The following is a 56,524-nucleotide window of genomic DNA, read 5'->3' as shown; positions in this document are numbered from 1 at the left end:
CATTTTCCCAATGTTATCAGCTCTTCCAGGGCGAAAACTATCCCCAATTGCTGTGGATGAAATTTAGGCTATTTTGTACGCCCTAGCTTACGTGAATCTCGGCCCTTTGCGGCTACCTGGAACAGTGGAATTTTCCTATGATGGAGACATAGAGAGCAGGATGCTCCAAATAACAAGAATAAGAAAATCGCACACGGATCGGCAGGTACGACGGGAGTTATACCAAGCGAACCCAATATGAAAAACCCTGGTAGGATGCCGGGGTTTTTTATTATCTAATTTTTTAAATCAGTGTTGGATGAGCATCCAGAATGTGGATCAGCGTTGCTGCTGGATCAGTTAGATAGCGACGGCCTTGTTCCCAGTTTTGCAAGGTTCTGGTACTGATATGCAAACGTGCAGCAAATTCAGCCTGTGTTATTATTACTCGCGACTAAAAGCATATAAAAAACAAAAAATCCTCCCAAGAATAGGAGGATTTTTTTATTGTCTGTGTCGATTAATTCTAATTAAAATTATACAAATACAGTTTATTACTTAATTTCGAGGTGTTTGATTAAGCGTTCCAAATCATCAGCAGAAAGTTGTCCAATGTACGTTAGTTGGGTTTTATGGAGAGGTAACTGATATGTTTGTACTGTATCAATCCAGGATGGCTTTTTTAAGCCTGCCTGTTGCCAGTTTTTAATTTCTACATATTTACTCTTGATAAAAGCAGACTTATTTTCGTACTGGCTGCTTAAACGGAATACTACATAGTCGGTATCCGTTTGGCGAATATACAAAACAGGTCTGGTCTTACCATCGGCAATATCTGTAAAGCCAACATAAGCCCAATATAGTTGTTGGACCATTAGTAACCGCCATCATCTTCTAAAAAAGCAGCAGCATCAGCATCGTTAGATACTTTTACGCTTGGAATATTATGGCTGACAGCAATTAATCTTGCTGTATTGAAATCCTCGTCACCCACCTGAGTAGTGACTGGTATTTTGCCAGTACGTGCAATTTCTGCGTAAACCATGCTAAGTACGGTGGCAGGGGTCAGACCAACTTTCGCCATAATGTATTCTGCTGATTCCATTATTGCCTGATCAACCGTGTATTGAACTCGTTTTTTTACAAGTGTAGTCATAATATACTCCGTACACACCAATAAATGCCATTTTATGCCTTAAAATGGCATGGGTCAAACTTGTTCTTCTTACTGTGCACTTTCACTTAAAACAGAAAAAGCCGATTTAATTTAATCGGCTTTTTATATCCAAATTTATACCGGCACTGTTGCAAATAGGTGACCTAAGTCAATGATATTCAATTCAAAAAAGCTTAGAGACCGAAAACCCTGTTGATTAGACACACTTCACCCTGAGGCTGGCCATAATAAAATGACGAAATTTATTCTTTAAGCCATACGGCTGATCTGATTGTTCACCTGGACTTATTAAAACCGTGGAACATTGCTCAAATAGTAAGCGTGGAACATGACGAATCAATAAAAAGCCGCTCTGGTGCCCTAATTGTCCAGAACGGCTCGTTCTAATATAATGATATTTAAAGAGAAATATCAAGCACAACACAAAGTAAATTTTACTCTTATACAAATCATTTACTTAATGTGTATTGAAAAGCTCAATCCTCATGGTTTGGATTTTTTTACTGATTTTTTATGTTCCACGGTTACTATTTGAGCATTGTTTCACGGTTTTGTGTAGTTTATTTGAATGAACCTATGGCGTGATCCAATAATCTAGACGAGACTGCTCATTTTGAAACTGCCTCAAATGATTTTGGACTTCCCTTATCAGGTTGCATCTAAAAAACACATATATTTTATATTGCGAATATGCGTATATTCATATATAAAACTATGATTCATTTATAAGGGTAAAGTTCATGGATCAAATGCCAAAAGTCCAAATTTATCATAACCCATCCTGTGGCACGTCACGTAATACGCTGGCTTTAATTCGCAATGCGGGAATTGAGCCGGAAGTGATTGAATATCTGGTTACGCCACCCTCGAAAGATCAGCTGGTCAATATGATTCGGGACGCCGGTTTAACGGTTCGTGAAGTCTTGCGTAAAAATGTCGATCCCTATACCGAGCTGAATCTGGATGATGCTAGCTGGAGCGATGAGAAACTGATTGAGGCCATGCTGCAACATCCAATCCTGATCAACCGTCCGTTGGTGGTCACAGAGCTCGGAACGCGCTTATGCCGTCCCTCCGAAGTGGTGCTGGATATTCTGCCTTGGCCACAATTAAAAGCCTTTGCCAAAGAAGACGGTGAAGTCATTATTGATGAACAGGGCAATCGGCTGAAATAAAGCGTTCTTGATAGCAAAAAGCCCTAACTTGATTGGGGCTTTTTTTGTGAAAAAATACATTGACGATGATCAATATAATTTACATACTGGTTGAATAGGTCCTTGATGGATAAAGGAATTGGATCATCAGCAAGCAGTTTCCCTGTATCAGGTTTTGACGGATACGACCCGTCTTCAGATTTTGCAAATGTTACAGGCAGGGGAGTGCTGTGCATGTGAATTACTGAAAAATCTGTCGATTAGTCAATCCACCTTATCTCACCACATGAAATGTTTAACTCGGTCCGGTTTGGTTCAGTACAGAAAACAAGGACGCTGGATGCACTATTCACTCAATCCCATTCGTGCTGAAGAACTGTGTTTATTTACACAGGTTCTTTTATTCAGCCAAGGTCAGGAGGTTTAAATGGAGAGCATTATTACGATCTTTGCTTGGCTCAATGATGTGCTGCTTAAAATGACCTGGCTCTCGGAAGGGGTACGCTGGCTGGTCGAAAATGTCTTCGATTTATCGGTCGCGACTCGGCTCGGTGGCAGTATTCACTTCTTTATCTATGATGTCTTTAAGATCTTTATTCTGTTATCGGTTCTGATCTATAGCCTGTCGTATATCCAGAGTTATTTTCCGCCTGAACGTACCCGGCAGATTTTAGGTCGAATGACCGGGATCAAAGCCAATATCATGGGGGCTTTACTCGGCACTATTACTCCATTTTGTTCCTGTTCCTCGATTCCGCTGTTTATCGGTTTTACCCGTGCCGGACTTCCTGTGGGGGTGACCTTTTCATTTCTGATTTCATCTCCGCTAGTCGATCTGGCTTCAATTATTTTATTGGCCAGTATTTTTAACTGGAAAATCGCCATGGTCTATGTGCTACTGGGTTTAGTGCTGGCGGTATTGGGCGGATCATTGATTAGCTATTTGAAAATGGAAAAGTATGTGGCTGAGTTTGTGACCCATCATCAGGCCATTCAGGGAGAAGAGGAAGATTTCAGTATGACCGCGAAAGAGCGGCGTGCATTTGCCTGGGAACAGGTGGTGGAAATTTTTAGCAAGGTCTGGATGTATGTGTTGATTGGGGTAGGGATTGGTGCGGCAATTCATAACTGGATTCCTGAACAGTGGATTACCGCCTTGCTTGGTCAACAACATTGGTATTCTGTGCTGATTGCCACGATTATAGGTATGCCAATGTATGCTGATATTTTTGGTACCTTGCCGATTGCAGAAGCACTCGTGACCAAAGGCGTGGGTTTGGGGACGGTTTTGGCCTTTATGATGGCCGTCACAGCACTTTCTCTGCCATCTCTGATCCTGTTAAAGCAAGTGGTGAAAACCCGCTTATTAAGCCTGTTTGTTGGGATCATTTTTGTGGGAATCTTGATTATTGGCTATAGCCTGAATACTTTGGGTTACTGGTTTTTATAAAATGTTTGGAGAATAAGAGATGCAAATTAAAGTTTTAGGTACAGGTTGCCGTAAATGTAAAGCACTGTTGGCTGCAACCGAAGAAGCAGTCAAAACTACCGGTGTGCAAGCAGAAATTGAGTATGTCACGGATATGATGCAGATTGCCGAAACCGGACTGTTAAGCACTCCAGGTCTGATGATTAACAATACAATCGTATCGAGTGGTAAAGTTCTGGAAGCTCAGGCTGTCGCGGAACTGATCGAGAAAAATAAATAACTTCAAAATTGAAGTTATAAAGAAGAAAACCAGCGGTTTAAGCCACTGGTTTTTTTTCTGTATTAGAAAAAGAGGAAAACTGTTAAATCCAGCGATTTCTGGAAAGCATATCCTGATCCGGATATAATTTTTGACAGGTCGTCTTTACTATATATATGGATATGTATATATTTGAATAATAGAATGGGAGCAGCTATGGACCACGTTCAGTTTTTTAAATGTTTATCTGATGAAACGCGTCTCAGTATTGTCCTGCTGATTGCGAAAAACAAAGAGCAATGCGTCTGTGATCTGACCGATAAACTCCAGTTAAGCCAGCCGAAAATTTCACGTCATCTGGCCTTGTTACGGTCTTGCGGCTTGTTGAATGATCGTCGGCAAAGCCAGTGGGTGTATTACAGCATCAATCCGCAATTACCAGTCTGGTGTTTTGAAATTCTGGAGGTGCTGAAACGTAGTGATGTTCCTGTTTTATTTGATCCTGCCGCTCTGTCGATTCAGAGCCATTGCGAGTAAGTTTTCATGAAATTTTTGTTTTTATGCACGGGGAACAGTTGCCGCAGCATTCTCTCGGAAGTGTTGTTCAATAGTCGTGCGCCAAAAGGCTGGGTGGCTTACAGTGCCGGTAGTAAACCTTCCGGTCAGGTACATCCCTTGACGATTGAAACCCTACACAATCTGGGTTTATCGACTGAAGGCTTATCCAGCAAAACCATTGATGCCTGTGAACAGTACCAGCCAGAGGTAGTGATTACCGTCTGTGATGCAGCTGCGCAGGAGGCGTGCCCACTGTATCTGGGTGGCGCAATCAAGGCTCATTGGGGTCTGTCTGATCCTTCACATCTGGATTTACTCAAAGAAGAAAAATTACAGGCCTTCTTGACCACGGTAGAGCACATCAACAAACGCCTAGATGCTTTATTTGCCTTGGATACCGAAAAAATGAGCCGTCCGGCGCTCATTGCCGAAATCAATCAAATTTCTCATCTTTAATCGAGTACATCATGTCTAAACCTGGATTGTCCTTTTTAGATCGTAACCTGACCCTGTGGATATTTGTGGCCATGGCCTTAGGGGTGGCGATTGGGGTGGTGTTTCCACAAGCATCAACGGCACTGGATGCCATGAGCATCAACTCGGTCAATCTGCCGATTGCGATTGGTCTGATCCTGATGATGTATCCGCCATTGGCCAAAGTCGACTATGCGACACTGCCGCAAGTGTTTCAGGATAAAAAGACCCTGGCCTTGTCCTTGATCCAGAACTGGCTGATTGCTCCGGTACTGATGTTTGTGCTGGCCATCGTCTTTCTCAGCGATTATCCGGAATACATGACCGGTCTGATCCTGATTGGTTTGGCGCGCTGTATTGCCATGGTGCTAATCTGGAATGGTTTGGCTTGTGGGGATAATCAGTATGGTGCGGCGCTGGTCGCTTTTAACAGTATTTTCCAGATTCTGTTCTTTAGTAGTTATGCCTGGTTCTTCCTGACCTATTTGCCGTCATTCTTTGGGGTAGAAGGGCATGTGATCAATGTAGATTTCTGGACCATTGCCAATGCCGTCTTGATCTACCTAGGTATTCCTTTCCTGATGGGCTTCCTGACCCGTCTGTCGTTGGTCAAAGCCAAGGGGCTGGACTGGTATCAAACCCGGTTTTTACCGAAAATTGGCCCGCTCAGCTTACTGGCCTTGCTGTTCACCATTGTGGCGATGTTTAGCCTGAAAGGTGGCGATGTGGTGAGTCTGCCGATGGATGTGTTGCGGATTGCGATTCCATTGACGGTTTATTTTGTGCTGATGTTCTTTGTCAGCTTCTTTATGAGTAAATGGATGGGCAATGATTATCCAAAAACCACCTCGATTTCCTTTACCGCGGCGGGCAATAACTTTGAGTTGGCGCTGGCGGTCGCGATTGCGACCTTTGGTCTGGCTTCTCCGATTGCCTTTACCACCATTATTGGGCCTTTGGTGGAAGTGCCGGTGTTGATTGCCCTAGTCAGCGTATCTTTATGGCTGAAGAAAAAATATTATCCAAATTCTTAAGAGGCAGATATGACCCTCCCAAATCTTGAATCTGATCTTTTGCCAACGCCTACATTTTCCGAGGTACAAGCCAAAGAACTGACCCATCCACCACGGATGTTATTGCTGTATGGCTCAAACCGAGAACGCTCGTACAGCCGATTGGCAGTGATGGAAGCCGGTCGTATTTTGGAACGCTTTGGCTGTGAAGTTAAAATCTTTCATCCCAAAGGTCTACCATTGCCCGAAGATGGCGATCTGGAACATCCGAAGGTGAAGGAACTGCATGAATTGCTGGCCTGGTCTGAAGGTATGGTCTGGTGTTCCCCGGAACGGCATGGCTCGATGAGTTCGATCTTTAAAGCGCAAATTGACTGGATTCCACTGGCAGCGGGTGCCATTCGTGCCACGCAGGGCAAAACCCTGGCACTGATGCAGGTCAGCGGCGGCTCGCAGTCTTTCAATAGCGTGAATCAGATGCGCATTTTGGGGCGCTGGATGCGCATGATTACGATTCCGAATCAGTCTTCTATTCCCAAGGCCTTTTTGGAATTTGATGAAGAGGGGCGCATGAAACCCTCGTCCTTATATGACCGGATTGTTGATGTGATGGAAGAATTGTATAAATTTACCTTGCTGACCCGTGGGCAAAGTGCTTATTTGACCAACCGTTATTCGGAACGCAAGGAATCGGCTGAAGAACTCTCTAAAAGGGTGAACCAGCGCAGTTTGTAAGGCCAGATTTGCTTGAATTCAGGTTTGTCCTGTCAATCAGGTTAATCGGTAGAAACCCGCTGCTAAAGCGGGCTTCTGTATAAACAACAACAGAAAAATGCAAGGGGAAAAGGCTTTGGACACAAAACAGATCGAAACAGATGTGATCATCATCGGTGGTGGACAGGCCGGTTTGTCCACAGCCTATTTCTTAAAGCGCAAGAATATTCCGTTTATCATCCTGGATGATCAGCCTCAGCCTGGAGGTGCGTGGCAGCATGCCTGGGAGTCCTTGCGTCTTTTCTCTCCGAATAGCTGGAGTTCCCTGTCGGGCTGGATGATGCCGGCGACAGAACAGACCTATCCGACCCGTCATGAAGTGATCAACTATTTGACCGCCTATGAGCAGCGCTATCACTTTCCTGTAGTTCGTCCGGTGCATGTGGAGCGCGTGGAAAACCAGGGGACATATTTAGAGGTCCATGCCGGGGAACGATGCTGGAAAGCCAAAGCAGTGGTGAGTGCTACAGGGACATGGAGTCAACCGTTTATTCCCGAGTATGCAGGTCGTGAGCATTTTCAGGGCCTGCAACTGCATTCGGCGCATTATCTGAATGCCGAGCCGTTCAAGGGCAAGAAAATCATGGTGGTGGGTGGAGGCAACTCTGGTGCACAAATCTTGGCAGAAGTGTCTCAAGTGGCTGAAACGCTTTGGATCACCCAGACACCGCCACAGTTTCTGGCGGATGATGTCGATGGCCGTGTCCTGTTCTTAAGGGCGACCGAGCGCCTGAAAGCCCAGCAGGAAGGCAGAAAGATTGATCAGCCCATTGGTGGTCTGGGTGATATTGTCATGATTGATTCAGTCAAAGAGGCACGTGAGCGAGGCATTTTACAGAGCAGGCGTCCATTTTCGGCATTTACAGAACATGGCGTGATTTGGGACGATGGATCTGTTCAACAGGTGGATGCCGTAATCTGGTGTACTGGATTTAAAGCGGCACTGAATCATCTCAGCAGCCTTGGGATTATCCAGTCGGACCAGACCATTGCGGTTCAGAACTGCCGCTCGGTTCAGCTACCAAATTTATGGCTGGTCGGTTATGGGGAATGGACCGGTGCTGCTTCGGCAACGCTGGTCGGGGTTTCCCGCACAGCTCGGGCGGTGGCGGAAGATATAGCCGTATTTTTGGGCTAACAGTGGGATTTATTATTTTTGTAGACAGATTTGCAGTTGAATTTGTTAGGGAGAGTGATGTTTATTCTCCAATTTCTTAATGAAGGAATTCGAGCGATGCGGTAGAAATTCTTCAATTTATCTCATTTTCTGGGTTGGTAGTATTTTTTGCATCAAATGGCTTAAACATGAAGACATGCATATCTTAAATTCCATGAGCTACATTTGAAAAAGGTATATTGCCTAACAAGCAATGAGGGTAACTTATGAAGTTATTGTTTAGTATATCGAATTTAACTTATGTTCACTTAAAGTTATATTTATAAATAATTAGTAATAAATTTATTAAATTCATGTAATTAATAGTTTTAGGGTGGGGAGGGTTGCAAGGATAAAAAGAAATAAAGCTATTTGATTTATACTTCAAGTTTTAGATTTTATTCAATTTCAAATCTGAACTAACTTGCCACTATATTAACTCGAATTCGGGTAAATTCTTCGGTAAATTAAAAAGATTGGACTGAATCAGGCAGTCTTCAATATGATGTACAATTCTTGAAGCCATTAGCTCTGGAACCCCATAACTCATTGCAACGTGAAATTAATTCCAGTATTCCCCTCTATATCAGACAGGGGAGAACCCGATCTTCTAGGTTTAATTTGGGCGGTTTGCCTTTAGTTGGAATATGCTTCTTCTATTGTTCGATTATGGAATAGAAAGTTGAGCATGAAATGTTCGTGTATCACTTGAACTGAAGATCAGAAGGCTTCTTTTAGTCGATGTATTTCATCTGCAGATTATGCTTGAATGCTAAAAATAGGTCTGACAAATATCAATCAAAAAGAAGATCATTTTTTGATTGATAGAAGAGATCTAATAAAATTCTTATAATAGATAAGTGTGTCGTGAACCGAATTTATTCCTTAATTAATAAATAGCTTAGCAGAAAAATTGTAAATTTTTTTTGTCAAAGAATGATTAGCAGATTGATAATAATTTGACTATCTCCAAATCTGAAATAGAGATAGTCGAGTCCTATTCATTCCTCATGAGGTTTATGTATTGGAAAGGTTTTCGACTTTCATGCTTTCACGATAATAATGACAGCCTTTATACAGCAGGACTAATCCGATCACACCGGCTACGGCATTGACGATGGAAATTGAATTGCCCACCATCAAGGTATTTTCAAAATAGCGGTCAGTAATGAGGGCAACCGCCGTCGTGCCAACCCCCAGCGCAATCAGGTTGGAAATCAGCAGAAATTTGGCAGAAACTTGTGCACGTAGTTGGTTGGGTGTCAGCATTTGAGTTGCGGCTGCAGATGCAGGGATAGGGAATGTTGAGAAGAACATCGCCACAGATATCAGTGCAAATGATAAATACATGTTGTCGACCTGAGTAAACAATACACTTGGAACAATTAAGGCTGCACAGCCGATTGCACCGGCACGGATAGCCGCATCACTGTATCCACGTTTAGAGAAGAAGTCGATCAGCCAGCCACAGAATAAGGCACCAGCCGTATTCGCCACTAAAATGATGCTACCTAAGATATAACCGGTTTGGCTTGCCTCAAGGCCGAAGTTACGCATGTAATAAGCAGGTGCCCAGCCCAGCAGTGAATACAACATCATGGTATAAAAAGAAAAACCAATAAAATGACAGAAGAAGGTCTTTTTATGCGTCTTAATAAAGCCAATCGAGTTCTTGAACGAAGCCTTAACAACCTGACCATCTTGACCAACTTTCATACCCTTACGAGCAGGTTCACGCACCGTCAGCACCATGAGAAGCGCAAGCAATACACCAGGTAAGCCCACAATCATAAAGGTAAGTTGCCAGGTCTTCACTTCGCCAATCACTGGTAAAGCCACGAAACTGATGTCTTTTAATAGCCCAATCACATAGCCGCCAATCAGGAAAGCTAAACCTGAACCAATAAAGGCACCAATGGCATAAACACCGAGTGCGCGGCCTAATTTTTCTTTAGGAAATAAATCGGCGACAATCGAATAAAATGCTGGAGAAAGTGCGGCTTCACCTGCACCCACACTCAAACGTGCCAAAAACATTTGAATGAAGTTTTTACTTAAACCACAGGCTGCCGTGGCAAGACTCCAGAACGCAATACCAGTCGCAATAATTTTAATCCGGGACTTTCGATCAGCTAGTGCGGCAATAGGAAGACCCATAATCGCATAAAATAACGAGAAAGCGAGTCCTTGCAATAAGCTGAACTGGGTATCACTCAGCATTAAATCGGCTTTAATCGGCTCAATCATTAACGATAAAATCTGGCGGTCTACAAATGACAGAATGTAAGCCAGCATACAGATCACCACCACATACCATTGATAGGTACTACTTTCTTTGGGCGGCTGAGTCTGTTCAGAAACAGGCGATCCTGTTTCTACAGAGGTAGGCTCAAAACTTTGATTTTCGGGTTGAAGCGTCCTTTCAACCATTTCTATGTCCAGCGATTTATCATTCATCATGCAACATCCTATGTTGATCGTTTGAGATATTTTGATACTTATAATATTAATATTATTTTTATTATGTATCGTATTATCTAATCTAGAGTTTAAATTTATTTGCGTCAATCAATTTCCACAAAAGGATACAAATAAATTTCTATAATAAAAAAAAGGAATCATAATGATTCCTTTTTTTGGTGTGAATTTTTAGCCACGTTCAACCAGCGTCAAAATATCGTAGGTTGCAACCAGTTCATTGCGCTGGTTTTTCACTTTAATATCCCAGACCACCACACCATGTGGTTTCTGTGCCGGATCGCGCAGTGCTTTTGGAGTTTTCTGCTTACAGGTCAGTTCCACCTGAAGGGTATCGCCAATTTTCACCGGTTCAACAAAGCGCAAGTTATCCATGCCATAGTTGGCAATGACCGGACCTGGAGCGGCATCAACGAATAAACCGGCAGCTGCGGATACCACGAAATAACCATGCGCCACACGTTCACCAAACAGGGATTCTGCCGCAGCAATTTTGTCCATATGCGCATAGAAGAAATCACCACTCAGACAACCAAAGTTGACCAGATCGGCTTCTGTCACGGTACGTCGCGCAGTCAGCAAACGTTCACCGATACGCAATTCATCAAATGATTTTTTAAAAGGATGCACGCGGTCTTCAAAGACCTGAGCGCCTGCAGTCCAGCTATGGCCGACTTGGGTCATGGCATTTGGCGAGCCTTGAATCGCAGTACGTTGCATATAATGTTTGACAGCACGCAAGCCACCGAGTTCTTCACCCCCACCGGCACGACCCGGTCCACCATGAACCAGTAAAGGTAATGGAGAGCCATGTCCGGTACTTTCTTTAGCACTTTCTGCATCCAGAATATGTACACGACCATGCCATGGCGCAATTTTGCTGAGCAGTTGTTCAATATTTTCATCAATATTGCGTACGATGGATGCTACCAGACTACCTTCGCCACGTGCCACCAAGTCAGCAAGCTGAGCTAGGTCAGTATATGGCATTAAAGTGACCACAGGCCCAAAGGCTTCAATCTTATGAATGTTTTCTGCCTGAGCCGGTGCTTTGCAGACCAAGACTGTCGGTGGATAACATGCAGACTTCTCAGTATTTTGTACTTGAATCTTAAAGTCTTGGCGCAAGTGGCTACCAAATACAATCTCTGCATCCTGGCTGAGCTGTTCAACTTTTGCAGCGACATCGTGTTTCTGTTTGACGCTGGCCAAAGCACCCATCGTCACGCCTTCCTGAGCCGGATCGCCCACGACCACTTTTTTCAGTTTTTCAATTAGGAGACTTTGTACTGTATCCAATAGCTCGGCTGGCACAAAGGTACGACGAATGGCGGTGCATTTTTGTCCGGCTTTGGTGGTCATTTCACGGAAAACTTCACGGACAAATAAATCAATCGTTTCATCATTGGCTTGCGCCGTCAAAATCGCACTGTTGACCGAGTCTGCTTCCATGGTGAACGGAATCGAGTAGGCATTTAAATGTGGATGCGAACGCAGTTTTTGCCCTGTTGAAGCAGAACCGGTAAAGGTGACCGTATCTTGAGGGTTTAAATGATCAAATAAATCATAGACCTGTCCGCAAATGAGCTGCAGTGAACCTTCTGGCAAGAAACCGCTTTCATGAATGGCTTTGACCACGGCATGGGTCAGCTCGGCACCTTCGGTCGCCGGTTTGACAATACAGGGTACGCCTGCCAGTAGTGTCGGTGCGATTTTCTCCAGCATGCCCCAGATTGGAAAGTTAAAGGCATTGATATGCACGGCGACACCGGCTTTAGGCGTCAGAATATGTTTCGCGCCAAAGCTACCTTGCTTAGAAAGAGGAATCCAGGCATCTTCCACCAATGCTGTTTCATCACTCAGTTCACGACGCACCAAACTTGAATACGCATATAAGGTGCCAATCCCGCCTTCAATATCAATCCAGGCATCTTTACGGGTACAGCCGGTTGCTTTGGCAAGTTCATAAAAGTCTTCTTTGCGTTCCATCAAATACTGTGCCACTTGCTTCAGTGCATTGGCACGTTGATGAAACGTCCATGCGGCGATAGTAGCGCCTTTTTGTTTGGCATACTTCACTACGGCTTGGGTATCGATGCCCTGACTGCCGACCTGATAAACCGCTTCACCGCTAATGGCATGATAAACCGTACGTAAATCGGCTTGCGCTGTGTATTCCTGGCCGTACACCAGTGAAGATAAGCTTTTGATGGCAATAGGATTATGAGTTGATGCAGTATCTTGATAATCCGTTGTGCTTGAGCTGCTGTCTAACTCTAACATTGTAAAAACTCCATTTATGATACGTTTTGAGATGTATTTTAATTTTGATGTTTCATAATTTGTGTTTAAAAATTGAAAATGTCAATCATAAATCTGTGTTTAAAAATGCGTAACAATAAAATAAAAAATATTAAGTTATATAAAACAAATATTTATAAAAAATAAGGGATAAAAATTAAATGATACTAATAAATATATATTGATTTTAATTACGTATCGTTTTAATTTGAGTGTATCAACACTTGGGATAAGTGAGGGAACAATGAATAATCAACAACAAATCTTTGATCAAAAGATTGAAAAGGACATTTCTATCGAGCCGAAGGACTGGATGCCGGATGCTTATCGTAAGACCTTGATTCGTCAGATCGGTCAGCACGCACACTCTGAAGTGGTGGGCATGTTGCCAGAAGGCAACTGGATTACCCGGGCACCGACCTTAAAACGTAAAGCCGTGCTGATGGCAAAAGTCCAGGATGAAGCCGGTCATGCCTTGTATCTGTACAGTGCTGCAGAAACCTTGGGTGCCGATCGTGACGACATGATGGATAAGCTGATTGCCGGTCGCATGAAATATTCTTCAATTTTTAACTATCCAACCCTGAGCTGGGCCGATGTTGCAGCGATTGGCTGGCTGGTGGATGGTGCAGCAATTGTCAATCAGGTTGCGCTGTGCCGTACGTCTTATGGTCCTTATGCACGTGCCATGGTGCGCGTCTGCAAGGAAGAAAGTTTCCATCAGCGTCAGGGCTTTGAAGCCATGATGGAATTGGCCAATGGTACGCCAGAACAAAAGCAGATGGCACAGGATGCCGTGAACCGTTTCTGGTGGCCGGCACTGATGATGTTTGGTCCAAGTGATGATAACTCACCGAACAGTGCACAAAGTATGCAGTGGAAAATCAAATTATTCAGCAATGATGAGCTACGTCAAAAATTTGTCGATAACACCGTGTCACAAGTCTTACAGCTGGGTTTAACCGTTCCAGATCCAGACCTCAAATTTAATGAAGCCACCGGACATTATGAATTTGGTGAAATCAATTGGGATGAGTTCTTTGCGATTCTTGCAGGCAAGGGACCGTGTAACCATGAGCGTATTGAAGCACGCCGCAAAGCTTGGGAAGGCGGCAAGTGGGTACGTGAGTCTGCAGCAGTCTATGCGCAGAAACAGCAGCAACAGTCAGCCGCATAAAAAGTTGCTTAAAAACAGTTTGATCAACATAAGGAAATTTGCTCATGAATAACAAAAATAACTGGTCACTTTATGAAGTGTTTGTGCGTAGTAAGCAGGGTCTGAGTCACCGTCATGTCGGCAGCCTGCGTGCACCGGATGAGGAAGTCGCACTACAAAATGCCCGCGATGTATATACCCGCCGCAATGAAGGCATCAGTATCTGGGTAGTGAAATCTGAATTGATTACCTCTTCACAGCCAGATGAAAAGGCAGAGTTTTTTGAACCGGCTTTGTATAAGGTCTATCGCCATCCGACCTTTTATAACATCCCAGCTGGCATCGAGCACATGTAAGAGGAAAGGTGAAGATCATGACAAATCAAGTATTGGCAGAATTTCTTTTACATGTAGGCGACAGTCAACTGATTCTGTCTCATCGTTTGGCAGAGTGGTGCGGCCATGCCCCTGAACTGGAGCTGGATATTGCCTTAGCCAATATCGGACTGGATTTATTGGGTCAAGCTCGTACTGCACTTAGTCTGGCCGGTGAAGTCGAAGGTTTGGGCCGTGATGAAGACAAGCTGGCTTATTTCCGTACCGAGCGTGAATACCGTAATTTGCTGCTGTGCGAACAGCCGAATGGTGATTTTGCCCAGACTTTGGTGCGCCAGTGGTTGATGGATCACTACCACGCTTTATTGTTTAGCGCCTTAAGTCAAAGTCAGCATGCTGAGTTGGCTGCTTTTGCGGTGAAGTCACTCAAAGAAGTGAAATATCACCAGCGTTTTTCCACCACCTGGATGGAACGCTTAAGTTTAGGTACCGCAGAAGCGCATGCAAAAACCCAGCAAGGTCTAAACCAGTTATGGCGTTTTACCGAGGAATTTTTTGTCCTGACGGCTGATGAAAGACAGCTGGTTGAGAGCGGTGTAATTCCAGAGATTGAAAATTTAAAAGCACAGTGGCTGGAGACCATTACAGCCGAGCTAGCCCGATTTAAATTAAGCCTGCCAGAGTTGGGTGCTTATCGTAGTGGGGCTAAACAGGGTTTGCATACAGAACATCTCGGTTTTGTTTTGGCTGAACTGCAATACATGCAGCGCTCATATCCAAACATGAAATGGTAATTCGGCACAATCACAGGGAGTGAGTCGCATGAATCTGATTCGACACGTAGAAGATCAATGTTGGGACGTTTTACAGCAGGTTTCTGATCCAGAGATTCCAGTATTGTCAGTGATTGATCTGGGCATGATTCGTGGCGTCGAGCTGAATCAGCAGGATGAAATTGTGGTGCGACTCACGCCGACCTATAGCGGTTGTCCGGCCACGGATTTATTAAAAGCAGAAATTACCCAGGCTTTTGAGGCCAATGGTTTGACGCCAGTCAAAGTCATTGTGGACCTTTCTCAAGCCTGGACCACGGACTGGATGAGTGAATCAGGCAAACACAAATTACAGCAATACGGTATTGCCCCGCCGCAAGGCCAGTCACATAGCTGTGGTACGCATGTGGCATTGACCGATGGCATCACCTGTCCGCAGTGCTTAAGTCATAACAGCAAATTATTAAGTGAATTCGGTTCGACCGCCTGTAAAGCTTTATATCAATGTCGGGACTGCTTAGAAACTTTCGACTATTTCAAATGTATTTGATTGTAACGATTGCGCGGTGGTCAGGGTAAACCAATAACAAGCCTGAACACCGCCACCTAAAAGAAGGATTTTGCCATGAGCCAATTTATACCATTAACCATTAAATCGATTCAGCCACAAACCGAGCAGGCGATCTGTATTGCCTTTGATCTCGCGCCTGAGCAGTTGGATGCTTTCCAATATCAGCCGGGTCAACACCTGACTATTCGCCATTTAACCGATGACGGCGAGCTGCGCCGCTGCTACTCGATCTGCAGTGATACTCAGGAAGACATGAGTATTGCGATTAAAAAAATTGATCAGGGTCAGTTTTCAACCTGGGCCAATGCGCATCTCAAAGCGGGTGATGTTTTAGAAGTCATGCCACCGCAAGGGGTGTTCTTTCAGAAAGCAGCCAAGGCCGGTGGCCAGAATTATTTAGGGTTTGCAGCAGGCAGTGGCATTACGCCGATCTTATCAATTGTAAAGTCGGTGCTGAACCGTCAAGCGGACGCAACATTCACTCTGGTATATGGCAACCGTTCTTGGAAACAGACCATGTTTTCTGAACAGATTATGGATCTGAAAGACCGTTTTAAGGAGCGTCTGCAACTGGTAAATATTTTTTCACGTGAACTGAATGACAGCGAAATTTTTAATGGTCGGATTGATGCGGACAAATTGCAGCAATTGTTTCAGGCCAATCTGATTTCAGCCGATACCGATCACTGTTTTGCCTGTGGTCCGGAAGAAATGATGGCAGCGGTCGAAACGGTATTGCCGACTTGGGGCATTCAGCGCAGCAAGATTCACACTGAACGCTTCAATACGGGCACTGCACCGAAAGCAACCGCCCAGCAGATGGAAAGCCGCAGTGAAGAACGCGTCAATATTGTTCTGGATGGTCGCGAGCTGATTGTTGAAGTCTCCAAACAGGATGACAGTATTCTAGATGCTGCGCTACGTGCCGGGGCAGACCTGCCATATGCCTGTAAGGGCGGGGTCTGTGCCACCTGTAAATGTAAGGTGCTGGAAGGTGAGGTTGAAATGGCGGTGAATTACAGTCTGGAAGAAGATGAAATTCAGAAAGGCTATGTGCTCAGTTGTCAGGCACGTCCAACCACGGCCAATGTCCGACTCAGTTTTGATGAATAACAGCTGAATTTACAGCACCGCGAGCATAGCAGGAGTTCAAGGATGACTTACATTAAAACCAGCTCACCCAAGCCGGGTGTGGTAATGATTGAGCTGAACCGCCCGGAAAAGCGCAATGCTTTAAACAATGCCACCTTGCAAGAGATTGCAGCCTGTTTACAGGCTTTGGAAACAGATGCTGCTGTAAAAGCCGTGGTCATCACCGGAAATACACAATGCTTTGCTGCCGGTGCTGATTTAAATGAGCTAGCGCAGTTAGATGTGGTCAGCATCCAACAGGATCAGCGCCCACTGCTGTGGAAAAAAATTGATGAATTTTCCAAGCCTTTAATCATGGCCGTGAATGGTTATGCTTTTGGTGCAGGTTTCGAGTTGGCTTTGCATGGTGACATGGTGTTGACTGGAGAAAATGCCCAGTTTGCCTTGCCGGAAATCGGTTTGGGCATGCTGCCGGGTGCCGGCGGAACCCAGCGTCTGGCCCGGCTAGTCGGTCAGCAGTTGACGATGCGCTGGGCCATGACCGGTGAAATGATTTCGGCACAAACGGCCTTGCAACATGGCATTAGCAGCCAGATCTGTCCGGTAGGACTGACCGTGCAATACGCACTGGAACTGGCAGAAAAAATTGCCAAGCAGGCACCGCTGGCCATTCGTGCCATCAAGCAATCTTTAAAGTCGATTCATGAAGTGACTTTAAGTCAGGGATTGAAGCTCGAGCGTCAACATTTTGTCTGGCTGGCGGCAACCCAAGATCGCCAGGAAGGCATTAATGCATTTTTAGAAAAAAGAAAACCAGAATTTAGAGGTGTGTAATGGATTATCAAACAATTATTGTCGAAGAAAAAAATGCAGTGGGCTACCTGACCTTTAACCGTCCAAAACAGCTCAACAGCTTTAATGAAACCATGCATCAGGAAGTTTCCAAGGTCATTAAGGCTTGGGCCAAAGACAGCCAGATTCGTGCCGTAGTGATTTCAGCCGAAGGCCGTGGTTTCTGTGCCGGTCAGGATCTGAATGACCGCGTGGTCGATCCGAATGTCGATGCACCGGACTTAGGCCTGTCGATTGAAAAATATTACAACCCTTTGATCAAGCTGATTACCGAAATGCCTAAACCGGTGATTTGTGCCGTGAATGGTGTGGCAGCAGGGGCAGGCGCCAATATTGCCTTGGCGTGTGACATTGTGATTGCAGCAAAATCGGCTTCCTTTATTCAGGCCTTTTGCCGTCTTGGCTTGGTACCAGATTCAGGCGGTACCTGGTTCTTACCACGTCTGGTTGGACGTGCCCAGGCGATGGGCCTTGCCATGCTCGGCGATAAAATTCCGGCTGAGCGCGCAGTACAGCTCGGCATGATCTGGCAGGTGGTTGAAGATGAGCAACTGCAAGCAGAAGCGAAAAAATTGGCAGAGCATCTGGCACAGCAACCGACCTATGGTCTGTCCTTGATCAAAAAAGCCATTCATGCCGCAGCCGACAATAATCTGGATGAGCAGCTCATTCTGGAACGTGACCTGCAACGTCTGGCTGGACGTTCAAGCGATTATAAAGAAGGTGTACAAGCCTTTATGCAGAAGCGTACCCCTGAATATAAAGGATGCTAAATCATGCAACAGATCAATTTGGAACAAGTCAAAGTTGCTGTGGTCGGTGCTGGAACCATGGGGATTGGCATTGCACAACTGGCTGCCATGCACGGGCATCCGACCTATGTATTTGATCTCGATAGCAGCAAAGTTCAGAGTGCCTTAAATGCTTTAGAGGCACAGCTCAGCAAGCGCGTACAGAATGGCAAAATGACCCAGCAATTGCTGGAGAGTATCTTCGCCAATCTGATCGTTGCAAAGGATATTCAGCAGCTTGCCGATGCGGGCTTGATTATTGAAGCCATTGTCGAAAAGAAAGAAGTGAAGCAAAACCTGTTTCAGCAGCTGGCTGCCATTTGTCCGGAACAGACAATTTTTGCTTCCAATACTTCTTCGATTTCCATTACCGCAATTGCCTCAGCGATTCCGAATCCGGAACGGGTGATTGGGCTGCATTTCTTTAATCCGGCACCGGTCATGAAACTGGTTGAGATTATCCGCGGGCTGAAAACCTCAGCAGTCATTGCCGATGCGGTATTTGAATTGATGAAGGACTGGAATAAGGTTCCGGTACGGGCCAAATCTACTCCCGGTTTTATCGTCAATCGTGTCGCGCGACCTTATTATGCCGAAGCCTTTCGTGCTTTGCAGGAAAACGCCACTACACCGGAACAGCTCGATTACATCATGCGCGAATGTGGCCGTTTTGCCATGGGGCCGTGTGAACTCACGGACTTAATTGGACAGGATGTGAATTTCTCGGTGACACAAAGCGTCTATCAAGAATTTTTCTATGAGCCGCGCTACCGCCCATCCTTGATTCAAAAAGAACTAGTCGATGCCGGCTGTTATGGTCGCAAGTCCGGTCAGGGTTTTTATGATTACGCTCAGGCCAAGCCTGAACCAGTGTATGAATTGCCAGTGTGTTATGCCAAGTCGCTGAATAAGCTCAAAGTCACGGTAAAAGGTGAATGGCTGCATTCATCAGCACTGATTGAACGTTTAAAACAGGCCTCTCATGTGGAACTGAGTTTTCAGGCGGCAGAACAGAATGAAATCCTGATTGGTGATCTTTCCCTGCGATTATCGCTTGGCGAGTCGGTTGAACTGGCTTATCCCCATGACCCCGTGGTGTTGATGGATTGGCATGCAGATTGGGCCAATGCCCAGGCGATTCCGGTGGTGGCATCACCGGCGTGTAGTGAAGAACAGCGCCAAGCGGCAGAACTATTCCTCATAGGTATGGATGTGATACCAATTTGGTCTAAGGATCATCCAGGTCTTTATGTTATACGTAGTATCGCCATGCTGGTGAATGAAGCGTGTGAAGCCGTATTGCATACTATTGCATCAGAGCAAGATATTGATTCTTCTATGAAATATGGTGTGAATTATCCTTGTGGTCCATTTGAGTGGGCAGATAAAATTGGATATTACACAATTTTACAAATTTTAGAAAATATGTATCATATTTATAGTGAAGACCGCTATAGAACTAGTATATATTTAGCAAAGAAAGCGGTGCAGGGACATGCACAGAAAACTCAGCAGCAACCATTACGCGTCGCTGGCTAATAAGGAAGAATCATGGAACAGGTTTATATTTTTGATGGAATCCGCACTCCGATTGGACGCTATGCTGGTGGACTGAGTAGCATCCGTAGCGATGATCTGGCTGCTTTGCCAATTCAGTATCTGAAAGATCAGTATCCTGCATTGCCATGGGCTGAACTGGATGAAGTCATTTTGGGCTGTGCCAATCAGGCCGGTGAAGATAACCGGAACGTTGCGCGTATGTCTGCTTTACTCGCAGGGCTGCCTGATTCTGTTCCAGCGCTCACTGTGAACCGCTTATGTGCCTCAGGTCTGGATGCCATTGGACTTGCAGCACGCAGTATTAAAGCCGGTGAAGCCCAATTTGTTTTGGCTGGTGGCGTAGAATCCATGAGCCGTGCGCCTTATGTGCAATCCAAACCCACGACTGCCTTCAGCCGTACCCCTGAAATTTATGACACGACGATTGGCTGGCGTTTTATCAACCCGAAATTCAAAGCCAGTTTTGGCGTCGACAGCATGCCAGAAACGGCCGAAAACGTCGCTGAAAAATACCAGATTAGCCGTGAAGACCAAGACCTGTTTGCCTATCACAGCCAGCAGAAAACTGCAGTAGCACAGCGGAAGGGTATTTTTGCCGAAGAAATTCTGCCGGTCGAGGTCAAAGGTCCGAAGAAAACCACCCTCACCATTTCCCAAGACGAGCACCCGCGTGCAGAGACGACGTTAGACAATCTGGCAGCCTTAAAAACCCCATTTCGTAAAGAAGGCGGTTCAGTCACTGCCGGCAATGCCTCAGGCGTAAATGATGGAGCAGCTTGTGTCCTGCTGGGCAACCAACAGTTTGCTGATCAGCATGGACTTAGTCCTAAGGCCAAAGTGATCGGGATAGCCAGTGCCGGTGTTGAAGCTAAATATATGGGCATTGGACCGGTGCCAGCGGTACAAAAAGTGCTGAAACAGACTGGCCTGAGTCTGGAACAAATGGATGTGATCGAGCTGAATGAAGCTTTCGCAGCACAATCACTGGCAGTAATTCGTGAACTAGGGTTGCAGGATGATGATTCAAGAATCAACCCGAATGGTGGTGCTATTGCCTTAGGCCATCCTTTAGGTATGAGTGGTACCCGTCTGGTCATCACCGCCATGCACGAACTTAAACGCCGTCATGGCAAATATGCGCTCTGCACAATGTGTGTTGGTGTTGGACAGGGAGTTGCACTGATTTTAGAAAATATTGATTAAGACATCGATGAAAAGATGGATGAAGGACGTCATTTAATTAAGGTAATAAATCGTGGTCAGGATGACCGCTTCAGGAGTAAGAATATGAATAACAATGCAATGGAAAAAATTGAAACGGTTTCAGTTGATGAGTTGCGTAGTGTGCAGCTAGAACGCATCAAGAAAACCCTGCAACATGCCTATCAGAACAGCTCGGTCTATAAAAAGAAATTTGATCAGGCCGGTGTGCATCCTGATGATTTTCAATCACTGGAAGACCTGGCCAAATTCCCGTTTACCACGAAACAGGACTTACGCGAGAACTATCCCTTTGGCATGTTTGCCGTACCACAAGAACAGATTGTCCGCGTACATGCCTCTTCAGGTACCACAGGCCAGCCAACAGTCGTTGGTTATACTCAGCATGACATCAATGTCTGGTCAGATGTAGTTGCACGTTCCTTGCGTGCAGCAGGCTTGAGCAGCAAAGATACCATTCAGGTTTCTTATGGTTATGGCCTGTTTACTGGTGGTTTAGGGGCTCATTATGGCGTTGAACGCTTAGGGGCAACCGTGATTCCGATGTCAGGTGGACAGACGGAACGTCAGGCCCAGTTGATTCATGATTTTAAACCAACTGCACTGATGGTCACGCCATCTTACTGCCTGAATATTATTGAAGCGCTGGAGAAGAAATTTGGTAGTGCCAAAAATTGTTCAATTAAAACCGGCATATTTGGTGCAGAGCCATGGACCAATGAAATGCGCAAAGAAATCGAAGAACGTCTGGGCATTGATGCTCTGGATATTTATGGCCTATCTGAAGTAATGGGGCCGGGTGTCGCGATGGAGTGTCTGGAATCCAAAGATGGTCCAACCATTTGGGAAGATCATTTTTATCCTGAAATTATTCATCCGGAAACCGGTGAAGTGCTGGCCGATGGTGAACTGGGTGAGCTGGTTTTCACTACTATTACCAAAGAAGGCATGCCGGTGATCCGTTATCGTACCCGCGATCTGACCCGTTTATTGCCTGGCACGGCACGTACCATGCGCCGTATGGATAAAATTGTTGGTCGCAGTGATGACATGATGATTATCCGTGGGGTCAATGTCTTCCCGTCGCAAATTGAAGAACAAATTTTGCACATTCCACAGCTGATTCCAAATTATCAGATCCATATTTGCAAACAGGGGCATCTGGACACATTGCATATTCGTACCGAAATGCGTAAAGATAGTGCTATAAATATGACTCACCAATTGGCCAATTTGTTAAAAACTCAAATCAAGACCATGGTGGGGATCAGCGTCAGTGTGGAAGTATTACCAGAAGGTAGCCTGCCACGTTCTGAAGGCAAAGCACAGCGGGTTTTTGATATTCGTAAGTCTGCATGAAGCTCTACTGGATGAAGGACAAATGGTCTATCATCCAGTTTCTACAAGGTAAAGTTAAACGTAATGAATCCGAAATTAAAACAAATAATTGATGACTTTATTCACACTGAAGCACTGAGTGGAACTTCATTAATCATGACCATTTTCGGTGACTGTATTTTTCACCGCGGTGGCATTATCAGTCTGGCCAGCCTGATTCAGCTGATGGATGTTTTCGGATTCAATGAGCGTTCGGTCCGGACAGCCGTATTCCGTCTGGTACAAAATGGCTGGCTGGTCTCAGAGAAAATTGGCCGCACCAGTTATTACCGTGTGACTGAAAGCAGCCGCCAGCGTTTTATTATGGCGGATCAAAAGATTTATGGTTTTAGCCATCAGGAATGGGATCAGAAGTGGGATCTGGTGCTGCTCAGTTCGTTGGAACTAGAAAATAAACTGGTGCTGAAGAAAGAACTGGAATGGCTGGGCTTTGCCAATATCGCCACCAATGTCATGGCTTACCCGGGCTGTGATCATCAGAAACTGCAAAACCTGCTATTGAATCTGAAAATGACCGATCAGGTAGTGGTGTTTAAGGCCGAGGCCTTACAACTGTGGCAGGAATCTTATCCAACCATCAAACGTATGGTTGCCACCAACTGGCCGGTGCAGGAGTTACATCAGCGTTATGAAAAATTCATTTCAGATTTCCGGGAGTTTTTCCATCTGGTGGAACAGGAAGATGAACTGGAGCCAGTTCAGGCTTTCCAGCTGCGTATTTTGCTGATTCACCAATATCGCCGGATTTTATTAAAAGATCCAAATTTGCCGTTTGAATTATTGCCATCTAACTGGCTTTCTTTAAATGCCCGTAACCTGAGCAGCAATCTGTACCAGGCTGTGGTCGCAGCAGGAGAAGAATTCTTTATGGATCATGCGCGGACATCGGAAGGCTCCATGCCGCCGGTACATCCACAGTTTTATAAACGTTTTGGTGGTTTAAAACAGGAAGAAGTGAGTTATTAATTTGCTCTAAAAGCAAGTTTAAATTTTTAAAGGAATAAACAATGCCGTGCTATGCTATTGATGGTGTAATTCCAGTCGTGAGCGCCAAAGCTTATGTGCATCCCACTGCTGTTTTAATTGGTGATGTCATTATAGAAGAGGGCGTGTATATTGGCCCTTTTGCCGCGCTCCGTGCAGATTTTGGTGGCATTCATATTCATCGAAATGCAAACGTGCAAGACTCTTGTACCATTCATGGTTTCCCGAATTATGTGACCACCGTTGAAGAATTTGGGCATATCGGACATGGCGCGATTTTACATGGCTGTATGATTCGTAAAAATGTATTGGTGGGCATGAACAGTGTAATTCTGGATGAATCTGATATTGGTGAAAATACGATTATTGGCGCCAACAGTACAGTGAAAGCAAAGGCGACGATACCACCAAACTCATTGGTTTTAGGTAGTCCAGCACGAGTAATCCGTGAGCTTAATGAAAAAGAAGTTGCTTGGAAATTAAAAGGTACTGAACAATATATACAGTTAACCGAGCGGTGTTTGAATACGTTGCAAGAAGTCATCCCCTTATCTGAGTTATCAGTAGACCGACGCACTTCTAAAAGTTTTAATTTGGACTATACAATTAAAACTTAGATTAGCATTTGAAGTGGCTTTGTTGCACAAAGATTTAAAAAATAGAACTTTCCTAAGCTACTCAAATTTAAGAGACAACTTGGGTATAAGGTCGGCCTAATTCCGTAAATTTGTTGAGAACTGCTACGCGTGCATGAATCTCATTCACCTGACTAGGAAAGTTCCTTACGGTTAATTTATCACCTAATAATTTGATGCAATGCATCTTGGTTTCAACTAGGCTTCGGCGGTGATAGCCAGACCATTTTTTCCAGATGGTTCTGCCCAATAGCTTAATGGTTTGAAGTAATCCATTTCGATCACTTGAACTGATTTTAGAATCTTTCTAGGGCTTGGCATTTTTTCTAAGTGGAATGATTGCATGGGCCTGCCGATCTACAATGACCTGTCGGCAGTGTTTCGTGTCATAAGCCCCATCTGTATAGGCAGAATCAATTTGCTCATCTTCAGGGATCTGCTTGAGTAAATCCCCACAGCACTTTTGAATCACTGACATTATTCGTCGTCAGCTGAACCTCGCGTATTTGCAGGGTTTCAGCATCGATACCAATATGTAATTTACGCCATTGGCGACGATATTCAGGCTGATGTTTTTTACGTTTCCATTCTCCTTCACCGAATGCTGACGAACCTTAACAACAATGCAATCTAAATAGACAACAGGATAAAGACTATCGAGTGTTCTATTTTGCCATTCTGTCACTTGTTCAATGACAGCATCCGTCACCTTACTAATAAGGGAGGCAGATACATCGGCATCGTACATTTCTTTAAAGAAAGCAACAATTTCTCTATTTGTCATTCCTTTCGCATATAGCGAAAGAATTTGATCATCCATGCTAGTAATGCGCGTTTGATGCTTCTTAATAATCTGTGGTTCAAAAGAGCCGTCACGATCACGAGGGATATCTAAAGCAAGCTGCCCATCTTGTGTTAGAACTGTTTTGGAGCTAAAACCATTACGTGCATTAGATCCTTTCTTAGGTTGATGCTTTTCATAGCCTAAATGTTCAGAAAGCTCAGTATTCAGAGCGGTTTCGATCATGAACTTTTTAAATATGGCTGTCATTTGGTTTAAATCTTCAGGAGTTTTTAAACCTTTAGCTAATTCAGCTGCCATACTTTTGATTGTAGCTTCATCCATGTGAAGTAACTCTTTTTATTATCCTCAGTAGGATAAATGAAAATTAAGTACTTACACAAAATTTAGAACAGTCCCACTAAACATCTTGTTATAAGCAACAACGTCATCATTTTGAAGTTAAGCTGTATGTGCTTCAGCGTTGATTTTATTGACGCTATTGCCAAAATGTTCCGATGTTGCTCAAGTTAATTAACCTTTTAATTCTGCAGATACAATACCGAAGCCTGCAATCCATTCACTGATATCTTCGTAGCAGTGTGTTGTCATGTCATATTCGCCAATTTCACTAAGGGCAGCAAAGGCAGCCATCCATGAACGAACTTCTTGACCACCACGACCACCGTCACGACGAATTTCAGCTTCTGTCATTGCTTCCATCGCCGCGAAATCAGCATTCTTGAATTTCTCAAGCAATGCGATATCCCATTCAGGACTCAGTGGCACAGACACTGAAGTGTCACCAGCTGCAAGTTTTTGACCCACGGCAATCACTTTGGCTTGACGTGCTTCACGCGCTTCTGGAGTTGGGTTGCGACCTGCGATCAGGAATTCTTCAACTTCAGGAGGCACTGAACCCATTTGCGGTGTCGGTGGATCATGTGAAAGACCACCCGTACCTAAAACAAGGACACGCTCATTTTCAAGGTTTAAAGACTTGATGTATTGACCTACAGCACGACCCAAAGCAATGGTACGCTTTGTGGTTGGCATTGGTGCTGCAGCGCCATTAATAAATACTGGAATGGTTGGGTAACGGTCCAACTGACCTTCACACAAGAAGTGTAATGGCTGAGTCACACCATGGTCCGCTTGCATACGGTAAGAGTATGCAACGTCTACACCCTCGTCCAATACGCGACGAACCATAGCCAAAGCTTTGTCTTCAGGTACATCGATATGGTCATTGTCTTTACCGTAGTCCCAATCGCCTGCTGCTTTTGCACGGATACCCACGCAGAAACTTGGCATTAGGTCATAGAAGAAACCATTGAAATGGTCTGGACCAAAGGTAATAATCAGGGTTGGGTCGTAAGCTTTTACTTCAGCAGACAATGTTTCGAATGCATCACGAACTTTCTGTTCTTGAGCTTTGTCTTGCGGTGAAGCAAATTCCATTAAAGGACTGTGCGATGCACAAATGAGTTTAACGGCCATGCGAGGCTCCTTAAAAGAAAGGCAGCCTAAGAATAGGCTGCCCATACGTCTATTTAAGCAGACTGAGTTTTGCTTCATCCAAGATTCTCGTTGCGACTAATGTCAAACACGACAATTCAGATTGAATTTGGATCAGCGAAACGGTCTGATTAGAAGAACACACTAAGGTTATGTGAGGTATAGGTCACTTGATCAAGCGTGATCTTACGGTTGAAGATTTGGAAGCCTAAGCCGCCTTCAACTTTACGGATCTTGTCATGACGTTTACCACAGTAAATCACCACGTCTTTCTCTTTTTGCGAACGGTATAATAAGTATGTGACGTACACATCATATTCGCCTTCAACTTCAGTAGGCTCAACGATCACGTTAGACACCATGTGTGTGGTACGTGATGGAGGCTCTTCAGCCCATGCCATACCCGTTTCAAGACGCGCTACACGACGCTCTAATAAGAATTTATTGTCGTTAAACACCCAAGTAGTCGGTGGTTCAACTGAACGACGACGGTCACGGGTTTGTGCGTTTGGTGTGGTACGTAGCGTGTAAGAAATATCTTCAGCTAAGGTATCTAACCATTCACGGAATTTCCAATCGTCCAGTAACTTTGCTTCACGGTAAAGGAACTGGCTAATTTGGTGATGAAGTTCTAAGCTGATTTTACTCATTTCATAAGCTCCTTCTCGTATTCGTCAGCCGCAGCTTCGACGTCTTCCCATTTTTCATGGATTAATAAATCTGCCCAACGACGGTACAAGCCACGTGCTGCAGTTTCAGAGAAAATGTAACTCGTGATACCAGGGATACCATCTTCACGGCGTTTTTCACTGCCTTTACCCATCTCAACAATGAGTTGGTTTTGACGTGCTTTGTAACCACGTAAAACTTTCTGGATTTCAACCCAGTTTTCAGAGTCATCTTGCTCAAGGAAACCGGCAGGACCGAAGGCACGAGTCGCAGAACGTTCAAATGCTTCTTTCACTTCTTGAGACGCTTCAGCATCGGCAATACAGAATGCCCAAACTTCAGTTTTGTTTGGACCACGTGGGTGCCATACGCGAAGTGTTGCAGTACCGTTCAACCAAGACAATGTTGGGAACATGGTGTTGTGACCTGCTAAGCGAAGCGCACGTGTTTCACCAAGACGTTCTTTCACTTCCTCATACGTTTCGCGGAAGTAGTTCGCCACTTCACCGTCAACCCAAACGTTAGCGTCTGGTTTTTCTGTGAAGAAGAAGCCTGAACCGTGACCGCGTGAACCGTATTGGATCGCGTCTTTAGCCGTTTCCCAAACTGGACGGGCTGTTTGCGCAGCACCTAGTTTCTTGGTTGAGTCATCGTCTGGTTTTGCGCCAAGAACTTGAATCGCAGAAGCGTGAGAGAACAATGCGTGGTATTGGTCAGATGCGAACTGTTCAGCTGCAAATTTCCAGTTACACTCGATTTCCCATTTGTGTATGCCACCCACAATGACGGTGCCACCTTCACGACGATCTACCACACCGTCTAGGTACCATGCGATATCGCCCATGTATTCTTCTAGGTCAGGGGTTGTTTCATCCCAACAACCGAAGATTAAGCCTTTGTAAGACTTCACACGGTTCACTTCAAGCAGACCCCATTGCTCTTTACATGCACCTTGTGGGTAAGCACGATCTTCAAGAGGGATGTCTTTTAAAGAACCATCAACACCATAAGACCAACCGTGGTACGGGCAAGTGAATGCACGCGTGTTACCACAGTCAGCAAAGCTCACGCGCATAGAGCGGTGACGACATTGGTTCAGGAATGCTTTGATAGAGCCGTCTTTTTGGCGAGCAACGATGATCGGATCTTCACCCATGTAGGTGTTGAAGAAGTCACCAGCCTTAGGAATTTGGCTTTCATGGCAAAGGAATAACCATGTACGACCGAAGACACGTTCAAGTTCTAATTCGTAAATGTCTGGATTTGTATAGATAGATGGCGTGATACGTCCATTTTGTGCATCGACTAAAGCGTCGATTTCGCGCACATCAATTTTTCCACTCATGAAAAATTCTCCTGTGACCTGTCTTGGTGCAAACAAGTAAACTCAACTTTTCAACGATGATGGAATTTTGAGGGAATTTTATGAAATATTTTTTTTATTTTAATTTAGATATTAAATAGATTATTATCGCTATTTTTAATTCCTATTAAATTGGTCGTGATTATGCTTTATTTTTTGTTTTAATTAATGTGTCTTGGTTTATTAATTCCGACTAAAATACTAGTATTATTTCTGGTATTTAAGTGTAAATAATTTATTTTAAATTAAATATCATTATTATGATAATTTTATTAAATTCAATTGCTTGAAATTATTTTTGTGTTTTTTATAATGTTTTATTGGTTATTTTTTTATAAATAAATCCGAGTAAATTGCTCGTGTTTAAAATGGTATTGTTTATTATTTTTTTAGGTTAAATTTTAAAAAAATTTAGATGATATTAATTTATTTTTCTTGCTTGATTATTAAGTTTGCTAGATAAATAAATCAAATATAAATAATGCGTTGGTGCTGAAAGTCATGCTATATCAAACGTAAAGAAGAATTCTCTATGGGCACTTGATGACCCTATACAATGCGATTAGGGAATTTAGTAAAGTTAAGGAAAACGAAATTAAGATGACAAAAAAGATATCAATATTCTATTGAATATGAATTCGATGGCGATGGGGTTATAGAAAAGTTCAGTAGTAGATTTTTTAATTCTTTTGATCAGTCGCCAGTCTTCTAATCCTACATCATCGCTCAGATTCAGTAATTTTAGTTATGTTTCTAAGGTAGGACAGGATCAAAAAAAACTATTAAAAATTTCATTTTAATTAATAGCCTTGCGAATATCTTCTATCTTTTACGACTTAAGTCTAATGAGGTTTTATGAATGAAAGTAGGAATTTAGACAACAGAAATATTGAACAAATCTATATAACGCTAAATTAGTATTTAATTAGATGTTCCTCTGGATGCTCGGGCTTTATCACCAACTACTAATACAAAAAATCGTGATGTATATGAAGTTGTTAAACCTTTGCCTGTAGTACAGGGCAAAGTTATGCTTTGGTTTGATAAAAAAGGAATGGGTATTCAATATGAAACAATAGGGGGGGATAAAAATGACAGTGAAAGAATTGGTTAAAAAGGATATTTAAGGAAAGTTAAAAAATGAAAGATCAAGTACGTTTTTTTATTGCAGAATATTATAAATTATTTGATAGTGTTGGATGAAATATTTATGCAAATGAATATGATGTGTGCACGACGTGAATTTAAAAATGCACAAGAACGTTTTGATCATATGACAATGGTTATAAAAAGTTACTTAGATAGTGAGGAAATTATTGATAAAGAAGCTTTGCCATATATACAAGAAAGAAAAGGTAATCCTTTTGCTGCGATGATGGATATTGACTCCTATATCGATGGAAATATGGCAGGTGTTTGGATCTTCAATAAAGATTTACAAACGTTTAAAAAACTAGCCTATGTCTATTCAAAGCTCAGTGTATTAAAGAGTGTAGAGTATAGTAATCCCATGCCATTCTTTTTTCGTTCGGATTATACGAATGTCAAAGAACCCATGTTTCATATGCTGTTGAGTGATAGCTCTGAAATCAGAGATTTTTTAATTCGTAATATTGAAGACGTTGCGAATGATACTGAAGATTTAGAAGATGAATACGACTTAAATCGTCAAATGATTTACAACACCTTACTGATGCTAGAAGGTAAACAGTTGGAGCGTTTAAAACAACGCAGTCAGAAAGTAATAGAGGCTCCAACGCCAAAGACTAAGCAATTTGCTAAAGAGCTTGAACTGAGAAAACATGATTTTCAGTTTTATTTAGCATTTGCCGAGCAAGATTTAGAAGGAATGAAAACGGCTTTAGAACCATTTTTTACTAAGAAAATAGCACAAGATGCAGCGAAACATACACTCGTCTATTACGATTTTTATTTACAGCCACAAGTTGTTATATATGCAAAATTGGCATCGATGCATGGTTTTGATTTAGGTATAGACCATGAGATTGCACCAAAAGAACTCATTCAATATCAGCCACTCCCTGAAGAAGAATATCAAGATATTGTCGACTTTATGAAGCCATATAAACTTTCGTATCCGTATTCTTATTTGCAAAATTGGATTGATTACTATTTAAGAAAAACAGATCAGCTTTTTCCAGTTTAAAAATTTAAATCTATTGAAAAAAACTTGAACTGGAGCAGGAGGTGATGATTTAAATTTTGCTCCTCCTGGATTTAATCGGAGTAAAAAATAAAGTTTTCTATCACATCATTTCTAAATTCAAATAAATATACAGTGGCGCTTGAAAATTTTCATTTTAATAATGGAATTGATGGGTTCCTTCATGCATTGTGTGATCATAGTGATGATTGCAATTTTCTTGATTGGTATCAAGGTGTTGAAGTGGGTATGGGGCATATAAATTTTAAAAGAAATCCTGTCTATGTATATTGGACGGATTTTCCAGAAAGTCTGTCTTTTGATTTTGATAGTGTGCAAGATGCAGAGCTATTTAAACAATATTTAGAAGAGTTAAATATTTCATAACTTACGGTAGTTGTTGTAATTTCAATTATTACAGCAGCTTCATGAGTTTATGAGTAAGATCAGGTCAAGCAAGCAGTTTCTGAAAAAGAAGAAATTGGTAAACAACTTGCAAGTCAATTAAGCTAGGGGTATGGCGAAGATAAGAACACTGCAGCCCAGTTAGCTGCCCATGCAATATTAGGTGCAACACTGGCTTATATCAAAGCATCAGGAGGAAGCTCTGCAGTTGCCAGTGAAGCGACAGCGACTTACTTTACCAATCAGTATAAAGACAAATTTGCCAAATCCAGTCTTGCATCTCAAACTCGAACAAGAATCTTTTTAAGATGAGCCAAATCTATCCTATTTTCGGCTCACAATATGAGCTGAATATAATATCTAATTAGTTCATCTATTTAATATTTAGGGCAGGTAATAAGAGTGGGAGATTTTTAAAAGAAATGTAGCTCCTTAAGTTTATTTGTTATTTATTCTACCTATCTTTTTAAGAGCATAAAATTACTTAAAAATTTTTTGCGCCTAACAAGCATGAAAAAAATATAAAAATCCCCTATCATTAATGGTTAATTTATTGGTTACTAAAAGAAATTTAATTTAAATAATTTTATTAAAAATCAATAATATAAAATATTATGTGATGCGTATCATACGCATCACATAAAAACTGCTTAAATTTGCTATAATTAAAATCTGCAGTGTCATTAGTGGTTGAGTTTAAATTTATGAGTCTTACGGAAGCGAAGGTACGCCAGGCCAAGCCCAAGGAGAAAGTTTATTTTCTTACAGATGACGATGGCTTAAGTTTGAAGGTGGAATCGAACGGACGTAAATCTTGGAGTTATCGTTATTCAGTAGCAGGGAGCAATAAGCGTCCGCGAGTGAAGTTGGGCGAATATCCTTTCATGTCATTAAAACAGGCAAGAACCGCCCGGGATGAATATAAATTTAATGGTTATAAAAATGAAACAGTACATAAAAAAAATATAAAAACATTTCAAGATATTTGCGAAGAATGGTTGGAGTTTAAAATAAAAAACTCTTTTAAAGATGAACCCCGTTGTGGTGTTATTCAGTTGGCAAAAAAATGTTTAAATCATGAGATTTATCCTGATTTAGGAGATATGCCATTTAATGAAGTGAAACGATATGATTTAGTGACTATCGTTAAAAATATAGAAGCACGTCATGTCAAGGAGCCTGTTAAAAAAGCCTACAGTTATTTAAACCAAATTTATGATTATGCTGTGGCAATGGGTTACTGTGAATATAATATTGCTCACGGATTAAATAAAATATTAATAAAAAATAAAATCAAAAAAAATTATCCTTATTTAAAATCAGAAGATTTACCTAATTTTATAACCAGATTGAGTCAAGTGAATACGGACCCTATCATAAAAAAAGCCTTATTATTTAAACTTTATACTGGAGTTCGTGGGGCTGAACTTCTACTTTGTGAACCACATCATTTTGATTTAGATAATAAAATTTGGAAAATACCGGCTTTGCATATCAAACAGTTCCGACGGAAAGTCATTTTAGGCCATGATATTCCTGATTTCCTTGTCCCTTTGTCAGACCAAGCAATGACTCTGATAAAATCGGCCTTAGCCTGGTCTCATGGTGAAAAATATGTATTTTCTAGTCCCCGTTGTCCAAATAGACCTCTGCATTTTAATACATTAAATATAACCATTCGAAAAATGGGCTATGATAAAGATGAACTATCTGCACATGGTTTACGTTCTACTTTTAGTACCATATTAAATGAATCTGGATTATTTCAATCAAATTGGATTGAAGCGCAACTATCACATACGGATAAAAATAAAACACGGGCAAGCTATAATCATGCTGAATATCTTGTACAACGTATTGAAATGATGCAGTGGTGGGGGAATTATATAGCCAGTCTGATTAAGGATCAGGCTGTACAAGATTAATCTATTAGAAGACTAACCTGGGTGGTCTGCCTTATAAACTAGAAATTTTTATTAGTGATAATAAAAATACTTTAAATGTTTTCTAGCACATAAAAGTCACATTAATGTGTGAAATATCAAATAAATTCACAGTTTATTCACACTCCAAAGCCTAAGCTCACTTCCCAACATATGACGAATTTTTAAATTTCGGCTTATGGCAACTTTATATCATTATTGCTTGGTGCGAACGACAGTCCAAACGAATGATTTAAATATGCAGTTCAATTCTGGCTGCTTTAAGTAAAAAACCGCCAAACAGACTTTATATAAATCTATTAAACCTTGATAAAACGAGTATCTATATGATTTTACAGCAATACAAGATTGTTTTTGGCGGGAGTATGGGGGCTGGAAAATCAGCCGCCATTAAAGCGCTCTCTGACATTCCCGTCATAGAAACCGAAGCCATGAATACTGACATAAATAGGCATAGCAAATATTCCACCACGGTAGGAATCGATTATGGTGAAATCGTGCTTGAGGATGACACCAAAATAGGACTGTATGGTACTCCTGGTCAAGATCGCTTTGATTTTATGTGGTCGATTGTCTGTAAAGGTGCCATTGGTATCGGTATTTTAATTGATCATTTACGTGCAGAGCGTTTGCAAGATTTGCAAACCTATATCAATGCTTTTCAAAGCTATGGGGAAAATATTGTGGTTGGTATTACCCATCTCGATCAACAAGCGGATCAGATGCTCAAAATTTATCGGGATTGGATGAGTTTACACCACTACAATTATCCCATATTTGCAGTCGATGCCAGACAAAAAGATGATGTGCTACTCATGGTTGAGGTCTTAATTGCTGCTATTGAAACTCGCAATATGGCAATGCTTTAAAGGATGAAATTAAAGTGAATATCAATCCTATTTCCCGCCAAATTCCTCAATCATTGATTGAAACCGGCCGTATACAAATTCATGAACTGTTAAATAATGTGAGTGGGCTTGATTTTGTCATGCTGTGTTCCTCTGACGGTTTTCAATTGGCTTTGGCCAGTAAAAAGAAGCTAGAGAATACTGGAAAAATTGCGGCTGTCAGTAGCTCAATTTTAGCGATGGTGTCGGCCTTCATTTCAGAAATCAACTTGATCGGCTGTAAGACACTTTCACTCGATGCAGAGAATGGCCATGTCGTGTTAATGGGTGTAGAACATATCCACTATCCAATGCTGATTGTCGCAGTAGGTTCATCTGATGTTCTGATGGGTCAAATGCGATATGAAGTCAAGAAAGCCTCAGAATTTTTAGCCAAAATAGATGGATAAATTATACCTCCATGAAAAATATGTGATTGATTAATTTTCATGTAATTAACTGTATTTAAATGAATTTAAATTATCTATTGTAGTAACACCTGGCTTAATACGGTTAGAAAATGAAAACATTTTTAAATATTGCTGTGTTCGGGGTGAGTCTGAATGTGCTTGACCAGCTTAAAAGCCAAATATTGTTATCTGTTCCCGGTGACGTACAGGTACGCTGGGTCAATATTGCTGAAAAAAATATTGACCTGCTGATGGTGAATGATGCTTTTTTTGCATCATCCAGCATTCAAAAAATTCTCTCGCAGATTCATATACAGTACCTACGGCTGATCAAAGTTCCTGAACAACAGGGCATGATTGTCGATGACACCTTATCTTATCCTGTAACCCAGTTAGATCATTTACGTGAGTGGTTACAAGAAAAATTCTTTGATTATGAGCCGGATGATCATCTTCATCTGCCTTATACAACTGTAGAACAATCTGTTGCTATCTCGAGTGTATTTGATCAGTGCTTATTAGCTCGAAATGGTTTTATCCAGTTATTCGATTATCAGGGGTTCTTGGCCCTAGTTGATACCATGACCGAGCGTGTCTGGGTCAATCCTGATCATCCAGTGACTGTTTTTGACAAAAGTCTGAATCAAACCTATGCCACGAATCAGTTTGTTCAAGAGATGATTAAGAATATACACGCTCAGGATTTAAGGAGCTGGTTGTGGCAGAAAGCCTATTGTTCTAAGGACATAGAGCTTCGAGAGATTCAGACGAATCAATATTTTAAATTGCAGATCTGGCCAAAATTCGATCCGGGCTATGAACGTCGTAATCTATTAAAAATTGCGACTTGTTTTGCCCAGGGTGCTCAGATTCAAACGGCAATCAATCAATTAAATATTCCAAAACAGCAAATCATCCGCTTTGTTGCACTCACATATATGCTCAAAATGGGTTCATGGATTGACTCTCATGAAGCGAAATTCATGAGAAGCGATGTATCAACTGATCAAGGTCAGATGATCAAAGTGCGCAGTTTTTTTATGAAACTGCGTAAAAAATTAGGTCTTTAAATCAATATTTTTTCCGGGGAAACCCTTAATTTAAGGTAGAAATTAAAATGGCTCGTATCGTTTTAGACAGTTTAACTGCGATGGATGGCTTTATTGCAGCAGCATTAGTAGATAGTGAAAGTGGTTTAGCTTTAGCGGTTCAAGGAACCGGCATAGATTTAGAACTTGCAGCAGCAGGCAATACCGAAGTCGTACGTGCAAAACGTAAAATAGCCAAAGCACTTCAATTAAATGATGATATTGAAGATATTTTAATTACTTTGGGCAAGCAATATCACCTGATTCGCCCTCTTGAAAGCAATGAAAACTTATTTCTTTATCTTGTTTTAGATCGTTCTAAATCAAATTTAGCTATGGCTCGTTTTGAACTAAAAGCATTTGAAAAAGAATTGGACTTTTCTTAATACTGGATTCGAATCAAATTTATCTAAGCATCTCTGCTTGAGATGCTTATTACACTATAACGGCTTTCATTTAATTTAAAAAAGACTTTGTTTAGAATGCATTAAATAAAAAATAACAATGTTCAACTATCGCTATGCAAATTATCATACCTAGTTTTTATAGCTCACCAAGTCGTAAGTAAAATCACTTTTTTACAAACTTTTATTCGACTGATTTGTTATGCTGTCAGATGATTTATAGTCATAGTAAGAAATCTGAAAACATGGATAGTAATAATAAAAAACCTAAACATTCAATTAGATGGTGTAAACAGCCAGAAGCACATGATTATCCTGCTGCAAGTTCTTATTTATGTTTATTGTTGCATCCATCCCTGGTTGAAAAACTGGTGAGCCAGCTACAAGTCGAAACCGTCACTCAGTTTAAAGCCAAAGATATTTTTCGTGCAGCCCAGCTCCCACTACTCGATGAGCACAATTTTCATGTGGCACGTGATTTGAGCAAAATTGAACAGAACAAAGCACTTTCACCTTTGTTATTGGTACGTGATTTAGGAAGGCGTCATTTAATTATCACGGATGGTTATCACCGATTATGTGCGGTCTATCTGCATGATGAAGATGCCCTCATTCCTTGCCAGATGATTTCCTTGACTGTACAGGATATGGCAAGTGTATGAGTACTGCTAAAAAATTCCCGATTTTTGATCTGATTGCGGGTTTATCTATTGCAGGTTTGCTGCTGCCTGAAGCAGTCGCTTATTCCAATATGGTCGGGTTGCCACCGCAAAGTGGTCTGGTGGCATTGGTACTGGGTTTAGTGTTTTATGGTCTGATCGGAAATAGCCGTTTTGCGATTGTCTCTTCGACCTCGTCTTCTGCTGCAGTTATGAGTTCAGGTCTGGCAACCCTAGTCATGTTTTCTTCGCCAGAACGGGCAGGTCTGGCCTATGCACTGGTATTTCTGTCGGGCATTTTACTGGTGATCGCAGGGTTGTTTAAGCTTGGAGATGTGACTCATTTTATTGCAAAACCTGTACTGAAAGGTTTCTCCTTTGGTCTGGCACTCAGCATTGTAGTAAAACAGCTTCCTTCAGTATTACAGGTGCATCCAGAACATAGTGATTTTTTCCATCAGTTGTGGGAAATGTTACAGGCTTATTCGAGCTGGAACTGGTATGCGTTGATCATGGGGCTCTGTACCTTTTTCATTTTGCAATTCACCCAGCGCTATAAAACTATTCCAGTGGCTCTGTTACTGATTATTTTAGGGATTAGTTTCAATGTGATGGGATATACCCAAGCATGGGGGATCCGTTCCGTTGGGCATTTTGAGTTTGTTCTACCAAGTGTTCACTTGCCCCAGTTGAGTATGAATAGCTGGTTGCAACTGGTAGAACTTTCACTGGCCGTTGCACTGATTATCTATGCCGAATCTTATACTTCAATTCGTAGCTCGGCCCTAAAATACCATGATGCAATCCAGCCAAACCGAGACCTGATTGCATTGGGCGTGAGCAATATTTGCTCAGGACTGTTTAAGGGAATGGCGGTTGGTGCAGGCTATTCGGCGACGTCAGCCAATGAGTCTGCAGGAGCAAGAAGCAAAAAATCAGCATGGGCGGCGGCGCTGGCCGTGGTGATTTTTTTGCTGTTTTTTCGCCAGTATATTGCCAATATTCCTGAACCAGTTTTGGCGAGTATTGTGATGTATGCGGTAAGTGGGCATATTCGTTTTGCACCATTTAAACAGTATTTTATCTGGCATAAAGATCGCTTGCTGTCGATTGTTGCAATTTGGGCAGTGATTATTTTTGGTGTGCTCAATGGTTTACTGATTGCAGTAATCGTGAGCGTTTTAATGTTATTGAAAAGCTATGCTGTCCCTCGAATTGCGTGGCTTGGACGTCTCAATGGTGGGCATGATTATGTTGATATCAACCGTTTTCCTGAAGCTGTAGCACCTTATGCTATTTTAATTGCACGGCCTGATCATCCATTGTTTTTTGCCAATGCAGAAAAAATCTGTCATGCGATTGTGCAAAAAGTTTCTGGGCAAAATTATCAACATGTGATTTTGAATCTTGAAGAATGTCCAAGCCTGGATAGCACCAGTATTGAAGAGTTGTTATTGTTGGCTGAGCATTTGCAAGAGCACGGGATTGACCTAAAGTTGGCACGCGTACGCCGTTCAGTCGCACAAACTTTATTGTATGTAAATAGTCCATTATTTCCTCGCTCTAGTTATGATGCACAAAGTGTCGATGATGCCGTAAGCCAGTTAGAAAGTCCTACTTCGGCTGCAAATTGATCGCATGGAGTACGCCATGCGTGCGATATAATTCTGGAAAAATCTACCGAAAACATACCTATTCTTGGTCATCCAGCTAAAATCCGTGAAATGCGAATCTTGCTGGGTAGAGAACAAGAAATGCTGATGGTTATGAGCTGATTGAACGCGCAGAACATTTTCATGTCAGCACACATGCGGTATTTAATGTATGTACTTGTTTAAACTTGATCTGACAGTGACCTTTTTATTGGGTCTGTCAGGTCATATCTGGCAATTAATCAAGAGCAATTGCACAAAATTATTTACAGGTTCATTAAAGATTTTGCACTCATTATTTTATTTTAAAATGATGTTTCTCTGGAATAAGTTTTATTTTTATTTTTTTATAAAGTCGCCCTTGAGCATTTTCTGCTGATTTGGTTACTTTATCTGCAAATTTCTGATCAGACATAAGAATGGCATAAGTTTTATAGCCTATTTCAAGAGCTTCTACTTTATTGCCCTCTTCTTCGAACTGTTCAATTAATTTGTTGATCTTTTTAGCGCTGATATCATTCATGTTTGACTCATTCTATCTTGATTTTTAATTTAGGATTATATTGTTACCGTTATGTTTAAATAAAATGAAAGTTTTTCAAGTAATTGTTTTTTATAAAATTACTTGCAAGATTCGTTAAAAGATATTATTCATTAATTGTTGTTGGGCAATGTAGACTGCTTGTCCATTACTAGGCTGACATTGTATCCAGGTTCCATCTGCTTGTAATTCCCATGCACGCCGATTATCTTTGAGATAATTATTTAACCCATCTTCAAGAATTTGTTTGCGAATTTTTTTATTCTCAATAGGGAAACAGGTTTCGATGCGAGAAAATAAATTACGTCCCATCCAATCTGCACTGGCACAATACAGTTTGCTTTCACCATTATTATAAAAGTAATAAACTCTCGTATGTTCCAAATAACGTCCGACAATTGAACGTACACGAATATTGTCAGAGAGCCCTGCAACTTGTGGTCGTAAGCAACAAATTGAACGAACAATTAAATCGATCTGCACACCCGCTTGTGATGCTTTATAAAGTTCATGAATCAGTTGAGGTTCAGTTAATGCATTTACCTTGATAATAATCTGCGCTTTTTTTCCTGCTTTACTGTTTTTAATTTCCTGCTGTATGAGTTCAAGCAATTGTGAATGAAGCGTAAATGGCGCGTGAAAAAGTTTTTCCAGTTTTATGGTTTTTCCCATACCTGTTAATTCTTGAAAGATTTTATGTACATCTTCACAAATATTAGCATCACTTGTGAGTAACCCATAATCAGTATAGATTTTGGCATTCATCGCATGATAGTTGCCTGTCCCTAAATGGACATAACGTTTAATTTTTTCTGTTTCACGGCGGACAATCAGGATCATTTTGGCGTGGGTTTTATAGCCGACGATACCATATACAACAACTGCTCCAGCTTCTTGTAACACATTAGCAACTTCGATATTTGACTCTTCATCAAAGCGTGCACGCAATTCAATCACGGCGGTGACTTCCTTGCCATTCCGTGCTGCTTCAGCAAGGACTTGTACGATTTCAGAATCTACACCGCTGCGATAAAGTGTTTGCTTTATGGCTAACACATGTGGATCACGTGCTGCCTCTTTCAGCAACTTAATGACCGGAGCAAAAGAGTGAAAAGGGTGGTGTAATAAAACATCTTCGGTTTTTAATACCTCAAAGATAGATTTTTTGCCATACAACACTTTCGGTAATTTTTGTACATAGGCTGGGAAACGTAACTCTGGTAAATTAAAGTTCGATATAAAGCGGGCTAGGTTAACAGGGCCATCAACCAGATAGAGTTGGTCTTGATCAAGATCAAATTGTTCAAGTAAATAATCAGTAATCATTTCTGGACAGTCTTTATTCACTTCAAGTCTGACAGCACGACCAAAACGTCGAGATGAAAGTTCCCCTTTTAAAGCGATTGCTAAATCTTCCACATCCTCTGATACGGTGAGGTCGGCATTTCGCGTTACCCGGAATTGATAACAACCCGTAGTGGTCACCCCTGGAAATAATTCATGAATATGTTGCTGAATGATAGCGGAAAGTAAAATGTAGTGCTCAGCCTCACCAGAAACATGCGTGGGTAATTTAACTAATCTTGGCAATGATCTAGGCGCAGGAACAATCGCTAAATCAATTTTTCGTCCAAAGGCATCGTTTCCTTCCAAAGTGACAATAAAGTTTAAGCTTTTATTGGCTAAACGAGGAAAAGGGTGTGCTGGGTCTAAACTGATGGGGGTTACAACAGGTTGAACTTCATTATGAAAATAATCTTTAATCCATGCTTTATGTTTTTGAAGGATATCGCCATGCTGAATAAAATTAACCCCATTGCCTTGTAGTTGTGGCAGGATATTATAATTCAGAATTTTATATTGTTCCTTGACTGCCTCATGCGCAAGCTTAGAAATAGTCGTCAGTATTTCTGAGATTAATAAATTATCTGGACTGGTCGTATTATTGCTTGACAGCTCAAATTGCTGTATCAAACTAGCTACACGTATTTCAAAAAATTCATCTAGATTTCGCGAAAAAATAATTAAAAAATTTAGTCGCTCAAGTAAAGGGTATTCAGTATCTTTAGCCTGTGCCAATACTCGTTTATGAAATTCAAGTAAGGAAAGATCTCTATTAATATAAGTTTTTAATGTATGTATGGAAGAATTTAAAGGCACATTCAAAGCAGTCATTTATGGCTCTTATATAGTTAGATAACAGGTTCAATTCAATTGAATAACATTCCTAAACCCCTTAGATGAGACAAACTGATTTTCAGTACATTAAATAAGAAAATTACTGTATTAATAAAAGGTTAGAATGGAATTCTATTCAATTTAATATTCTGGGGATATTAAGTTACAGATTTATTAAATTTTATTTATTTATCATTTAAGTGTATGTTATTTATACATTTTAGTGATTTTCTGAACAATTTATTTAGTTTTTCTTTTTGCAGTTATTCAAACCTATCGTTATTTATATTTGCTTACAAAAAAATCAATTCCTTGCAATCGAGCTTTAACCTAGAAAAAGTTAATTTAAGTCTAGATTCCAAGGAATCTTTGTGGATCCACTCAACCATTTTTTCGATTTGATAAAGGTAAAGATATGTCCGAAAGAAAAGTCGCATTTGTGACAGGGGCACTAGGTGGTATTGGTAGTGAGATTTGTCGTCAGCTGGTGAAGGCAAATTATAAAGTTATTGCAACGGTTGTCCCTCGTGAGGAAGACCGTGAAAAGCAGTGGCTAAAAAGTGAGGGGTTCCAACAGAAAGATGTCCGTTTTGTCTTAACGGATCTGACCAATCATGCTGCTGCGACGACCGCGATTCAGGACGCGATAAAGGCTGAAGGTCGTGTAGATGTGTTGGTGAATAATGCGGGCATCACGCGCGATGCAACATTTAAGAAAATGTCATTCGAACAGTGGTCGCAGGTACTCGATACCAATTTAAAGACGCTATTTACGGTGACCCATCCAGTCTTTAATCAAATGCTGGAGCAAAAGCAGGGACGCATTGTTAATATTAGTTCGGTCAATGGTCTGAAAGGACAGTTTGGTCAAGCCAATTATTCAGCCGCAAAAGCGGGCGTGATCGGTTTTACCAAGGCTTTGGCTCAGGAAGGTGCACGTTCCAATGTTTGCGTGAATGTCGTGGCACCGGGCTATACTGCGACACCGATGGTGACTGCCATGCGGGAAGAGGTCATCAAAAGTATTGAAGACCAGATTCCTTTGCAGCGTCTGGCTCAGCCTGAAGAAATTGCAGCGGCAGTCATGTATCTGGTCGGTGAGTATGGCACCTATATTACTGGTGAAACTTTATCGATCAATGGCGGTTTATACATGCAATAAGTCCTGTACTTACTGAGTCATTTTTTTCATTTATTTTTTAACAATAACTAAATTTTAAGCACTATAAATCAGTGGAGTAATACAACATGCTATACGGTGATATCTTTTCAAACATGAATGCTCAGTACAAAAACATCTTTGAACCTTATGCAAAATTTAACAGTCTGGTGGCGAAAAACTTTGCAGATCTAACCAATTTACAACTCAATGCTGCACGTCATTATGCCGATATTACATTGTCGCAAGTATTTGCCAACAGTGAAGTCAAAGACATGCAAACTATGATTAATTGTGGCATGAAGCAAGTAGAAACCATGACCAAACTCAGCCAGCAAATGATTGACGACGGCCAAAAACTGGCGAGTTTGGCAACCGAATTTAAAGCAGAGTTTGACAAGTTAGTTAGCGAATCGATGCCGAACAATAAATAACGGTTAACACCCTAATGAAGATTGAAGACTAGTGAGCGGGGAAGTGGAGATCACTTCCCCGTTTTCTATCCAATTCCTGACCGAAAGTGAGGAATGACCCAGTATGCGGAGTGGTGCAATGCAGCAGAATCTTTTTCAGTTTAATCAGAACGTCCAGCGTTTTTTCGATGTGCATGAAGAAATCTGGAAGAAAGTGCAAGAATTTTACTATGGCGATAATCCACTCAATGATGCATTGAGCAAAGTCAACAGTGAAGATATGACCCTGTTCTTTCAGGCATTAACCAAGAACCCGGCACGTTTGATTGAGATGCAGAGTAAATGGTGGATTGGTCAGATGCAGATCTACCAAAATATCATGCTGCGCAGTGTGAACAAGGATATCCAACCACTAGTGAAACCTGAACCGGGCGATCGCCGTTTCAAAGATTCACTTTGGCAAGAACCGAATTACGATCTCTTGACCCAGTCCTATCTGCATTTTAGTCAATTGGTGCAAGAAATGCTCGACGAGGTTGAAGGTATCCCGGATAAAGTCCGCCAGCGTATCCACTTTTTCACCCGCCAAATGGTGAATGCCTTTTCTCCCGGCAATTTTTTGTGGACTAATCCGGAAGTAGTCCATCAGACGGTACAGGAAAACGGGCAAAACCTGGTGCGTGGCATGGAAATTTTCCATGACGATATCATGAACAGTAGTAAATATCTTTCCGTACGCATGGTCAATAATGACTCGTTCCATTTGGGAAAAGATCTGGCCTATACTCCTGGTGCGGTGGTCTTTGAAACTCCGGTTTTTCAATTGTTACAATACGAAGCGACCACTGAAACTGTATATCAGACACCTATTTTGCTTATCCCGCCATTTATTAATAAATATTATATTCTGGATTTGCGTGAGCAGAACTCTTTTGTGAACTGGTTACGTCAGCAAGGGCACACGGTATTTTTAATGTCCTGGCGTAATCCAGGGGCTGAGCAAAAGGACATGCGCTTTGAGGACCTGATTACGTCCGGTACGGTCGAGGCGATGCGTGTCATTGAGAAAATGACCGGAGAAAAAGAGGTCAATGCCATTGGTTATTGTATCGGCGGAGCGGTGCTTGCTGCGACGCAGGCGTACTATGTGGCGAAACGCCTGAAGAATCCCGTCAAGAGTGCGACCTATCTGGCAACAATGTTGGACTTTGACAATCCAGGCAGTTTGGGGGCTTTTATTAATGAGCCGGTCATTCAAGGGATTGAAACTTTGAATCAACAGGTGGGCTATTTTGATGGACGTATGTTGGCGGTGACCTTTAGCCTGTTACGTGAAAATACCCTGTACTGGAACTATTACATTGAAAATTACCTGAAGGGCCAGCATCCGTCCGACTTTGATATTTTGTACTGGAATAGTGATGGCACCAACATTGCCGCGCATGTGCACAATTTTCTAGTGCGCAACCTGTACCTGAATAACGAACTGATTCAGCCGAATAAGATCAAGGTCAATGGTGTGGGTTTAAACCTGTCGAAAGTGAAAACACCGAACTTTTTTATCTCGACACAGGAAGATCATATTGCACTATGGGATACGTGCTTTAAAGGATCTACCTATTTGGGTGGTGAAAGCACGCTGGTACTCGGCGAATCTGGACATGTGGCAGGAATTGTCAATCCGCCAAACCGCAACAAATATGGCTGTTATACCAATAATATCCCCTATGAAAACCCGAAACAGTGGCTGGCAGATGCCCAGTTCCATCCAGAATCCTGGTGGTTACGCTGGCAGGAATGGGTCGCACCTTATACCGGCGATCAGGTTCCGGCGCGTACATTAGGTAGTGCAACTTATCCTGTCAAGGAAGCAGCCCCAGGCAGTTATGTACAGGTCAGTCTGTTTTAGCATTTAGGCATTCTCACTGCAGGCCAATAGTATTGGGGCAAGAGTATCAAACAAGATGCAAGGTAAAAATAGGAAATAAAATGAAAGAAGTTGTGATTGTTGCTGCAAAACGTACTGCGATTGGAAGTTTTTTGGGGGGTCTGGCCAGTGTCAGTGCACCGCAGTTAGGAAAGGTGGTGATTGGTGCGGTATTAGATGCTGCCAGAGTAAAGCCAGAACAGGTAGATCAGGTCATTATGGGGAATGTGTTGACTGCAGGTGTGGGACAGAATCCAGCACGTCAGGCGGCAATTGCTGCGGGTATTCCAGTTTCAGTACCCGCTTCGACCTTGAATGTGGTGTGTGGTTCGGGACTGCGCGCTGTTCATTTGGCCGCACAGGCGATTGCCACTGGTGAAGCCGATATTGTCGTGGCAGGTGGTCAGGAGTCGATGTCACAAAGTGCCCATATTATCCAGATGCGTAACGGGCAGAAGATGGGTAATGCGCAATTGGTAGACAGCATGATCTATGATGGTCTGACCGATGTGTATAACCAGTATCACATGGGAATTACCGCTGAGAATATTGTGGAAAAACTGTCGATTAGCCGTGAAGAGCAGGATGCTTTGGCACTATCGTCTCAGCAACGTGCAGTCAAAGCACAGGCGGAAGGTAAATTTGACGCAGAAATAGTGCCGGTGCAAGTGCCACAACGTAAAGGTGATCCTTTAATTTTTGACCATGATGAATATATCAAAGCCGAGACGAATCAACAGAGTCTAGCCAAGCTGCGCCCAGCCTTTAAAAAGGATGGAACGGTGACTGCAGGTAATGCCTCGGGGATTAATGATGGCGCAGCTGCCGTATTGATGATGAGTGCCGATAAAGCAGTAGAGCTCGGTTTACAGCCACTAGCGAAAATTAAAGCGTATAGCATGTCTGGTATTGAGCCGGAAGTGATGGGTCTCGGTCCTGTAAATGCTGTGAGAAAGACGCTAGAAAAAGCAAGCTGGTCTTTGCAAGAGGTTGATCTGGTTGAAGCCAATGAAGCCTTTGCTGCACAAGCCTTAGGGGTGTCTAAAGAATTGGGCCTGAATATGGACAAAGTCAATGTCAACGGTGGAGCTATTGCCTTAGGCCATCCAATTGGAGCCTCAGGCTGTCGAATTCTGGTCACGCTGTTACATGAAATGCAACGCAGTGAAAAGAAAAAAGGACTGGCGACCTTATGTATTGGTGGTGGAATGGGCGTTGCATTAGCAATTGAGCGACCTTAAACATTATTTCTGATTGCGAGAAGCTTTGTTGCATAAAAATTTTCAAACCTACGTGTCCCGAACTGATTTTGAACCGGGTGCTGTATGTTGGTCACTTTTTGGCAACAGGAATCGCTGCTAAAAATTTATGATCATTTAGTAAGTCCCCACTTAAAAATACTACGTGGGGACTTACATCAAGCTAATTGTATGGATTATTCAGGAGGTGCTTTAACCGATACTTACTGAATTAAAACAGCATCTTATATTTTTTCTAGCAAAACTGTCATCAATCATTCATAACGATGTAATGTACAAAAATTAGTCTATTCGAAATTTTAACAAACATTAAAAAATATGAAGACTTTAAAACCACATACCTTATGTCTCAGCTTGGCTTTATTAGGCTGTTCGTTTCCAAGCTATGCACAACTCATGTTCAGTCAATATATTGATGGTTCCTCTAACCGTAAAGGATTAGAAATTTATAATCCTGATGGTAGTACAGTAAATTTAGCAGATTATGAAATTCAGCAATTTAGCAATGGATCAACCACTAAGTCAGCAGCTTTTCCATTACAAGGTACATTGGCAAGCAAAACAAAATACGTTATTGGTCGCTCAGAATTACAGACAGAAATTGGTTCTAAAGTTGATCAGGTTGCAGGACTTTCTTTTAATGGGGATGATGCACTTGTCCTGCTGTATAAAGGTACGCCAATAGATCGTTTTGGTCGAGTGGGGGAAGATCCAGGCACTGGTTGGGGAGTCAGTTTTAGTAGTTATCAAAATAGTTTGTCGCGTACTAAAACTTCAAATAATGTCACTTCAATAGATCCTACGGCAGCATTTGAGTTAGAGAGCGAATGGTCTAAATGGTCTGACCGAAATGCATTCAACAGTTACTTAGGTGCAGTCAATACTGAATCTGCCTTGACTGAAATCAGTTGCAGTACGTCCGATATTCCAATTGCAGACTTACAAACCGCTGCACTCAATCAGCAATATGTCGTCCGTGGTGTCATCACTGCTGATTATCGTTACCAAAATGGTTTTTCCGGGTTTTATATTCAACCCCCAGACAGTAAAGCTAAACTTGGCTTAAGCAACGCCATTTTTGTATATTTACCCGCAAGTAGTACAGTGACTGGTGGAAAAGTAGGTGAAGAGGTTATTTTTAAAGGTCGTCTCACTTCTTATCAGAACCAGCTACAGGTCGATCAACTCAGCAGTAATATTCAAACCTGTAATCAACAAGCTGAAAATCTGGTTAGCGCCACTCCTTTACAATTGCCCTTCTCAAGTTTGACGGATGCAGAAGGTCATAGCCCTAAACGATATCAAGGGATGCTGGTCAAAATACCGCAGACCTTAACAGTTAGTGAAAATTATAATTATGGGCGATATGGTGAGCTATCCTTAAGCTTGGGGCGCTTATATATTCCAACCAATTTATATCCAGCAAAATCACCTGAAGCCGTCAATTTGGCCAAACAAAATTTATTGTCAAAAATTATCCTGGATGATGGTTATAACAATCAAAATAGAACCCCATGGCTGCCGCAAAACTTTAGTGCATTAAACACCTTAAGAAGTGGTTATCAGTTGAAAAATGTTGAAGGAATTCTGGAATATCGTTTCAATACATGGCGTATTCAACCTATTTTAAATAAAACACAGCCGGAAATCATTAAAGACTCAAATTTAAGAACAACGGTACCCGCAAAAGAGTCCAAACAAATTCGTGCCGCTGCTTTTAATGTATTAAATTACGATAATGGGATAGCAAAAGGTTTTCCTACAGAACGCGGTGCAACCTCACAATCCGAGTTTAACAAGCAGCATCAAAAAATCGTGACTGCTTTAAAAACAATTGATGCTGATGTTTATGGATTAATGGAAATTGCCAACAATGGCTATGATGAGAAAAGTGCAGTCGCTTACCTCAGCAAAGCTTTAGGCACCGATTGGAAATATGTCATTCCACCAAAGGTGACCAAACTGGGTACAGATGCAATTGCTGTGGCTATTATTTATAATAGTAAGCGCGTTAAAACTGTGGGAGAGCCTGCAGTCTATGATGATCAGACTCAAAAGAACCGGGTAACGATGGCACAAAGCTTCCAGTCTTTATCTGGCGGGAAAATTTTTACCATTGTACCGAATCATTTAAAATCTAAAGGCAGTTGCCCTGACGATAAAACTTCGCTAGATGCCGATCAAGGTGATGGCCAGGGCTGTTGGAACGCGACACGTTTAACAGCAGTACAAAAATTGATGCAGTGGATTGCAACGAATCCGACCAAAGTGAATAACCCCAATTATTTACTGGTCGGTGACATGAATAGTTACGCTAAAGAAGACCCAATATTGGCATTTGAAAAAGCCAATTATAAGGTTTTGCTAAATGATGAAAAAATTGGTCAGGGTAAAGCAGCCTATAGTTATATTTTTGGCGTAGCCAGTGATGCTAATGGCAATGGCGGTTCAGGAAACTTAGACCATGCCATTGCCGATGCGAACTTATACCAAAGGGTGAAGCGTGCTTTTGCATGGCACATCAATGCGGATGAGCCGACAGCTTTGGATTATAATGAAGAATATAAAACACAAGAGCAAATCACAGCATTCTATAGCGATGATGCATTCCGTTCTTCCGATCATGATCCTGTGATTGTCGATATGGACCTCAATGAGAATGTAGCAAACACTCCGGATAGCAGTGAAATAAGTGGTGGCAGCATGGGAGTATGGTCAATTTTTGCATTAGCCGGGCTTGTTTTAGTTTCCACTCTACGCAGACGTAAATTGAGTTGATTGAATAAAGTATCAATTTAAAAAACTGAAGACATATAGCGGATGGTTGCATTGATGAGCACAGCAAGCATTATTAAATGGTATTTTGCATAATATATCTGGGCCACGATCTTTAGAATCTTAGTGTTACTTTAACCTATAAGGAGAAATATAAAATTTCTCCTTATTTTATTGTGGGAAAATAGCTAAATTCATGAATTTTAAACAATAGTCCTACATGATGGATGATTAAATTATAATCATAAGGGGATGGTTGTGGCCTTTAAAACCAGAAGTATTCAATATTCAAGTATCACATGCAGTTTATTCGTTTCCACTATATTTTTAGCTGGGTGTAATAATGATAGTAAAGACAGTACGAATATAACGCCTGTTATTCAGTCTCAACCGATTGAAGTCAATTTATTGCATATTAACGATAGCCATTCACATTTGGATGAAGAAAGTACCAAATTACTGCTTGAAACCTCTCCAGATAATCGCGAGCAAATCCAGGTTTCAAATGGTGGTTTTGCACGAGTTGCAGCACTGATGAATAGCTTGTCCAGCACGCAGAAAAACCCGATAAAAATTCATTCAGGTGATGCCATTACTGGTGATCTGTACTTTACTTTAAAAGAAGGTGAAGCAGAAGCGGATCTCATGAATACGGTATGTTTCGATACTTTAACGCTAGGTAATCATGAATTTGATAATACGGATGAAGGCTTAAAAAAATTTATTGGTTTCTTGAAAAATAAAGGTAGCTGTAAAAATAAAACACAAGTTTTGAGTGCAAATGTCGAGTTTGGAAAAACCTCAGCACTCTACCAAACTGATCTTGTGAAACCTTATACCATTATGGACAAAGAAGGGCAAAAAATCGGATTAATCGGTCTAACCATTGCAGATAAAACCAAGAATGCCTCTCGTCCTAATGCAGATACCATTTTTAAAGATGAAGTAACCACTGCGCAAAACTATATTGATCAGCTCAAGCAGCAAGGCGTTAATAAGATTATTGTACAGTCTCATTTAGGCTATGGAATGGATAAGGTACTGGCTGCACAATTATCTGGTGTTGACATTATTGTGGGTGGTGATTCACATACCTTGCTGGCTGATGCAAAGCTGAAAAACTATGGAATAAGTCCAGAAGGCGACTACCCATCGACCCTAAAAAATAAAGAGGGTGATCCGGTTTGTGTTGTGCAGGCATGGCAATATGCCTATGTGGTTGGCCAATTAAAAGTAAATTTTGATGCCAACGGAAAAGTTGAAGCTTGTACTGGTAAAGCTAATATATTGATTGGAGATGATTTTAAGCGCACAGCTAAAGATGCTCCAGCCTTGAATTCTACTGAATTAGATGCGATTAAAAAAGACATTGAAAGCAGTAATAGCTTGCGTATTGTTCAGCCTGATGTTGCAGCTTTAGGTATTCTGGGGCCTTATAAAGTCGCTAAAAATTTATTAGGCAAGGAAATTGTTGCGAATGCCCAGGAAAATCTATGCTTGCGTCGTGTACCAGGAACGACAAAAGATACATCACGTTCTACTTTAGGGGATATCTGTAACAAATCAGATTTTACCAATCAGCATGGCGGTGATGTGCAGCAACTCGTGGCTGAAGCATTTTTACAACAAGGTAAAAAGTATTTTAATGCCGATATCTCGATCCAAAATGGCGGTGGTGTCAGGGTAGATCTACCTCAAGGTGATATTTCTGTAGAGAAAATTTATACCGTATTGCCATTTAAAAACACATTAGTGCAATTGAAGGCTACCGGGCTAGAAATTAAAAATGTACTTGAAGATGCGATGGATGCGGTCGTAAATAATAATACTGGCAGTTATCCCTATGCAGGGGGACTACAGTGGGATGTAGATTTATCAAAAACCAAAGGTCAACGTATATCCAACTTAAAAGTTCGCAATACACAGGGACTCTATGAAGCTTTAAATCCAGACCAAACCTATCAAGTGATTACCATTAATTTCCTGGCAGATGGTCAAGATTTTTATAGTAGTTTTAAAAATATCACCGGTGAACGTCGTGTAGAGGTGGGACTGGATTATGCTGAAGCCTTCTTGGATTATGCAAAAAATGAAAAAGTGCTTAAGCGCTTAGCCGTTGAACGCTACAGTACGCAGACTTACAAAGAATAAGCTGATTTGATTAATCCGGGTCAGCCGAATGATGACTGACTCGGAGCATGTAAATCATTATAGTCAAGTTCCGAATCTGGTCTTGGTCAATTTTTCCATTTTTTATCGTATGCGAGCATACTCCAAAATATTGTGCAGCTTTGTCTTTAAAATTTTTGAATGTCTTCAGTCTTCTACTGTAGCACTTCATTCCATTTAAAATCAGTACGGTTAGTAAAATGCACCTCCCGCTTTCATCGCTGGGAACCCTCTTTTCAGATTTTGATAAAATCCAACTCAATGAGGTTGCTTATAATTGCTTGTTGTATCATGGTGCTGATGATAGTGACTTGATTTATGCATTTCATGCTCATCAGATTTATCTTTAGGATTCTTTTGTGGCTGAAGATCCTCTTGATTTGTCTGTTCTTCAGCTCTTTTAGATTCCGATTCATCTTTGGGATGCTGTTGCTTCGTCATTTTATTTATCCTTTTCAAAAATTATAAAATTACCGATTGTTTAACCGACCCAATTAGAATGCGCGGACGCAAAAAAAAGAGATAGTTTTATATTGTATTGGCTTTGTTGCACCAAAGTTCTCGGGATATTTACTATTAAAAAATGGCGAAGCCGTATCTATCACCGCGACTATAGGCATCGTCACAGTCGGGCAGGATGAAACACTGGAAAACGTCATCGAAAGGGCAGATCAGGCCATGTACATGGGAAAACAGCAGGGACGTGACAGAACCGTATTCGCATGATCAGATGGAGTCTAGAACTCAGTTTCGAATAGTCGAGTCACCCCAAATGACTCCGTCCTTCATGATTTAGCACAATTTTCACTTTGCTCTCTACCCCAAAAGCATTCAAGAACTGCTCTCGGCATTAACGTTCAGCCAGCACCTTGGATAATCTTTTAGTATGGGCGATTAATCGGTCCAGCCAGCGTTTTGCAGCCAGCAGTTTTAAGCTTCTGGCTGCACTCAGCCGGTTCAAGGTGGCATATTGCATCACTTCTTCACGTAAAGCTGCCCGATGTTCATCGGTCCACTGTTTGAGATTGGCTACTTCCTGCTTGAAACTTTCAATCTTTTCAGAATCGTCTAAAAAGTCCAGACTGGTTACATAGTGATCAAGAATATTTAAAAAATCTAAAGCTACTTGATAAATATGCGGTTGGGTCCGAATAGCCAATGCATAGGGAACACCCTCCAAATCACTGCGCAGAACACGAATATAAACCATAATCCTTAATAAAGAGGTCAGGCGCTGTTTATCCTGTTGATATTCTGGAACCACGATTTTTTCTAAATAGGCCTCTAGATACTCAATCACTTCATCTAACTGTTGTAATTCTTTTGGGCTCACATTGATGCCCTCCTGAAATGCACGACGTAATATCTCAAACATCTGGATCAGGATTTGAAAAGTCACTTTTTCTGCAGCAATGATGGCCACACTTGGAATATCCAGATTGGATTCATCCAGAATTTCTAGGGCACCGGACTTTTTCTGAGGTAAAAACTTACAAATGAGGTGATTAAAGGGATGGATCAACGGCATAAAAATACATGCGCCGATTAAGCTAAATAAAGTATGAAATGCTGCCACAATGACGACTTCATCCCATTCAGCAATATATTGAATATGATGGTCGGCCCAGTTAAATAAGGGGATCAATAAAAAGAAAGCAAATATCGCACTGACTACATTAAAAACCACATGAACCGCTGCAGTCCGTTTGGCATTCACTGAGCCGCCAATCACAGCCAGAACCGCCGTGGCAACTGTCCCGATATTCTGTCCAATGACCAGTAACAAGGCTTGCTGCAGGTCAATCGCAGTACTGGCTAAAGCCGCTAAAGTCGCCGTAATGGCGGCACTGGAAGACTGTAGCAACACCGTCATGATCAGTCCGATCCAGACCAGAAACAGCTTTTGTCCAAATGAATCATAGTGAAAAATGGACAAATCGACTTGTTGAGCAAGACCTGACATCGCAAGCTGTAATTGCTCAATCCCAAAGAAAATCAGGCCAAAACCTGCAAGAACAAAACCAAATAAGGCCAAACGGCCATGCGTTAATAATTTGAGTAACGCACCTACAGCTATGAGAGGTAAGGCAAAAGTGGTGATAGAAAATTTCACCCCGAGTAAAGCCACCATCCAGCCGGTACTAGTCGTTCCGATATTGGCCCCTATAATCACCCCAATCGCCTGGGAAAAACTCAATACTCCGGCTCCGACAAAACCAATAGTAGCAAGCGTAGTGGCTGTAGATGATTGGACAATTAAGGTCAGACCAATACCAGAACACATTGATTTAAATGGTGTTCCTGTAAATTTGGTCAGCCATAGCCGTAAGGTTTCACCGGCCATGTCCTTAAGACTGTCGGTCATTAAAATCATACCAATCAAGAATAAACCAATACCGCCACAGAGCTGAGCAATAACTTCGAGCACAATTCCCCCAAGGTGTTTTTAGCATCAGCATACCGTCTGATCCAGGCGATGTCATTAACAACAACCCGAGGCATAGGCTTTGGTAGTAGGTATTTGGACCACAGGTTGAGCTCGAAAGCCCTACAGGACTGCAACAAAATACAATCCACGTAAAAAATCACAAAATCTTCATCTGCAGTTTTTTAAGATGAGTCCGGTCAGCTTGATGTGACCAAAACACACAGAGACATAAATTTAAATTTTATCGCTCAATTTTTATTTTAAAAATCAAAGCAATCAGGGGTATGTGGTGCATCGAGTAATTGAATATGTGGGAGCGGACCTGTCACGGATTATTGAAATGGCTTGGGAAGATCGAACCCCATTTGAAGCCATTCAACGTGAGTTTGGCTTGAATGAAGCTGCAGTGATTCGCTTGATGCGGAAAAATATGAAACTGTCGAGTTTTAAAATGTGGCGTGAACGGGTCACCGGCCGAAAAACCAAGCATCTGCAACTGCGTTCACCCGACGTGATACGGGCCTATTGTTCACGGCAATATAAGCGTTTCTAAACGTTTTATTTTGACCGCTGTCTGGACTCACGTTTACATCGTTCAGAACAGTATCGTACTTCCTCCCAGCAGCGTTGCCATTTTTTGCGCCAAGTAAAAGGACGCAAGCAGTGGATACAGATTTTTTCAGGAAGATGCTGTTTTTTCATCGTTTATAACTCATTAATCCGGCTAAGGAGCTGCTGGGCATGGCTGATGATCTGCTGACGATCTTTCAGTTTGTCCAGCTGCCGATAGATCATGCCCATACGTGGATGATTGCGGAATGTCGCCTCATGCCGGATCATGAAATACCAGTACAGGCTGTTAAACGGACAACTGTCCGCTTCGGTACGGGTTTTGACATTGTAGCTACAGTGCTTGCAGTAATCCGACATCTTATGGATGTAATTGCCCGAAGCGGCATAGGGCTTGCTGGCCATCAAGCCGCCATCGGCATGCATCACCATGCCCAGTGTATTCGGCAGTTCTACCCATGCATAGGCATCGGCATAGACGGCCAGATACCACTCACTGACCTGCTGCGGGTCTACACCAGTTAATAGGGCAAAATTTCCGGTCACCATCAGACGCTGGATATGATGCGCATAGGCATGCTGAAAGGTATTGCGGAAACACTCCGCCATACAGTTCATCCGGGTATGGCCGGTCCAGTAAAATTGGGGCAGTGGAGTTGAGTGTTGCAACGCATTGCGACTGGCATATTCCGGCATATACAGCCAGTAAATCCCACGGACATATTCACGCCAACCGAGAATCTGCCGGATAAAACCTTCGACTGCATTTAATGGTGCATGACCGGCATGGTAGGCCGCTTCTGCCGCATCACAGACTTCTTTAGGCAGTAGCAGGCCACAGTTCAAATAAGGCGAGAGCAAGCTGTGAAACAGCGTGTCTGCGCCCTGAACCATGGCATCCTGATAATCACCAAAATAAGGCAGACTATGGGCAATGAAATGCTCCAATGCAAGCAGGGCATTGCTGCGCGTGGTGGCCCAGCGGAAATGGGATAGACTGCCGGGGTGATGGGAAAATTCACGTTCAACCAGTTCCACTACATCCAGATCAATCTGATCATGCTCAAAGTGTAATAGCGCAGGCAAATCTGGGCTGCCTGACCAAGCCTTACGATTGGCACTGTCATAGTTCCATTGCTGTCCTACAGGCTGCTGGCCTTGCATCAAGTAGCTGGTGTGCTTGCGCATTTCCCGATAAAAATATTCCATGCGCAGTGTCTGGTAGCGGCTAGCCCAGTGCCGGAACTGCTCAGGGCTGCAGAAAAAACGCTCGTCATTCAGACACTGTACCGGCAATTGCAATTGCTGGCTCCAGTACTGTTCAATCTGCTGCTGCAAACGGTACTCCCCGCAGTGGGTCATCACCAGTTCTGTGACGGGGAATAGCTGTTGCTGCATCTGCACGAAATCCAGCAGGCTATGAATCGGGCTGCCGGATTGAAAAGCATGGTAACGTACACGCCAGCCGTCAGCTTTAAGTTCCTTGGCAAAATGACGCATGGCACTAAAAATTAGGGTAATCTTCTGCGGATGATGGGCGACATAAGTGGCTTCCTCAACAACTTCGGCCATTAGGATCACATCCTGGGTGCGGTCCAGTACTTTGAGCGTAGCAAGCTGATGATGAAGCTGGTCACCCAGAATTAAACCGAAACGCATACCGATCCCAGATCCGGTGGAAGATAGTGCAATGTAAACGCAGACACTTCAATTTTTTGTGAAAATGTAGATCTATCAGCATACGTGTTAAATGTTTCTGTATCAGATGCCCCTCTACAATTGGACAGAAATCATTAGCATTGGAATAAAAGTCTATTCATGCATAAAAATCTAAAGCCGTTTTATGACACTTGATTTCCATCATTCCTTAACTCATAGCCGATGTGAAAATTATGTGATTTTAATCAAAAGGATACAAATTATTATGATTGTAATTTAGGCACATTGTGCCTAGTATTTTCATTAAAGTTACTTCATGTAAGCTTCCTTAGGTTTGTCCCATACGTCCTCTGTATGGGATTTTTTTTAATTACGGGATCGGAATAAACATGCACTCAAAAGCATATATTTTTAGACAGCAGCAATTGCTAGTGGATGATCATTTTCAGTTGCCACAGGTTGAAAGACTGCAGCATGACCTGGACCTGTCGGAAAATGGCGAGGTGATTGCACGTGATCTAAAAGAAGATGAGACAGTGCCGGAAGGCTATCAGCTGGTTCCTATCAGACAACTGGTGCAAGTCTGGAGCAGGCCACAGTTTGAACAAGCCAGCCGTGCGGTGCAATTACTAGAATGGCGCCATAATCATCGCTTTTGCAGTAAGTGTGGTCATGCAACGCAGCAGCATGCCAGCCAGTATGCCATGGTTTGTCCATCCTGTGGCTATAATCAGTATCCACGCGTTAATCCTTGTGTAATTACCATCATTACCCGGGGCACGGATGAAATTCTGCTGGCAAAGAATGCCCGCAATAAAACCCAAATGTATAGCCTGATTGCTGGCTTTGTTGAAGTTGGAGAAACCTTGGAAGAGGCAGTACGCCGTGAAACGCTGGAAGAAGTGGGGCTGCAGATCAAGAATATTCAATATCTGGCTAGCCAGCCGTGGCCGTTTCCCAGCAACCTGATGATGGCCTTCAGGGCGGAATATCATGCAGGCGAGATTCAGATTCAGGAAGATGAACTCAGCGATGCGCAATTTTTTAAGTTTGATCAGTTCCCCGAGATTCCGTTCAAGGGCAGTATCGCCTATGCCATGATTCAGCATGTGATGCATGGAACGCCAGTTGCAGATGACAGCAAAGAATGGCTTTGAAATTTTGAACAAATTTAGTGGCGCATTCTCGCTCTTTTAAGGGCGAGTTAAGCCACTAGAAATTTAAAATTATTATATCAATCATAAAATATATAAAATGTTAATATATAAGACTTCTTTCATAAATCATTTTTTACTCAGCTCCAAGTTATAGATTCCAGCAATTAAATTGAATCTCAAACCGAGTCTTTTCCCTCTATTTCGATAACGTTCGGCAAGGATCTTG

General features: G+C 42.1%; 53 protein-coding genes and 5 pseudogenes. 41 read left to right on the top strand and 17 right to left on the bottom strand.

The genetic code is table 11. The annotated features are described in order from the left end of the window. Positions 1-283: 283 nt before the first annotated feature. From ACE01R_RS14600 to ACE01R_RS14590, 3 genes and pseudogenes are all read right to left on the bottom strand, one after another. Positions 284-421: pseudogene (locus tag ACE01R_RS14600) on the bottom strand (helix-turn-helix domain-containing protein); the annotation flags it as partial. Positions 422-533: 112 nt separating this feature from the next. Then, positions 534-854 (bottom strand): type II toxin-antitoxin system PemK/MazF family toxin, encoded by a 321-nt coding sequence (locus ACE01R_RS14595; protein ID WP_395552103.1) that lies wholly within the window; start codon positions 852-854, stop codon positions 534-536. Further along, complete coding sequence (locus ACE01R_RS14590) at positions 854-1,135, bottom strand: type II toxin-antitoxin system RelB/DinJ family antitoxin (protein WP_180181714.1); 282 nt, start codon at positions 1,133-1,135, stop codon at positions 854-856. Before ACE01R_RS14590 ends, ACE01R_RS14595 begins: the two co-directional genes overlap by 1 nt. A gap of 761 nt (positions 1,136-1,896) precedes the next feature. Here ACE01R_RS14590 and arsC point away from each other — a divergent pair. The 9 genes from arsC (at position 1,897) to ACE01R_RS14545 (ending at position 7,955) form a co-directional block, all read left to right on the top strand. After that, positions 1,897-2,331 (top strand): arsenate reductase (glutaredoxin), encoded by a 435-nt coding sequence (arsC, locus tag ACE01R_RS14585; RefSeq protein ID WP_395552100.1) that lies wholly within the window; start codon positions 1,897-1,899, stop codon positions 2,329-2,331. A 118-nt stretch (positions 2,332-2,449) separates the two neighbouring features. Further along, on the top strand, positions 2,450-2,737 hold the full coding sequence (locus tag ACE01R_RS14580; RefSeq protein WP_395552099.1) for an ArsR/SmtB family transcription factor: 288 nt from the start codon (positions 2,450-2,452) through the stop codon (positions 2,735-2,737). Then, positions 2,738-3,760, top strand: a complete 1,023-nt coding sequence (locus ACE01R_RS14575; protein WP_395552098.1) for a permease — start codon at positions 2,738-2,740, stop codon at positions 3,758-3,760. A gap of 19 nt (positions 3,761-3,779) precedes the next feature. Beyond that, complete coding sequence (locus ACE01R_RS14570; protein ID WP_395552097.1) at positions 3,780-4,019, top strand: thioredoxin family protein; 240 nt, start codon at positions 3,780-3,782, stop codon at positions 4,017-4,019. Positions 4,020-4,214: 195 nt separating this feature from the next. Continuing rightward, complete coding sequence (locus ACE01R_RS14565; RefSeq protein ID WP_395552096.1) at positions 4,215-4,535, top strand: metalloregulator ArsR/SmtB family transcription factor; 321 nt, start codon at positions 4,215-4,217, stop codon at positions 4,533-4,535. Between the two features lie 6 nt (positions 4,536-4,541). Further along, positions 4,542-5,012: an arsenate reductase ArsC gene (locus tag ACE01R_RS14560; RefSeq protein ID WP_395552095.1), complete on the top strand. Its 471-nt coding sequence runs from the start codon at positions 4,542-4,544 to the stop codon at positions 5,010-5,012. An 11-nt stretch (positions 5,013-5,023) separates the two neighbouring features. Then, positions 5,024-6,064 (top strand): ACR3 family arsenite efflux transporter, encoded by a 1,041-nt coding sequence (gene arsB, locus ACE01R_RS14555; protein ID WP_395552091.1) that lies wholly within the window; start codon positions 5,024-5,026, stop codon positions 6,062-6,064. A 9-nt stretch (positions 6,065-6,073) separates the two neighbouring features. Then, complete coding sequence (arsH, locus tag ACE01R_RS14550; protein WP_395552089.1) at positions 6,074-6,778, top strand: arsenical resistance protein ArsH; 705 nt, start codon at positions 6,074-6,076, stop codon at positions 6,776-6,778. A gap of 97 nt (positions 6,779-6,875) precedes the next feature. Continuing rightward, positions 6,876-7,955 (top strand): ArsO family NAD(P)H-dependent flavin-containing monooxygenase, encoded by a 1,080-nt coding sequence (locus ACE01R_RS14545; RefSeq protein WP_395552087.1) that lies wholly within the window; start codon positions 6,876-6,878, stop codon positions 7,953-7,955. Between the two features lie 1,035 nt (positions 7,956-8,990). Here ACE01R_RS14545 and ACE01R_RS14540 read toward each other — a convergent pair. Continuing rightward, on the bottom strand, positions 8,991-10,433 hold the full coding sequence (locus ACE01R_RS14540) for a spinster family MFS transporter (RefSeq protein WP_395552086.1): 1,443 nt from the start codon (positions 10,431-10,433) through the stop codon (positions 8,991-8,993). A gap of 189 nt (positions 10,434-10,622) precedes the next feature. After that, on the bottom strand, positions 10,623-12,734 hold the full coding sequence (paaZ, locus tag ACE01R_RS14535) for a phenylacetic acid degradation bifunctional protein PaaZ (RefSeq protein ID WP_395552085.1): 2,112 nt from the start codon (positions 12,732-12,734) through the stop codon (positions 10,623-10,625). A gap of 262 nt (positions 12,735-12,996) precedes the next feature. On the opposite strand from paaZ, the gene paaA reads away from it, so the two are divergent. The 12 genes from paaA to ACE01R_RS14475 all read left to right on the top strand — a co-directional run bounded on the left by paaA (position 12,997) and on the right by ACE01R_RS14475 (position 24,102). Then, a complete protein-coding gene (gene paaA, locus ACE01R_RS14530; RefSeq protein ID WP_395552084.1) occupies positions 12,997-13,929 on the top strand; it encodes a 1,2-phenylacetyl-CoA epoxidase subunit PaaA in 933 nt (310 codons plus the stop codon). A 44-nt stretch (positions 13,930-13,973) separates the two neighbouring features. After that, entirely contained in the window at positions 13,974-14,264 is a 291-nt protein-coding gene (gene paaB, locus ACE01R_RS14525) for a 1,2-phenylacetyl-CoA epoxidase subunit PaaB (protein WP_395552083.1), read from the top strand. A 17-nt stretch (positions 14,265-14,281) separates the two neighbouring features. Then, on the top strand, positions 14,282-15,037 hold the full coding sequence (paaC, locus tag ACE01R_RS14520; protein WP_395552082.1) for a 1,2-phenylacetyl-CoA epoxidase subunit PaaC: 756 nt from the start codon (positions 14,282-14,284) through the stop codon (positions 15,035-15,037). A 28-nt stretch (positions 15,038-15,065) separates the two neighbouring features. After that, a complete protein-coding gene (gene paaD, locus ACE01R_RS14515) occupies positions 15,066-15,566 on the top strand; it encodes a 1,2-phenylacetyl-CoA epoxidase subunit PaaD (protein WP_004730687.1) in 501 nt (166 codons plus the stop codon). A 75-nt stretch (positions 15,567-15,641) separates the two neighbouring features. Further along, on the top strand, positions 15,642-16,700 hold the full coding sequence (gene paaE / locus ACE01R_RS14510; protein WP_395552081.1) for a 1,2-phenylacetyl-CoA epoxidase subunit PaaE: 1,059 nt from the start codon (positions 15,642-15,644) through the stop codon (positions 16,698-16,700). Positions 16,701-16,742: 42 nt separating this feature from the next. After that, complete coding sequence (locus tag ACE01R_RS14505) at positions 16,743-17,513, top strand: enoyl-CoA hydratase-related protein (RefSeq protein WP_395552080.1); 771 nt, start codon at positions 16,743-16,745, stop codon at positions 17,511-17,513. Beyond that, the gene (gene paaG, locus ACE01R_RS14500; protein WP_395552079.1) at positions 17,513-18,304 is read left to right on the top strand and encodes a 2-(1,2-epoxy-1,2-dihydrophenyl)acetyl-CoA isomerase PaaG; all 792 of its coding nucleotides are present in this window, start codon (positions 17,513-17,515) and stop codon (positions 18,302-18,304) included. The genes ACE01R_RS14505 and paaG overlap by 1 nt, the downstream gene beginning before the upstream one ends. A gap of 3 nt (positions 18,305-18,307) precedes the next feature. Next, entirely contained in the window at positions 18,308-19,861 is a 1,554-nt protein-coding gene (locus tag ACE01R_RS14495; protein WP_395552077.1) for a 3-hydroxyacyl-CoA dehydrogenase, read from the top strand. Positions 19,862-19,873: 12 nt separating this feature from the next. Continuing rightward, the gene (gene pcaF, locus ACE01R_RS14490) at positions 19,874-21,085 is read left to right on the top strand and encodes a 3-oxoadipyl-CoA thiolase (RefSeq protein WP_395552075.1); all 1,212 of its coding nucleotides are present in this window, start codon (positions 19,874-19,876) and stop codon (positions 21,083-21,085) included. A gap of 84 nt (positions 21,086-21,169) precedes the next feature. Next, positions 21,170-22,462, top strand: coding sequence for a phenylacetate--CoA ligase PaaK (gene paaK, locus ACE01R_RS14485; RefSeq protein ID WP_395552073.1), 1,293 nt, complete (start codon positions 21,170-21,172; stop codon positions 22,460-22,462). A gap of 63 nt (positions 22,463-22,525) precedes the next feature. Beyond that, positions 22,526-23,467 (top strand): phenylacetic acid degradation operon negative regulatory protein PaaX, encoded by a 942-nt coding sequence (gene paaX / locus ACE01R_RS14480; RefSeq protein WP_395552072.1) that lies wholly within the window; start codon positions 22,526-22,528, stop codon positions 23,465-23,467. Positions 23,468-23,508: 41 nt separating this feature from the next. Next, a complete protein-coding gene (locus tag ACE01R_RS14475; RefSeq protein WP_395552071.1) occupies positions 23,509-24,102 on the top strand; it encodes a transferase hexapeptide repeat family protein in 594 nt (197 codons plus the stop codon). Positions 24,103-24,169: 67 nt separating this feature from the next. Here the strand turns inward: ACE01R_RS14475 and ACE01R_RS14470 are convergent. The 5 genes and pseudogenes from ACE01R_RS14470 to hcaE form a co-directional block, all read right to left on the bottom strand. Further along, a pseudogene (locus ACE01R_RS14470) lies at positions 24,170-24,734 on the bottom strand (IS5 family transposase); the annotation flags it as partial. Next, positions 24,659-25,246, bottom strand: a pseudogene (locus tag ACE01R_RS14465) (transposase); the annotation flags it as partial. The pseudogenes ACE01R_RS14465 and ACE01R_RS14470, both read right to left, overlap by 76 nt. A 189-nt stretch (positions 25,247-25,435) precedes the next feature. Then, the gene (locus ACE01R_RS14460; protein WP_395552070.1) at positions 25,436-26,401 is read right to left on the bottom strand and encodes a 3-carboxyethylcatechol 2,3-dioxygenase; all 966 of its coding nucleotides are present in this window, start codon (positions 26,399-26,401) and stop codon (positions 25,436-25,438) included. Positions 26,402-26,550: 149 nt separating this feature from the next. Continuing rightward, positions 26,551-27,069 (bottom strand): 3-phenylpropionate/cinnamic acid dioxygenase subunit beta, encoded by a 519-nt coding sequence (gene hcaF, locus ACE01R_RS14455; protein ID WP_395552069.1) that lies wholly within the window; start codon positions 27,067-27,069, stop codon positions 26,551-26,553. Beyond that, a complete protein-coding gene (gene hcaE, locus ACE01R_RS14450) occupies positions 27,066-28,433 on the bottom strand; it encodes a 3-phenylpropionate/cinnamic acid dioxygenase subunit alpha (protein ID WP_395552068.1) in 1,368 nt (455 codons plus the stop codon). The genes hcaF and hcaE overlap by 4 nt, the downstream gene beginning before the upstream one ends. A gap of 955 nt (positions 28,434-29,388) precedes the next feature. Here hcaE and ACE01R_RS14445 point away from each other — a divergent pair. From ACE01R_RS14445 to ACE01R_RS14395, 11 genes and pseudogenes are all read left to right on the top strand, one after another. Beyond that, on the top strand, positions 29,389-29,565 hold the full coding sequence (locus tag ACE01R_RS14445) for a glycohydrolase toxin TNT-related protein (RefSeq protein ID WP_395552108.1): 177 nt from the start codon (positions 29,389-29,391) through the stop codon (positions 29,563-29,565). A 96-nt stretch (positions 29,566-29,661) separates the two neighbouring features. Then, positions 29,662-30,618 carry an Imm49 family immunity protein gene (locus ACE01R_RS14440; RefSeq protein WP_395552067.1) on the top strand — a complete coding sequence of 319 codons (957 nt, stop codon included), beginning with the start codon at positions 29,662-29,664 and terminating at the stop codon, positions 30,616-30,618. A gap of 132 nt (positions 30,619-30,750) precedes the next feature. Beyond that, positions 30,751-31,002, top strand: coding sequence for a hypothetical protein (locus tag ACE01R_RS14435; RefSeq protein WP_395552066.1), 252 nt, complete (start codon positions 30,751-30,753; stop codon positions 31,000-31,002). A 126-nt stretch (positions 31,003-31,128) separates the two neighbouring features. After that, a pseudogene (locus tag ACE01R_RS14430) lies at positions 31,129-31,275 on the top strand (hypothetical protein); the annotation flags it as partial. A 449-nt stretch (positions 31,276-31,724) separates the two neighbouring features. Further along, positions 31,725-32,945, top strand: a complete 1,221-nt coding sequence (locus ACE01R_RS14425) for a tyrosine-type recombinase/integrase (protein ID WP_395552065.1) — start codon at positions 31,725-31,727, stop codon at positions 32,943-32,945. A gap of 344 nt (positions 32,946-33,289) precedes the next feature. Next, on the top strand, positions 33,290-33,832 hold the full coding sequence (locus tag ACE01R_RS14420; protein WP_395552063.1) for a GTP-binding protein: 543 nt from the start codon (positions 33,290-33,292) through the stop codon (positions 33,830-33,832). 14 nt (positions 33,833-33,846) lie between these two features. Further along, positions 33,847-34,260, top strand: coding sequence for a roadblock/LC7 domain-containing protein (locus ACE01R_RS14415; protein WP_395552061.1), 414 nt, complete (start codon positions 33,847-33,849; stop codon positions 34,258-34,260). Positions 34,261-34,370: 110 nt separating this feature from the next. Next, a complete protein-coding gene (locus ACE01R_RS14410; protein ID WP_395552059.1) occupies positions 34,371-35,330 on the top strand; it encodes a hypothetical protein in 960 nt (319 codons plus the stop codon). Positions 35,331-35,377: 47 nt separating this feature from the next. Then, complete coding sequence (locus ACE01R_RS14405) at positions 35,378-35,734, top strand: roadblock/LC7 domain-containing protein (RefSeq protein ID WP_395552058.1); 357 nt, start codon at positions 35,378-35,380, stop codon at positions 35,732-35,734. A 263-nt stretch (positions 35,735-35,997) separates the two neighbouring features. Beyond that, positions 35,998-36,414 (top strand): hypothetical protein, encoded by a 417-nt coding sequence (locus tag ACE01R_RS14400; protein WP_395552057.1) that lies wholly within the window; start codon positions 35,998-36,000, stop codon positions 36,412-36,414. Then, complete coding sequence (locus ACE01R_RS14395) at positions 36,411-38,045, top strand: SulP family inorganic anion transporter (RefSeq protein ID WP_395552056.1); 1,635 nt, start codon at positions 36,411-36,413, stop codon at positions 38,043-38,045. The genes ACE01R_RS14400 and ACE01R_RS14395 overlap by 4 nt, the downstream gene beginning before the upstream one ends. A 313-nt stretch (positions 38,046-38,358) precedes the next feature. Here ACE01R_RS14395 and ACE01R_RS14390 read toward each other — a convergent pair whose 3' ends face one another. Both ACE01R_RS14390 and ppk1 read right to left on the bottom strand, forming a co-directional pair. After that, positions 38,359-38,586 carry a hypothetical protein gene (locus ACE01R_RS14390; protein WP_395552054.1) on the bottom strand — a complete coding sequence of 76 codons (228 nt, stop codon included), beginning with the start codon at positions 38,584-38,586 and terminating at the stop codon, positions 38,359-38,361. A 114-nt stretch (positions 38,587-38,700) separates the two neighbouring features. Beyond that, positions 38,701-40,779 (bottom strand): polyphosphate kinase 1, encoded by a 2,079-nt coding sequence (gene ppk1 / locus ACE01R_RS14385; RefSeq protein ID WP_395552052.1) that lies wholly within the window; start codon positions 40,777-40,779, stop codon positions 38,701-38,703. Positions 40,780-41,197: 418 nt separating this feature from the next. On the opposite strand from ppk1, the gene ACE01R_RS14380 reads away from it, so the two are divergent. The 6 genes from ACE01R_RS14380 to ACE01R_RS14355 all read left to right on the top strand — a co-directional run bounded on the left by ACE01R_RS14380 (position 41,198) and on the right by ACE01R_RS14355 (position 50,466). Then, entirely contained in the window at positions 41,198-41,944 is a 747-nt protein-coding gene (locus tag ACE01R_RS14380; RefSeq protein ID WP_395552051.1) for a beta-ketoacyl-ACP reductase, read from the top strand. 86 nt (positions 41,945-42,030) lie between these two features. Next, positions 42,031-42,375, top strand: coding sequence for a phasin family protein (locus ACE01R_RS14375; RefSeq protein ID WP_171527755.1), 345 nt, complete (start codon positions 42,031-42,033; stop codon positions 42,373-42,375). Between the two features lie 118 nt (positions 42,376-42,493). Then, positions 42,494-44,263, top strand: coding sequence for a class I poly(R)-hydroxyalkanoic acid synthase (phaC, locus tag ACE01R_RS14370; RefSeq protein ID WP_395552050.1), 1,770 nt, complete (start codon positions 42,494-42,496; stop codon positions 44,261-44,263). 80 nt (positions 44,264-44,343) lie between these two features. After that, positions 44,344-45,522, top strand: coding sequence for an acetyl-CoA C-acetyltransferase (locus ACE01R_RS14365; protein ID WP_395552049.1), 1,179 nt, complete (start codon positions 44,344-44,346; stop codon positions 45,520-45,522). Positions 45,523-45,858: 336 nt separating this feature from the next. Further along, on the top strand, positions 45,859-48,318 hold the full coding sequence (locus ACE01R_RS14360; RefSeq protein ID WP_395552048.1) for an ExeM/NucH family extracellular endonuclease: 2,460 nt from the start codon (positions 45,859-45,861) through the stop codon (positions 48,316-48,318). A gap of 249 nt (positions 48,319-48,567) precedes the next feature. Beyond that, the gene (locus tag ACE01R_RS14355) at positions 48,568-50,466 is read left to right on the top strand and encodes a bifunctional metallophosphatase/5'-nucleotidase (RefSeq protein WP_395552047.1); all 1,899 of its coding nucleotides are present in this window, start codon (positions 48,568-48,570) and stop codon (positions 50,464-50,466) included. Between the two features lie 276 nt (positions 50,467-50,742). On the opposite strand, the gene ACE01R_RS14350 is transcribed toward ACE01R_RS14355, so the two are convergent. Next, positions 50,743-50,925, bottom strand: coding sequence for a hypothetical protein (locus ACE01R_RS14350; protein WP_086197565.1), 183 nt, complete (start codon positions 50,923-50,925; stop codon positions 50,743-50,745). Between the two features lie 81 nt (positions 50,926-51,006). On the opposite strand from ACE01R_RS14350, the gene ACE01R_RS14345 reads away from it, so the two are divergent. Next, positions 51,007-51,210, top strand: coding sequence for a diguanylate cyclase domain-containing protein (locus ACE01R_RS14345; RefSeq protein ID WP_395552107.1), 204 nt, complete (start codon positions 51,007-51,009; stop codon positions 51,208-51,210). 124 nt (positions 51,211-51,334) lie between these two features. Here ACE01R_RS14345 and ACE01R_RS14340 read toward each other — a convergent pair whose 3' ends face one another. Beyond that, positions 51,335-52,912, bottom strand: coding sequence for a Na/Pi cotransporter family protein (locus ACE01R_RS14340; protein WP_395552046.1), 1,578 nt, complete (start codon positions 52,910-52,912; stop codon positions 51,335-51,337). A gap of 301 nt (positions 52,913-53,213) precedes the next feature. On the opposite strand from ACE01R_RS14340, the gene ACE01R_RS14335 reads away from it, so the two are divergent. Continuing rightward, positions 53,214-53,465, top strand: a complete 252-nt coding sequence (locus tag ACE01R_RS14335) for a TIGR03643 family protein (RefSeq protein ID WP_395552106.1) — start codon at positions 53,214-53,216, stop codon at positions 53,463-53,465. A gap of 5 nt (positions 53,466-53,470) precedes the next feature. On the opposite strand, the gene ACE01R_RS14330 is transcribed toward ACE01R_RS14335, so the two are convergent. Further along, a complete protein-coding gene (locus tag ACE01R_RS14330; RefSeq protein WP_349929782.1) occupies positions 53,471-53,614 on the bottom strand; it encodes a DUF2256 domain-containing protein in 144 nt (47 codons plus the stop codon). A 3-nt stretch (positions 53,615-53,617) separates the two neighbouring features. After that, complete coding sequence (locus ACE01R_RS14325) at positions 53,618-55,141, bottom strand: cryptochrome/photolyase family protein (RefSeq protein WP_395552045.1); 1,524 nt, start codon at positions 55,139-55,141, stop codon at positions 53,618-53,620. A 389-nt stretch (positions 55,142-55,530) separates the two neighbouring features. Here ACE01R_RS14325 and nudC point away from each other — a divergent pair, with 389 nt between their 5' ends. Next, on the top strand, positions 55,531-56,298 hold the full coding sequence (gene nudC, locus ACE01R_RS14320; protein ID WP_395552044.1) for an NAD(+) diphosphatase: 768 nt from the start codon (positions 55,531-55,533) through the stop codon (positions 56,296-56,298). 126 nt (positions 56,299-56,424) lie between these two features. Here the strand turns inward: nudC and ACE01R_RS14315 are convergent. Continuing rightward, positions 56,425-56,524, bottom strand: a pseudogene (locus ACE01R_RS14315) (IS5/IS1182 family transposase); the annotation flags it as partial.

This window comes from Acinetobacter sp. BSP-28, from assembly GCF_044130285.1.
Classification (GTDB): Bacteria; Pseudomonadota; Gammaproteobacteria; order Pseudomonadales; family Moraxellaceae; genus Acinetobacter.
Note: the sequence above shows the minus strand (reverse complement) of the source record. Positions and strands in the feature narration are given on the sequence as shown.

Coding starts and splice junctions, on each gene's coding strand:
- ACE01R_RS14375 (WP_171527755.1), top strand. CDS start 42,031: ATGCTATACGGTGATATCTTTTCAAACATGAATGCTCAGTACAAAAAC.
- ACE01R_RS14590 (WP_180181714.1), bottom strand. CDS start 1,135: ATGACTACACTTGTAAAAAAACGAGTTCAATACACGGTTGATCAGGCA.
- ACE01R_RS14380 (WP_395552051.1), top strand. CDS start 41,198: ATGTCCGAAAGAAAAGTCGCATTTGTGACAGGGGCACTAGGTGGTATT.
- ACE01R_RS14420 (WP_395552063.1), top strand. CDS start 33,290: ATGATTTTACAGCAATACAAGATTGTTTTTGGCGGGAGTATGGGGGCT.
- arsB (WP_395552091.1), top strand. CDS start 5,024: ATGTCTAAACCTGGATTGTCCTTTTTAGATCGTAACCTGACCCTGTGG.
- hcaF (WP_395552069.1), bottom strand. CDS start 27,069: ATGAGTAAAATCAGCTTAGAACTTCATCACCAAATTAGCCAGTTCCTT.
- ACE01R_RS14390 (WP_395552054.1), bottom strand. CDS start 38,586: ATGAATGATATCAGCGCTAAAAAGATCAACAAATTAATTGAACAGTTC.
- ACE01R_RS14575 (WP_395552098.1), top strand. CDS start 2,738: ATGGAGAGCATTATTACGATCTTTGCTTGGCTCAATGATGTGCTGCTT.
- paaD (WP_004730687.1), top strand. CDS start 15,066: ATGAATCTGATTCGACACGTAGAAGATCAATGTTGGGACGTTTTACAG.
- ACE01R_RS14400 (WP_395552057.1), top strand. CDS start 35,998: ATGGATAGTAATAATAAAAAACCTAAACATTCAATTAGATGGTGTAAA.
- ACE01R_RS14560 (WP_395552095.1), top strand. CDS start 4,542: ATGAAATTTTTGTTTTTATGCACGGGGAACAGTTGCCGCAGCATTCTC.
- ACE01R_RS14325 (WP_395552045.1), bottom strand. CDS start 55,141: ATGCGTTTCGGTTTAATTCTGGGTGACCAGCTTCATCATCAGCTTGCT.
- ACE01R_RS14495 (WP_395552077.1), top strand. CDS start 18,308: ATGCAACAGATCAATTTGGAACAAGTCAAAGTTGCTGTGGTCGGTGCT.
- arsH (WP_395552089.1), top strand. CDS start 6,074: ATGACCCTCCCAAATCTTGAATCTGATCTTTTGCCAACGCCTACATTT.
- ACE01R_RS14540 (WP_395552086.1), bottom strand. CDS start 10,433: ATGATGAATGATAAATCGCTGGACATAGAAATGGTTGAAAGGACGCTT.
- ACE01R_RS14460 (WP_395552070.1), bottom strand. CDS start 26,401: ATGGCCGTTAAACTCATTTGTGCATCGCACAGTCCTTTAATGGAATTT.
- hcaE (WP_395552068.1), bottom strand. CDS start 28,433: ATGAGTGGAAAAATTGATGTGCGCGAAATCGACGCTTTAGTCGATGCA.
- ACE01R_RS14570 (WP_395552097.1), top strand. CDS start 3,780: ATGCAAATTAAAGTTTTAGGTACAGGTTGCCGTAAATGTAAAGCACTG.
- paaK (WP_395552073.1), top strand. CDS start 21,170: ATGAATAACAATGCAATGGAAAAAATTGAAACGGTTTCAGTTGATGAG.
- ACE01R_RS14425 (WP_395552065.1), top strand. CDS start 31,725: ATGAGTCTTACGGAAGCGAAGGTACGCCAGGCCAAGCCCAAGGAGAAA.
- ACE01R_RS14360 (WP_395552048.1), top strand. CDS start 45,859: ATGAAGACTTTAAAACCACATACCTTATGTCTCAGCTTGGCTTTATTA.
- ACE01R_RS14475 (WP_395552071.1), top strand. CDS start 23,509: ATGCCGTGCTATGCTATTGATGGTGTAATTCCAGTCGTGAGCGCCAAA.
- phaC (WP_395552050.1), top strand. CDS start 42,494: ATGCAGCAGAATCTTTTTCAGTTTAATCAGAACGTCCAGCGTTTTTTC.
- nudC (WP_395552044.1), top strand. CDS start 55,531: ATGCACTCAAAAGCATATATTTTTAGACAGCAGCAATTGCTAGTGGAT.
- ACE01R_RS14440 (WP_395552067.1), top strand. CDS start 29,662: ATGCAAATGAATATGATGTGTGCACGACGTGAATTTAAAAATGCACAA.
- paaG (WP_395552079.1), top strand. CDS start 17,513: ATGGATTATCAAACAATTATTGTCGAAGAAAAAAATGCAGTGGGCTAC.
- ACE01R_RS14330 (WP_349929782.1), bottom strand. CDS start 53,614: ATGAAAAAACAGCATCTTCCTGAAAAAATCTGTATCCACTGCTTGCGT.
- paaZ (WP_395552085.1), bottom strand. CDS start 12,734: ATGTTAGAGTTAGACAGCAGCTCAAGCACAACGGATTATCAAGATACT.
- ACE01R_RS14405 (WP_395552058.1), top strand. CDS start 35,378: ATGGCTCGTATCGTTTTAGACAGTTTAACTGCGATGGATGGCTTTATT.
- ACE01R_RS14505 (WP_395552080.1), top strand. CDS start 16,743: ATGACTTACATTAAAACCAGCTCACCCAAGCCGGGTGTGGTAATGATT.
- ACE01R_RS14565 (WP_395552096.1), top strand. CDS start 4,215: ATGGACCACGTTCAGTTTTTTAAATGTTTATCTGATGAAACGCGTCTC.
- ACE01R_RS14395 (WP_395552056.1), top strand. CDS start 36,411: ATGAGTACTGCTAAAAAATTCCCGATTTTTGATCTGATTGCGGGTTTA.
- ACE01R_RS14355 (WP_395552047.1), top strand. CDS start 48,568: ATGGTTGTGGCCTTTAAAACCAGAAGTATTCAATATTCAAGTATCACA.
- ACE01R_RS14365 (WP_395552049.1), top strand. CDS start 44,344: ATGAAAGAAGTTGTGATTGTTGCTGCAAAACGTACTGCGATTGGAAGT.
- ACE01R_RS14350 (WP_086197565.1), bottom strand. CDS start 50,925: ATGACGAAGCAACAGCATCCCAAAGATGAATCGGAATCTAAAAGAGCT.
- arsC (WP_395552100.1), top strand. CDS start 1,897: ATGGATCAAATGCCAAAAGTCCAAATTTATCATAACCCATCCTGTGGC.
- ppk1 (WP_395552052.1), bottom strand. CDS start 40,779: ATGACTGCTTTGAATGTGCCTTTAAATTCTTCCATACATACATTAAAA.
- paaB (WP_395552083.1), top strand. CDS start 13,974: ATGAATAACAAAAATAACTGGTCACTTTATGAAGTGTTTGTGCGTAGT.
- paaE (WP_395552081.1), top strand. CDS start 15,642: ATGAGCCAATTTATACCATTAACCATTAAATCGATTCAGCCACAAACC.
- paaX (WP_395552072.1), top strand. CDS start 22,526: ATGAATCCGAAATTAAAACAAATAATTGATGACTTTATTCACACTGAA.
- ACE01R_RS14410 (WP_395552059.1), top strand. CDS start 34,371: ATGAAAACATTTTTAAATATTGCTGTGTTCGGGGTGAGTCTGAATGTG.
- ACE01R_RS14595 (WP_395552103.1), bottom strand. CDS start 854: ATGGTCCAACAACTATATTGGGCTTATGTTGGCTTTACAGATATTGCC.
- ACE01R_RS14545 (WP_395552087.1), top strand. CDS start 6,876: ATGCAAGGGGAAAAGGCTTTGGACACAAAACAGATCGAAACAGATGTG.
- pcaF (WP_395552075.1), top strand. CDS start 19,874: ATGGAACAGGTTTATATTTTTGATGGAATCCGCACTCCGATTGGACGC.
- paaC (WP_395552082.1), top strand. CDS start 14,282: ATGACAAATCAAGTATTGGCAGAATTTCTTTTACATGTAGGCGACAGT.
- paaA (WP_395552084.1), top strand. CDS start 12,997: ATGAATAATCAACAACAAATCTTTGATCAAAAGATTGAAAAGGACATT.